At 40.9% G+C, this 57671-nt stretch carries 59 protein-coding genes and 1 pseudogene (1 of these 60 only partly in view); 30 read left to right on the forward strand and 30 right to left on the reverse strand.

Annotated features, from left to right (window positions below; all coding sequences use genetic code 11):
- Positions 1–288: 288 nt before the first annotated feature.
- The 7 genes and pseudogenes from F0227_RS07185 to F0227_RS07215 all read left to right on the forward strand — a co-directional run.
- A complete protein-coding gene (locus tag F0227_RS07185; protein WP_171752511.1) occupies positions 289–582 on the forward strand; it encodes a hypothetical protein in 294 nt (97 codons plus the stop codon).
- Positions 583–1443 carry a hypothetical protein gene (locus tag F0227_RS07190; protein ID WP_171752512.1) on the forward strand — a complete coding sequence of 287 codons (861 nt, stop codon included), beginning with the start codon at positions 583–585 and terminating at the stop codon, positions 1441–1443.
- A gap of 496 nt (positions 1444–1939) precedes the next feature.
- A complete protein-coding gene (locus F0227_RS07195) occupies positions 1940–2260 on the forward strand; it encodes a hypothetical protein (RefSeq protein ID WP_171752594.1) in 321 nt (106 codons plus the stop codon).
- Positions 2261–2316: 56 nt separating this feature from the next.
- Positions 2317–3708 carry an AAA family ATPase gene (locus tag F0227_RS07200; protein ID WP_171752513.1) on the forward strand — a complete coding sequence of 464 codons (1392 nt, stop codon included), beginning with the start codon at positions 2317–2319 and terminating at the stop codon, positions 3706–3708.
- Positions 3708–4256: a hypothetical protein gene (locus F0227_RS07205; protein ID WP_171752514.1), complete on the forward strand. Its 549-nt coding sequence runs from the start codon at positions 3708–3710 to the stop codon at positions 4254–4256. Before F0227_RS07200 ends, F0227_RS07205 begins: the two co-directional genes overlap by 1 nt.
- Positions 4257–4628: 372 nt before the next feature.
- A complete protein-coding gene (locus F0227_RS07210) occupies positions 4629–6032 on the forward strand; it encodes a P-loop NTPase fold protein (protein ID WP_171752515.1) in 1404 nt (467 codons plus the stop codon).
- Positions 6033–6214: 182 nt separating this feature from the next.
- Positions 6215–6619 (forward strand): annotated as a pseudogene (locus F0227_RS07215) (site-specific integrase); the annotation flags it as partial.
- A 106-nt stretch (positions 6620–6725) separates the two neighbouring features.
- Here F0227_RS07215 and F0227_RS07220 read toward each other — a convergent pair.
- On the reverse strand, positions 6726–7769 hold the full coding sequence (locus F0227_RS07220) for a GMP reductase (RefSeq protein WP_171752516.1): 1044 nt from the start codon (positions 7767–7769) through the stop codon (positions 6726–6728).
- Between the two features lie 371 nt (positions 7770–8140).
- On the opposite strand from F0227_RS07220, the gene F0227_RS07225 reads away from it, so the two are divergent.
- Positions 8141–8650, forward strand: a complete 510-nt coding sequence (locus F0227_RS07225; protein ID WP_171752517.1) for a DUF2301 domain-containing membrane protein — start codon at positions 8141–8143, stop codon at positions 8648–8650.
- A 56-nt stretch (positions 8651–8706) separates the two neighbouring features.
- Here the strand turns inward: F0227_RS07225 and F0227_RS07230 are convergent, their stop codons facing one another.
- The 7 genes from F0227_RS07230 to F0227_RS07260 all read right to left on the reverse strand — a co-directional run bounded on the left by F0227_RS07230 (position 8707) and on the right by F0227_RS07260 (position 14686).
- Positions 8707–10200 carry an NAD(P)H-hydrate dehydratase gene (locus F0227_RS07230; protein ID WP_171752518.1) on the reverse strand — a complete coding sequence of 498 codons (1494 nt, stop codon included), beginning with the start codon at positions 10198–10200 and terminating at the stop codon, positions 8707–8709.
- Between the two features lie 68 nt (positions 10201–10268).
- Positions 10269–10703 (reverse strand): PAS domain-containing protein, encoded by a 435-nt coding sequence (locus tag F0227_RS07235; RefSeq protein WP_171752519.1) that lies wholly within the window; start codon positions 10701–10703, stop codon positions 10269–10271.
- Complete coding sequence (locus F0227_RS07240; protein WP_171752520.1) at positions 10703–11707, reverse strand: response regulator; 1005 nt, start codon at positions 11705–11707, stop codon at positions 10703–10705. The genes F0227_RS07235 and F0227_RS07240 overlap by 1 nt, the downstream gene beginning before the upstream one ends.
- 365 nt (positions 11708–12072) lie before the next feature.
- Complete coding sequence (locus tag F0227_RS07245) at positions 12073–12306, reverse strand: hypothetical protein (protein ID WP_171752521.1); 234 nt, start codon at positions 12304–12306, stop codon at positions 12073–12075.
- Between the two features lie 222 nt (positions 12307–12528).
- Positions 12529–12879 carry an NADH:ubiquinone oxidoreductase gene (locus F0227_RS07250; protein WP_171752522.1) on the reverse strand — a complete coding sequence of 117 codons (351 nt, stop codon included), beginning with the start codon at positions 12877–12879 and terminating at the stop codon, positions 12529–12531.
- A 367-nt stretch (positions 12880–13246) separates the two neighbouring features.
- Positions 13247–13906 (reverse strand): HAD-IA family hydrolase, encoded by a 660-nt coding sequence (locus tag F0227_RS07255; protein ID WP_171752595.1) that lies wholly within the window; start codon positions 13904–13906, stop codon positions 13247–13249.
- A gap of 261 nt (positions 13907–14167) precedes the next feature.
- A complete protein-coding gene (locus tag F0227_RS07260; protein WP_171752523.1) occupies positions 14168–14686 on the reverse strand; it encodes a hypothetical protein in 519 nt (172 codons plus the stop codon).
- Between the two features lie 351 nt (positions 14687–15037).
- Here F0227_RS07260 and F0227_RS07265 point away from each other — a divergent pair, with 351 nt between their 5' ends.
- A complete protein-coding gene (locus F0227_RS07265) occupies positions 15038–15508 on the forward strand; it encodes a CreA family protein (protein ID WP_171752524.1) in 471 nt (156 codons plus the stop codon).
- Positions 15509–15914: 406 nt separating this feature from the next.
- Complete coding sequence (locus F0227_RS07270) at positions 15915–17663, forward strand: formate--tetrahydrofolate ligase (RefSeq protein WP_171752525.1); 1749 nt, start codon at positions 15915–15917, stop codon at positions 17661–17663.
- A gap of 95 nt (positions 17664–17758) precedes the next feature.
- On the opposite strand, the gene F0227_RS07275 is transcribed toward F0227_RS07270, so the two are convergent.
- Positions 17759–18376, reverse strand: a complete 618-nt coding sequence (locus F0227_RS07275; protein WP_317919018.1) for an OmpA family protein — start codon at positions 18374–18376, stop codon at positions 17759–17761.
- A gap of 155 nt (positions 18377–18531) precedes the next feature.
- On the opposite strand from F0227_RS07275, the gene F0227_RS07280 reads away from it, so the two are divergent.
- Together F0227_RS07280 and F0227_RS07285 are read left to right on the forward strand one after the other, a co-directional pair.
- Positions 18532–19161: a thioredoxin domain-containing protein gene (locus F0227_RS07280; RefSeq protein ID WP_171752526.1), complete on the forward strand. Its 630-nt coding sequence runs from the start codon at positions 18532–18534 to the stop codon at positions 19159–19161.
- Between the two features lie 10 nt (positions 19162–19171).
- Positions 19172–19645, forward strand: a complete 474-nt coding sequence (locus F0227_RS07285) for an FKBP-type peptidyl-prolyl cis-trans isomerase (RefSeq protein WP_171752527.1) — start codon at positions 19172–19174, stop codon at positions 19643–19645.
- A 69-nt stretch (positions 19646–19714) separates the two neighbouring features.
- Here the strand turns inward: F0227_RS07285 and F0227_RS07290 are convergent, their stop codons facing one another.
- Positions 19715–20320: a beta-phosphoglucomutase family hydrolase gene (locus F0227_RS07290; protein WP_171752528.1), complete on the reverse strand. Its 606-nt coding sequence runs from the start codon at positions 20318–20320 to the stop codon at positions 19715–19717.
- Between the two features lie 61 nt (positions 20321–20381).
- Here F0227_RS07290 and arfB point away from each other — a divergent pair, with 61 nt between their 5' ends.
- Positions 20382–20801, forward strand: a complete 420-nt coding sequence (arfB, locus tag F0227_RS07295; protein WP_171752529.1) for an alternative ribosome rescue aminoacyl-tRNA hydrolase ArfB — start codon at positions 20382–20384, stop codon at positions 20799–20801.
- 57 nt (positions 20802–20858) lie between these two features.
- Here the strand turns inward: arfB and torS are convergent, their stop codons facing one another.
- Positions 20859–23747, reverse strand: a complete 2889-nt coding sequence (torS, locus tag F0227_RS07300) for a TMAO reductase system sensor histidine kinase/response regulator TorS (RefSeq protein ID WP_171752530.1) — start codon at positions 23745–23747, stop codon at positions 20859–20861.
- 83 nt (positions 23748–23830) lie between these two features.
- Here torS and torT point away from each other — a divergent pair, with 83 nt between their 5' ends.
- The 4 genes from torT (at position 23831) to F0227_RS22025 (ending at position 26088) form a co-directional block, all read left to right on the forward strand.
- Positions 23831–24865 (forward strand): TMAO reductase system periplasmic protein TorT, encoded by a 1035-nt coding sequence (torT, locus tag F0227_RS07305; RefSeq protein WP_171752531.1) that lies wholly within the window; start codon positions 23831–23833, stop codon positions 24863–24865.
- A gap of 58 nt (positions 24866–24923) precedes the next feature.
- On the forward strand, positions 24924–25382 hold the full coding sequence (locus F0227_RS07310) for a methylglyoxal synthase (protein WP_171752532.1): 459 nt from the start codon (positions 24924–24926) through the stop codon (positions 25380–25382).
- 389 nt (positions 25383–25771) lie between these two features.
- Complete coding sequence (locus F0227_RS07315; RefSeq protein WP_171752533.1) at positions 25772–25918, forward strand: hypothetical protein; 147 nt, start codon at positions 25772–25774, stop codon at positions 25916–25918.
- 41 nt (positions 25919–25959) lie between these two features.
- Positions 25960–26088 carry a hypothetical protein gene (locus F0227_RS22025; protein ID WP_301338353.1) on the forward strand — a complete coding sequence of 43 codons (129 nt, stop codon included), beginning with the start codon at positions 25960–25962 and terminating at the stop codon, positions 26086–26088.
- Positions 26089–26376: 288 nt separating this feature from the next.
- Here F0227_RS22025 and F0227_RS07320 read toward each other — a convergent pair whose 3' ends face one another.
- Entirely contained in the window at positions 26377–26733 is a 357-nt protein-coding gene (locus F0227_RS07320; RefSeq protein WP_171752534.1) for a VOC family protein, read from the reverse strand.
- Between the two features lie 43 nt (positions 26734–26776).
- The gene (helD, locus tag F0227_RS07325) at positions 26777–28846 is read right to left on the reverse strand and encodes a DNA helicase IV (protein ID WP_171752535.1); all 2070 of its coding nucleotides are present in this window, start codon (positions 28844–28846) and stop codon (positions 26777–26779) included.
- 434 nt (positions 28847–29280) lie between these two features.
- Here helD and yccS point away from each other — a divergent pair, with 434 nt between their 5' ends.
- The 4 genes from yccS (at position 29281) to F0227_RS07345 (ending at position 33134) form a co-directional block, all read left to right on the forward strand.
- A complete protein-coding gene (yccS, locus tag F0227_RS07330; protein ID WP_171752536.1) occupies positions 29281–31479 on the forward strand; it encodes a YccS family putative transporter in 2199 nt (732 codons plus the stop codon).
- Between the two features lie 288 nt (positions 31480–31767).
- A complete protein-coding gene (locus F0227_RS07335; protein ID WP_171752537.1) occupies positions 31768–31929 on the forward strand; it encodes a hypothetical protein in 162 nt (53 codons plus the stop codon).
- A gap of 96 nt (positions 31930–32025) precedes the next feature.
- A complete protein-coding gene (locus F0227_RS07340) occupies positions 32026–32325 on the forward strand; it encodes a hypothetical protein (protein WP_171752538.1) in 300 nt (99 codons plus the stop codon).
- Positions 32326–32474: 149 nt separating this feature from the next.
- Positions 32475–33134, forward strand: a complete 660-nt coding sequence (locus tag F0227_RS07345; RefSeq protein WP_171752539.1) for a PilZ domain-containing protein — start codon at positions 32475–32477, stop codon at positions 33132–33134.
- 44 nt (positions 33135–33178) lie between these two features.
- On the opposite strand, the gene F0227_RS07350 is transcribed toward F0227_RS07345, so the two are convergent.
- The 5 genes from F0227_RS07350 to F0227_RS07370 form a co-directional block, all read right to left on the reverse strand.
- Positions 33179–35755 (reverse strand): LuxQ periplasmic sensor domain-containing protein, encoded by a 2577-nt coding sequence (locus F0227_RS07350; RefSeq protein ID WP_171752540.1) that lies wholly within the window; start codon positions 35753–35755, stop codon positions 33179–33181.
- The gene (locus tag F0227_RS07355; RefSeq protein ID WP_171752541.1) at positions 35752–36849 is read right to left on the reverse strand and encodes a substrate-binding domain-containing protein; all 1098 of its coding nucleotides are present in this window, start codon (positions 36847–36849) and stop codon (positions 35752–35754) included. The genes F0227_RS07350 and F0227_RS07355 overlap by 4 nt, the downstream gene beginning before the upstream one ends.
- Positions 36850–37010: 161 nt before the next feature.
- The gene (locus tag F0227_RS07360; RefSeq protein ID WP_171752542.1) at positions 37011–37304 is read right to left on the reverse strand and encodes a GIY-YIG nuclease family protein; all 294 of its coding nucleotides are present in this window, start codon (positions 37302–37304) and stop codon (positions 37011–37013) included.
- A gap of 14 nt (positions 37305–37318) precedes the next feature.
- A complete protein-coding gene (locus F0227_RS07365) occupies positions 37319–37990 on the reverse strand; it encodes a DUF480 domain-containing protein (protein ID WP_171752543.1) in 672 nt (223 codons plus the stop codon).
- Between the two features lie 56 nt (positions 37991–38046).
- Positions 38047–38214, reverse strand: a complete 168-nt coding sequence (locus F0227_RS07370) for a hypothetical protein (RefSeq protein WP_171752544.1) — start codon at positions 38212–38214, stop codon at positions 38047–38049.
- Between the two features lie 374 nt (positions 38215–38588).
- Here F0227_RS07370 and F0227_RS07375 point away from each other — a divergent pair, with 374 nt between their 5' ends.
- The gene (locus F0227_RS07375; RefSeq protein ID WP_171752545.1) at positions 38589–38903 is read left to right on the forward strand and encodes a DUF496 family protein; all 315 of its coding nucleotides are present in this window, start codon (positions 38589–38591) and stop codon (positions 38901–38903) included.
- A 558-nt stretch (positions 38904–39461) separates the two neighbouring features.
- Positions 39462–39716: a YgjV family protein gene (locus F0227_RS07380; RefSeq protein WP_171752546.1), complete on the forward strand. Its 255-nt coding sequence runs from the start codon at positions 39462–39464 to the stop codon at positions 39714–39716.
- A gap of 62 nt (positions 39717–39778) precedes the next feature.
- Here the strand turns inward: F0227_RS07380 and F0227_RS07385 are convergent, their stop codons facing one another.
- Positions 39779–40246, reverse strand: a complete 468-nt coding sequence (locus F0227_RS07385) for a TetR/AcrR family transcriptional regulator (RefSeq protein ID WP_171752547.1) — start codon at positions 40244–40246, stop codon at positions 39779–39781.
- 423 nt (positions 40247–40669) lie between these two features.
- On the opposite strand from F0227_RS07385, the gene F0227_RS07390 reads away from it, so the two are divergent.
- Both F0227_RS07390 and F0227_RS07395 read left to right on the forward strand, forming a co-directional pair.
- Complete coding sequence (locus F0227_RS07390; protein ID WP_171752548.1) at positions 40670–40981, forward strand: DUF406 family protein; 312 nt, start codon at positions 40670–40672, stop codon at positions 40979–40981.
- A gap of 306 nt (positions 40982–41287) precedes the next feature.
- Positions 41288–41854, forward strand: coding sequence for a hypothetical protein (locus tag F0227_RS07395; RefSeq protein ID WP_253822065.1), 567 nt, complete (start codon positions 41288–41290; stop codon positions 41852–41854).
- 90 nt (positions 41855–41944) lie between these two features.
- On the opposite strand, the gene F0227_RS07400 is transcribed toward F0227_RS07395, so the two are convergent.
- The gene (locus F0227_RS07400; protein WP_171752550.1) at positions 41945–43054 is read right to left on the reverse strand and encodes a 1-acyl-sn-glycerol-3-phosphate acyltransferase; all 1110 of its coding nucleotides are present in this window, start codon (positions 43052–43054) and stop codon (positions 41945–41947) included.
- A 274-nt stretch (positions 43055–43328) separates the two neighbouring features.
- Between F0227_RS07400 and F0227_RS07405 the strand changes: the two genes are divergently transcribed.
- The gene (locus F0227_RS07405; protein ID WP_171752551.1) at positions 43329–43946 is read left to right on the forward strand and encodes an AraC family ligand binding domain-containing protein; all 618 of its coding nucleotides are present in this window, start codon (positions 43329–43331) and stop codon (positions 43944–43946) included.
- A gap of 34 nt (positions 43947–43980) precedes the next feature.
- On the opposite strand, the gene F0227_RS07410 is transcribed toward F0227_RS07405, so the two are convergent.
- Positions 43981–44478 carry a hypothetical protein gene (locus tag F0227_RS07410; protein WP_171752552.1) on the reverse strand — a complete coding sequence of 166 codons (498 nt, stop codon included), beginning with the start codon at positions 44476–44478 and terminating at the stop codon, positions 43981–43983.
- A 14-nt stretch (positions 44479–44492) separates the two neighbouring features.
- Positions 44493–45032, reverse strand: a complete 540-nt coding sequence (locus F0227_RS07415) for a nicotinate-nicotinamide nucleotide adenylyltransferase (RefSeq protein WP_171752597.1) — start codon at positions 45030–45032, stop codon at positions 44493–44495.
- 92 nt (positions 45033–45124) lie between these two features.
- On the opposite strand from F0227_RS07415, the gene nadE reads away from it, so the two are divergent.
- Positions 45125–45955 carry an ammonia-dependent NAD(+) synthetase gene (nadE, locus tag F0227_RS07420; RefSeq protein WP_171752553.1) on the forward strand — a complete coding sequence of 277 codons (831 nt, stop codon included), beginning with the start codon at positions 45125–45127 and terminating at the stop codon, positions 45953–45955.
- A gap of 137 nt (positions 45956–46092) precedes the next feature.
- Positions 46093–46425, forward strand: coding sequence for a hypothetical protein (locus tag F0227_RS07425; protein ID WP_171752554.1), 333 nt, complete (start codon positions 46093–46095; stop codon positions 46423–46425).
- A gap of 17 nt (positions 46426–46442) precedes the next feature.
- Here F0227_RS07425 and F0227_RS07430 read toward each other — a convergent pair whose 3' ends face one another.
- Positions 46443–48266: a hybrid-cluster NAD(P)-dependent oxidoreductase gene (locus F0227_RS07430; protein ID WP_171752555.1), complete on the reverse strand. Its 1824-nt coding sequence runs from the start codon at positions 48264–48266 to the stop codon at positions 46443–46445.
- Between the two features lie 171 nt (positions 48267–48437).
- Between F0227_RS07430 and pyrC the strand changes: the two genes are divergently transcribed.
- The gene (gene pyrC, locus F0227_RS07435; RefSeq protein ID WP_171752556.1) at positions 48438–49478 is read left to right on the forward strand and encodes a dihydroorotase; all 1041 of its coding nucleotides are present in this window, start codon (positions 48438–48440) and stop codon (positions 49476–49478) included.
- 262 nt (positions 49479–49740) lie between these two features.
- Positions 49741–50139, forward strand: a complete 399-nt coding sequence (locus tag F0227_RS07440; RefSeq protein ID WP_171752557.1) for a DUF2061 domain-containing protein — start codon at positions 49741–49743, stop codon at positions 50137–50139.
- Between the two features lie 141 nt (positions 50140–50280).
- On the opposite strand, the gene F0227_RS07445 is transcribed toward F0227_RS07440, so the two are convergent.
- From F0227_RS07445 to F0227_RS07475, 7 genes are all read right to left on the reverse strand, one after another.
- Positions 50281–51129 carry an ABC transporter permease gene (locus F0227_RS07445; RefSeq protein ID WP_171752558.1) on the reverse strand — a complete coding sequence of 283 codons (849 nt, stop codon included), beginning with the start codon at positions 51127–51129 and terminating at the stop codon, positions 50281–50283.
- A 4-nt stretch (positions 51130–51133) separates the two neighbouring features.
- Entirely contained in the window at positions 51134–52414 is a 1281-nt protein-coding gene (locus tag F0227_RS07450; RefSeq protein ID WP_171752559.1) for an ABC transporter permease, read from the reverse strand.
- Positions 52411–53532 carry an ABC transporter ATP-binding protein gene (locus tag F0227_RS07455; RefSeq protein ID WP_171752560.1) on the reverse strand — a complete coding sequence of 374 codons (1122 nt, stop codon included), beginning with the start codon at positions 53530–53532 and terminating at the stop codon, positions 52411–52413. Before F0227_RS07455 ends, F0227_RS07450 begins: the two co-directional genes overlap by 4 nt.
- 131 nt (positions 53533–53663) lie before the next feature.
- A complete protein-coding gene (locus F0227_RS07460; protein WP_171752561.1) occupies positions 53664–54578 on the reverse strand; it encodes a dihydrodipicolinate synthase family protein in 915 nt (304 codons plus the stop codon).
- Between the two features lie 78 nt (positions 54579–54656).
- Positions 54657–55622: an ornithine cyclodeaminase family protein gene (locus F0227_RS07465; RefSeq protein ID WP_171752562.1), complete on the reverse strand. Its 966-nt coding sequence runs from the start codon at positions 55620–55622 to the stop codon at positions 54657–54659.
- 66 nt (positions 55623–55688) lie between these two features.
- Positions 55689–56768 carry an ABC transporter substrate-binding protein gene (locus tag F0227_RS07470; RefSeq protein ID WP_171752563.1) on the reverse strand — a complete coding sequence of 360 codons (1080 nt, stop codon included), beginning with the start codon at positions 56766–56768 and terminating at the stop codon, positions 55689–55691.
- Between the two features lie 148 nt (positions 56769–56916).
- Positions 56917–57671 carry the 3' portion of an FAD-dependent oxidoreductase gene (locus F0227_RS07475; RefSeq protein ID WP_171752564.1) on the reverse strand. 511 nt of this gene lie beyond the right edge of the window, so the window shows 755 of its 1266 coding nt (coding positions 512–1266); the start codon falls outside the window, past its right edge; it ends in the stop codon at positions 56917–56919.

A 57671-nucleotide genomic window follows, 5' to 3' on the forward strand; every position in this document is an offset into this window, starting at 1 on the left:
GGAACTACCGCACCAAAGGAAGCGGCGCGCCGAAGCGCCCCTGCCCAGCCCACCATAATTCAGATGCAATTGTGCCTTTTTTGAGCACATTCACCATGTATAGGTGTGCCGAAGCCACACATAGATAAAAGCCAGCAAAAAGCTGGCATCTATATGCCTTTGGTTTAAAGCGGGGTTCCTACGCCCGGCACCGGATTTTGCCAGTGCATCAATAGGTTATGATCTGGCTTGAATGTTGTCAATCGGTTAGTATCGTGCTCTTTCGTAGTTAATCAACAGGTTTGATAAGTGAAAAATAGTTCGAATGTCTTTTGGTATGTTTTTGGCGGGATGTTTGGATTTCTTGTTTTAGGCTTGCTAACTGATCGTCTAGTCGCAATTGGTGGTAGTTATGGTTCTACTGAGTTTGGAAATTGGGCAATGTGGGCTGGTTCAGGCGGTACGACATTTACTCTTATTTTTTTAATAATCCAAAATATTTCCCTTAGATCGAAGCAGGACAAAGCAGACAAAAAACAGGAAGAGATGTGGCAAAACCAAAAAGAAAACATCTCAATTCAAAAATATCAGACTCACAAATAGATGTTTGTAAACTTACTCGAAGGTCTTGAAAAGCGATTCAATAACGAGTTTGAGTTTTATGATAAACATGGTCTTTATCGACGTATTTTCCCTAAAAATGACTTTGAACACTGTGAAACTAAAATTGATCTCAGTACTCCTGATGGACTAGAAGAACGAGATTTAAAAGATATTTATGAAGGTTTTAAAAATCTACGAAGCGCATTTATAGCAACAGGTCATGAAACATTATATGAAGATGGTTATCATTTTATATGCAGTGTTGAGAGCCTCCAAGATAGTCTGATGCTAAAGATCTTCAGCAACAATAAAATTGGTGAAATATCTGGACAGACAGGCTCAGTAATCAACATGTTTCAAATGCGAAAAACATTCTTTTATCTGGAGTATGTATTCAAGGAACTGAGTCAGTTTACTGGGAATAAAGATATCCCTGACTTGTTAATTAACCTTCCAACATCATATTCTAGAGCCGCTATTCATTGTTCATTTATCACCTCTCGTAATCAAGCACACTATAGAACTAAGTTGGATGAGTATATGGCTATTCAGGCCTTTTATGAGGTATATAAATATCTAGAATCAGATAGCCCAGATAAGTCCTCAAAATATTACATCAAACTAAATCATAGACTTTCTCCGTATTTTTATTCTGAAACAAAAATAATCGCATTGTTTGAATCACTCATTGATGTACGATTTTTATACCTTGATGTAATAAAAAGCTTAAGAAAGATGTCTGAAGAAAGCCCCGATGCCGAATTAGATATACTTTTAGAGCGTACTCGAGATGCAGCTCACCATTTCGCAGAGGAAACCACAGAAAGCCGTAACGCAGAATCTAGGACAAATATTAACTAAGACACTGTTCCCCCCTAATACTCCGACATGACAAAAGCCCGACCTTCGCAATACTCGAAAGTCTGGTTACGCCATTCATCTCCAAAACTTCAACGGCTTCGCGGGTGAAAATTTCATGCGTCGTTATCTTGTTGTTCAGAAACTTGAGGGCACGCTTGTTTTGCCTTTTAATAATAACTTTACCTCACGGATAAGATTGTTATGAGTGCTTTTCGGTAAGCCGTCGGTTCCGTATACTTGTCATGGGTAACAATAAGTGTTTGAGGGGCTACAGAATATGTCAACATAATGCTATCCTCTTCAATTCACTTGATAATTCAAACAACTTCACACTTACTTGGTATGTTTGTTCGATGTAGGAAGATTACCGATCTACATGTATGGAGCTTCAAAAACCTTCATCTAGATCTTGGTCGAAAAAATTATATATATGAAAAGAATACCGTTACCGGACTACAATAAAGGTCATTGCAACGGATGATGAAGGAGCTTTAAGCTGAACTATTTTGGATTAGTTGTCGGTAAACTGATCTCAGAGTCGGCATTCTGTTTTGGCAACGTACAGCTCAATGAAACTGACGTTCATGACCCGATAGTTATAACGGCTGACGGTTCGACCGTTATCATCGAGAAAGAAACCAAACAAGCCGTTAGTGGAACCTACCTTGTTGATATGGATGGTTTGATGTCGCTAAACGAAATTCAAAGGTTGCCAGGTAGACAACTGGCGATTGCTTTTAATGGTTCAACCCTGACCGTTGATAAAGCAAGTGTTGAGATTGTTGGGAATGTTGTGATTGAGGTGAGGAAAGGGTAGTACCTCTACTTCTATTTATATAAAATACAAGAAGAATAGTATTCTAGGTAAAGAAAATGTCATTAAAATTTAAAGTTCAAAATCTAGGTAAGATAGAAGATGCTGAGATTAATATTAATCCGCTTACCGTCATTACCGGACCAAATGGTACAGGTAAAAGCTTTTTTACTAAAACCATCTATTCTATTTTCAGAATTATCGAAGATACTCCTTTAATTAGTGAGATTCTATCTTTATTTGAACAGGCAAAATATGCATTCAATCATGAACAATGTAGCATTGACGAATGTAGTGAAGCCGAAAAGGAAGCAATCACTTCAATATTCAAACTGATGGAAGAATTCAGCGAAACATTAATTCCCCCGTATATTGAAAGTCAAGTCAACCTTAATATAATCAGTAAGTTCAAAAAAAAATTATATTCAAATTTCATAGTTATAAATACTGAAAATGAAAATCCAGATTATATAGACCATAAAAAATACAGAGTATTCGAAAACAATTGCCTTGCATCTTTAAATAGCAGTATAGGTCTAGCAATAACATTCATGAGTGATGCTTCTTTTAGTCATAAGTACTTAATTGAGAACAAATTACTAGACGAAATAAAAGATAACTTTCAGATTGAGAGTTCTAAAAAAATAATATCACATAATAGTGACAGCATGCATCTTGAGTTAGACAGTTACTTTGACTTAGTTATTAAGAGTAATGCCGATAAAGAACGCGCTACAATTAAAATCAATCAAAAAGAGTTGGAATTTTTTAAAAACAAGCCTCGTTCCGTATTTTTTGAGTCCCCTGCATATTGGAGAGTAAGGGACGCACTTGTTGATGCAAAAATGAAATCTGAAAGCGGATACCTATCTGGTGTTCCGAAATACTTCTTTGACTTAGATTCTGCATTACGAAAGAAAAGCACTAAAAGTTCTGACTTGCTAATGGTTCATGATCAAATAAGATCTAATATTGGTGGAGAATTTAATATATCCAACGGAAACATTGTATTTTTTGATGAAAGTAGCCAATCAGAGATATCAAAGAACTTAATATCATTTGGCATGACTAACTTAGGTATGGTTAACGCATTGATAAAAAACAATGTAATCCAAAAAGGAAGCTATGTTTTTATCGATGAACCAGAAACTAATTTGCATCCTGACTGGCAAGTATTAATGATTAAAGTACTTGTTCAATTATCTCAGGCTGGTGTCAATGTTATTATCAATACTCATAGCACTGAAATCCTTAAGTATATAGAGGTTCGGTTCTCTCAAATAGCTAAAGAGCAAGGTGCTGATAGTGTTAAAGAGCTTTTATCAGTTAACTATTTAGATATTGATGGAACAAACTTTGAGTTTGATAGCGCATGTCCAATTGAACAAGTGAAAGAGGCTCTCACTGAGCTTAGCTCTCCGTACATGAACATGTATATGGGGAATGTATAATGCCAATTGACTTAAGAGAATATTTCGAGCCTATATCTCATAGTCTAGGGCGAGGCGAAACTGAACCAGAACGAGCAAGAAAGCAAGCAATCAAACTTGACGAGCATGACGGTTTAGCAGTGGCTTTAGGCTTTGAAAATAATTCAATTAGTAAGGCTGATTACCTTTACCGAGACGGGCCGGAGTTTGTTGTCATAGAAGCAAGCGACCTGAGAAATCAACTTGACGAGTGTCATGTTCAAATCAGGCAACTAGAAGAACAGGAGCTTGCTAAAATACGCAAACCCAAACTTCCCATAAAAATTCGAAAAGACATTGAAAATAAATGTTACTACCCAATTAAAGCAGAACTAATGCAAAAGTGGTGTGGTTCAATCGCCGTCTCTGAGAGGATGTGCAAAGAGAATGGAATTACCATACGCCCTAACTATAAGTACACAATAGTTTGTAAGAATGAAACTGACATACAAGTACTGGATCGTCTAAAGATTAAAATGTCTGGAGCAATTAGTAATATAGAAATATTGAAGACAGAAGACCTAGGTTAGCCATTGTCGGCACAAACTTAACATGTTAACTTTATAACTGATTTTACGAATCACATCAGTATCTCTTACATTTGTTAAATCTGAGTATCGTGGTAGGTATTGAACTTTACTTACAACCATTTTTAGGAGGTTTTATGTCAGTGTATTTTTCTGCATTTCTAACTAAAGTGGCTAGCGATTTGGTAGAAGGTGTGACTTCTTCGGGGCTATCAGATGGGACTACAATAACCAGTTCGACCGATTAGGGTTTAACCAAATTAGAGGTACCGTGATGATGAGTCACTTTATCTACCTTTTCGCCCCACCAATCATAAGAGGTGCTTAAGCACCTCTTTTCCTCAAAATTACCTTTCACAACACAGTAGGCAAAGCATGGTTAGCTCAGTATCACCAGAAGAAGTCTTCGAAAAATACCCTATCATCCAGCGAAGAGAATTTGCTCAGCATCTAACAACATTTTTAAACTCCAAAACAGATAACGGATATGTTCTTAACCTTAATGCTGAGTGGGGGTCGGGTAAAACGACTTTTCTGCAGTGTTGGTATAACGAGTTAAAAGACAACCACCCTGTTATTTATTTTGATGCTTGGAAATCTGATTTTTCTCACGATCCAATGCTAGCTCTAATCGATGCTTTTCAAGAACAATTAGCCAACGCAATTGCGGAAAACAAAGAGCTAATGAACCGCATGATTAACGGTACCGGTCACTTCATTAAAGCAGGTTTACCTTCAATTATTGCTGGCGCACTTAAACATAAAATTGGAATGGATCAAGATGACTCATTGTTTTCTGACATATCCGACACATTAGGTATCGAACTGGGAGAGGAAGCAGTAGCAGACTCTGTGAAAGAGACTCTTAAAGCAATGCTTGAGCAAAGAAGGAAAATCAAAGGCATCCATGATTTTAAAGAGATCCTTAAAGAACTCGGAGAGCAATATCGTGCTATTTATAAAGAACTAAATTACCCAATATACGTTCTTGTTGATGAATTGGACCGTTGTCGCCCGAATTACGCTATCGAAATAATAGAATGTGTTAAACACTTCTTTAATACAGATAACTTTGTCTTCGTATTAGCTACTGATACTGAACAGTTACAACATTCCATAAGAGCAGTCTACGGAGAAGGGTTTGATTCTATGTCATACCTTAGTCGTTTCTTCGATAACTCTGTTACATTATCCGCGCCAGATAGAGTTGATTATATTAAATCCCGTATATCGATATGTGCCGAGAAAGAAGCTTGGGCTGATCTAGGTTTTGAATTTATTGACAAAGTATTTGACTGGCATGAGATTCACTCTCTCAGGGAAATAAATAAAATTCTTGACTGTATTGACATTGCTTCAACAAAAGAAAAGACATTCAAAGTATTCCCACTAATTATTCTTGCAATCTTAAAAAGAAAGTACCCAGAGTTTCTTAAGCGATATGAAAGAACGGCCAATGTACCTTACAATTCAAGTTACAACGGAGTACGAAGCCTAGTTAACGACGACCAGTTGGTACCAGGCAGAATAGCGGACGGTTTTCGAGTGACAACACAGTCATCTGCAAAAATAGACTATATGATTCATGTGATACTTGCTCAACTAGAAGTGACAAATGTACCTGACTACGCCCAATACGAAAATCGAAAATCTGACAATCACGAAAGTAGAAATGCAATTTCGTCTTTCAGTTCAAGCATAATAATCAACCCAGAAAATGATAATGCAAATAAAGCTGACTATTTATCCGTTATTAACTTTGCCGGACATTTTGCTTAATAACCTTTCGGGTCTATTAATATAACAAACTGAATTAGTACTTGATTTATTACATGGCTGGCAAATAGGTTTTGAAGTGATTTATTTAACCCACTCGCAAATGTTTGCGCACAACAGCTAAGAACATTGTTTACCACGCCATACCGCTTGACTGCAGTTAACTCAGTTTAAGCGGTATTTTTATGTCCATCCGAAACCTAAAAGACAACTCAAATAAACCGTGGATTTGCGAATGTTATCCTGACGGTCGTAGCGGTAAACGAGTTCGCAAGCGCTTTGCCACCAAAAGTGAAGTAGCCGCCTATGAACGCTTCTTGATGAAAGAGGTTGATGACAAGCCGTGGCTGGGTAGCAAACCTGATCACCGCCGGCTAAGTCATATGGTTAGTGCCATGAGGAACCCTGTTGCTTCAACCTTCTCAGCAAAAGTTTATTCCGATTACCGAAGTAAGCGCATGGCCGGAACGCTGGTGTTTGTCGATGAAGCCCGCTGGAACCGTTTCAAACCCAGCATCTCAACCATTAACTCTGAACTCGCTCGCTTTAAAGCCATGTTTAACAAACTGCGCGAAATCGGAGAATCGAAGTTGGCCAACCTGTCACCTGCCGACAGCAAAAAAGTCACCTGCCGACAGCAAAAAAAGAGCCGCACGAGGCAGCTCAATTTATGTCAGCTTCCGACTCTTCTAATGCTTACTCTTTACCGTAAACATTATTCTCTTGTTCTTGAACACGGATAAACGTAGTACGCTTGGTAAGTTCTTTAAGTTGTGCAGCACCAACATAAGTACAGGTTGAACGTACACCACCAAGAATATCGGAAATGGTTTCATGTACGCTACCGCGGAATGGAATTAATACTGTTTTACCTTCAGCAGCTCGATATTTTGCTACGCCACCAGAGTGCTTAGACATCGCCGACTGAGAGGACATGCCGTAAAATTTCATGAACTTCTCATCATTCACAGTAACAACATCACCACCCGACTCTTCATGGCCCGCAAGCATACCGCCAAGCATGACGAAATCTGCACCACCACCAAAGGCTTTAGATACATCTCCGGCGCATGTGCAACCGCCGTCTCCAACAATACGACCACCTAAGCCGTGAGCGGCATCCGCACACTCAATAATGGCAGAGAGTTGTGGGTAACCAACGCCCGTTTTAACTCGAGTGGTACAAACTGAACCCGGACCAATACCTACTTTTACAATATCTGCGCCAGCAAGAATTAGCTCTTCAACCATATCCCCTGTTACAACATTACCCGCTGAAATGACTTTATCTGGAAACGCTTCGCGTACCTGAGACACATAATCAACTAGGTGCTCTGAATAACCGTTCGCAATATCAATGCAGATGAAAATGATCTCATCACTAAGATCCATTATTGCTTTGGTTTTCGCGAAATCATCTGGAGAAGTTCCTGTCGATACCATTATATTGTTCAATGTTTTTGAGTCAGCTTGCTGAACAAACTGTTTCCAGTCATCAACAGAATAATGTTTATGTACCGCTGTCATGACATTATGTTCCGCTAACGCTTCTGCCATTGTAAAGCTCGCAACGGAATCCATGTTTGCAGCAATAACGGGTACTCCAGACCATTGACGACCGCTATGCTTGAAGGTAAACTCGCGGGTTAAATTTACTTGAGAACGACTTTTTAGTGTTGATCGTTTAGGGCGAAACAGTACATCTTTGAATCCGAGCTTAAGTTCTTGTTCGATACGCATGGTATTTCCTTGTTTAAAGTTATGTGTCTTTATCACTGCTTTTTTGAGTCATCACTGCGTAATTAGCTTTAGTTGGTCGACAACGTTTAGTCGTCATCACACCAAACTAAAGCAATATAGAATTTGTTGGCAGACATTTTCTATATTGCGGACACAAAAAAACCGGAGCGTTGGCAGACGCTCCGGTTTTCAACATTATAGGTTGTAATTTAATTGTTGCAAGACTGATAATTTGATTTTTTTTGTGCTACGCTGCTGGAGATTTCATATCCAAATTACCTGAATTATCTATTCGCCAAAATCCATTAGTGTCATCTATTTTTGCGAGTAACCTTCTCAGCACACGCTTAAATAAGTTAAGGAGAGCAGCAATGGCTGATCCACATATCGAATCTCCTATGGATTGGATAGATCATACAACGGTGATCATCTACCGACTTGGCCTCACCTTAGCGATTCCAACCGTGGCACTGCTCCCTTGGGGTATCGATTTACCTATTCAGCAACTTATTATGTTAGCTGCTGCAATGTGTGCCTCTTCACTTCATATCTATATGAAATCGTTTCGACTGTTGCTACAAATGGCCACGTGGGTGGGACTAGTGTTAGTGATTCTCGGCTTCCCGATGATTGGTTTGGGCGGCGCACTTATCACACTGGGAGGACTCTGCTTTAAAGAGTATTTCTGCTTTAAAATTCCAGGGTTACCATTCCAACCTCTTCTACTGGCTGGATTGTGGTTTGCTATGCAATTTGGTTGGACAACAGAAGCAAAAGTTATCGCTTCAGCCTCAGCGATTCTCTTTTTGATGGTCAGCGTCGCTAAATGGCGAATGCCCCGACACTTTGATATTGGCGATAAAAACAATTATGAAGTTTAGTGCTCTATACAGGTTTAGAGCACTTTTATATTTTAGAACTGCGCGTATTTAGAACACTAGCAAGTCGCTAAAAGTTGACGTAAATAGGGATAAAGATCACTCGCTAGCATCCCTATCTCTCCATGCTCTTGAACGCATCGATCTGCTGCCGTTGAATGCAGCCATACGCCAAAACACGCCGCTTGAGTCAGGGTCAGATTTTGTGCCAGTAATCCAGCAATGACGCCAGACAACACATCTCCCATCCCACCGGATGCCATTCCCGGATTCCCCGCATTACAGACATAAAGCTGTTTTCCATCATAAATAAGGGTACCGGCTCCTTTTAACACCGCAACACCACCATATTTGCGTTGCAGCCTCATAACAGAGCTAAAACGATCACTTTCAATCTGATCAATGGTGCAATTAAGTAATCTTGCAGCTTCACCGGGGTGAGGAGTAATAATGCGTCGGCTATTAAAGTCTGGCACTCTGGCTAACAAATTGAGTCCATCAGCATCCACTACCATGCGTTTTTCAATGCTGGCGGAATAACCCATTAATGAACGTCCCCAACTGGTTGTCCCTAGTCCCGGTCCAATTAACAGAACATCGGCCCAGTGTAGATGATCATTGATTTCGTTACTGTTACCACGCCAGTCGAACACCATCAATTCCGGTCTTGCACTCACAATTGCTGAGACATTTTCCGGTTGGGTAACAACACGAGTCAATCCCGAGCCTGTTCTAGCACACGCCTCTGAAGCTAACCGTATCGCACCAAACATGCCTCGGTCGCCTCCCATGCAAAGTACTCGGCCAAAATGTCCTTTATGACTAGTTGGTTTACGTCCGGTTAAGCTGCCACCAAGAGATTGAGCGGATAACAGCAAGCTAGATGCTTCTATTTTCTGACTGAAATCATCAGCAATACCTAGACCTGCGAAGACAATTTCACCACAGTAATCTTTCGCACATCCGGTAAATAAACCTTGTTTACTGGCAATAAAAGTAATGGTTTTATCGGCTTGTACCGCACAACCAAGTACCGCACCAGTATCTGCGCTCAATCCTGATGGAACATCAATGGATACAACAGGCACCGGTGACTGGTTGATTAACTGAATAATCGACTGATATTCTTCTCGAACTGCACCAGAGAGGCCAGTGCCGAGTAAACTGTCAACGATGAGATCAATATCATCAGCGAGTATCGTCTCTGGCTTGGCAATTTGTCCATTAACAGCAAGCCAATTGTCTCGCGCTTTTGCCGCGTCCCCTTTGAGCGATTCTTCACTGCCCGTTTGCCACAAGGTCACCTTGTAGCCATGCAGCAAAGCTAGCCGAGCAGTGACGTAACCATCACCGCCATTGTTTCCTGAACCACACAGCACCAGAAGATGTTTACAGCCTGAATAACCCGCTACGATACTATTAAATACTGACTTTCCGGCCTCTTCCATCAGCTGATACATCGCTCTGTTTTGTTCCGATGCAATCAGCTGTTCACCCTCTTTTACTTGCTGAGCAAGATAAAGCTTACTTCCCTTTATTTCCACTCGATACATCCTAGTTGCTGTATTCCAATCACTCTATATCACTCGCAGATCGGTTTGGTTTATCTGTTTGGTTGTGGTTATGACTTCGCCATCATGGCTTCTGCTGTCGCATCCTGAATAGACAAAAATAGCGACTTAACTTCACCGGTCGGCGTTCGCATCGGGTTCAGTGTGACGTTCTGATACATAAACTCAGCCTGTTGTGTAATAGGCCTTACGTTTCGACATTTAAATAGATAAGGACGTTGTCGCCATGTAATAAAGCTTCGACAACCTAAACCATAAACAGGCTTAGTTTTTATGGTAAACCACTCTTTTGGTATCTCTGGGAACACTTCAAAAATGGTTTTTCCCAAAACTTCATGAGATTGTTTGCCACTGTGGTGGGTCATAAATCCATTCCAAACCTGGATCTTATGATCGGTATCTAATACCACTAAGCCGAGATCCACATTTTGTACCATGTCCACCATCCAGTGGAACTGCTCAAATTCAGCGGGAAGACCTATCATTAAAAATCCTCCATCAAGTAAGACAATTTGTTATCGAGAAGAGGCAATGACTCATCGACAAACATAAAGAGTAGATCACACCGTATACTGGTGTTATCAATGGTGTAGCTTACTTCGAACGTCATGGTTCTGGTAAAGCTGCCAGTAGTCGATTGAATAACCGATTCAATGGGAATATGTTGCCCAAGCAATACAGGCTGCCCTTGAAAAAAGCGAACCTCAGCTTGTTGGCCTAAGCCATTTAAAAATGAACCTACCAATATGTTTGATACATCCATCAAAAGTTCAAGCTCTTCTAGCTCTTCACTATCCGCTGGTACCTTCATCAAACTTTTAAGGTCAGAAATACTAGAGTCACTCAACAAAACTAACGCTTCACCCGCAATGCCTTCACCACTAAAACCTTGGCACACCCCTGACACTTGGTCATTTTGAGCAAGATCTTCGAGAGCCATATGAAGCTCAGTCACCTCAAAGATATTCACATTTGGCAAAGGTAAGTGGACAAAGACGTCAAAATGACGAGCCAATGCATCTGCCGCTCGCCCTATAGAGACGTTTGCTACTTCCATGTAGATATCGCGACGTTTCAACATCGGCAGTTCGACTGCTTTTGCTGGCGCAATATGGCTGGTTGCCGCTGGCGAAACTAACTCTTTAAGAACATCGTTAAGAACGGTTTTATCCATAGGTTTTTGGATAAAAGCCTTGGCTCCGAGTTCATTTACTTTTGCTTTTGCTTTTGGTTGTATATCGCCAGATACCACCACAACAGGGACGTCAATCTGACGCGTTTGAATTTCTGCTAATGTTCCGTAACCATCCAGCTCTGGCATGGTTAAATCTAGGAACATCAGTTCAAATTTTTGTTCGGCTAGTTTTTCCAAAGCATCAATGCCGTTTACCGCGAAGGTAATCTCAGCATTTAGCGAGGTAGGAAGCGATCTTGCCATCTGCTTTCGAGCTAAAGCAGAGTCATCACAAATTAGTACTGAATAAGTCATTTATCACCGCTACACTCAAATTTAATTAATCTATATTAGTATACTCAAATCTTCTAAACATTCAGAACAACTTCTGAGTTTAATTGGTTTAATTGAAAGAAATATACCCAAATGCCCTCAAGAAGCACTCGCCAGTGCTATATCAACGGGTCAGAGACAACGAAACACTCGCCAGAAAAAGAGCTTGATGTTGTTTACTCTGTATTTTTAATTGATGAGTAAAGCATTGACCCAAATGGTGATTAAATCAAAAAAGCCAGCTCACTTTTTGAGCTGGCTTTCACTAATTCATTCTATCTGAGTAAAACATAATGAAGCGACTTTTATTCATGCCATTCCAATTTCAATCGACGCCATATAATAAATTACGGCCATAACGTTAATATGATTATTTTTAATACAAAGGCAAACACAACCATAGAGATGCCTAACCGATACCATTTAAACTCCGCTACAGACATCGGCACTCTTTTATAAAACATTGTCGCAACGCCTTTCCAGTCGTTACTTCGTTTACCGTACTGCATTATCCCTGTTAGAACAAAAATAATCCCGACAATTAAGAATCCTTTCTCAATCCAAAATAGACTCGTTTCCATAGCTGTTTCCTTACATCACTATTTTGTCATTTGTTTCAATTGCAAAGTTAAAATTTAAGTAGCGCAATCTCACCAATCAAACAACACACTCTTTTAGCCATTAGTTTAGCCGCTAACCTTTGATAGAGCAGTTGGACAATAGTCTAATACGCATTAAAAAAGGCCAGTAAATACTGACCTCTTTATAATCGTTTAACATTTCTGTTTATACTCATCTGCACATTATGACGAAGGGGCAACAGAGGCAGTAATGCTGTCTCGATAAGTAAACCACAAATAAGTGACAACAATTGAGAAGAATAGATAAGAGAGTGCAAAAACTAATGGTGAGGTTATTAATGCTGTTTGAACACCAATCACCACACCTGCCACTGTGATCATTATCTTAGAGAATAGACCAATAAGTAACAGTAGTACGGCAAGCTCCGGGAAGCGAGTAGTACGAAAAGCAAACCAGTAACAAGTACCGACGGCTAAAGAAGCAACGGTCAGTCCTAACATAAAGGAATGGAGATGGTCAGCGGAGATAACACCGGCAGATATCGATGTCATAATGATTAAGAAAAGTTTCATTTTTTACCTCTCATACAGCTTAACTTTACGCACCCTTTCATATTTGCAATCTTATTTTGCGTGGCATTTTCCGGATTTTCAACGCTTTTACAAGCCCTTTTATGCAAATTGCGCAAAAATAATTCTCACCTCAATATCTCGTTACATTCACGCAACATTGAATGACTGTAACAGACTGTTATACGGTTAACTTTCACAGTTTTGTTTAATAAATGTTAAATTTCCTAGGAAAGCAAATAGTCATAATTAATTTGTAAATATTTATGTCATATCGACCAACAATGACTTTGTTTTTCGCTTTTGGGGGACAAAATGCAAAAAAGCCAGCATTATGCTGACTTTTAATAGGAGATAAACCGAGTAGACGTTAACTGACTAACGTAATCAATTGAGAGATATTGCTAATCTCAATGATTCCTTCATCCGTAAGTTGATCTTTATAAGGGTGACTTCTTAAATGAATGGTTTGAATACCCGCTCGTATGCCGGCTTTGACACCTTTAGCGGTATCGTCAATGTAAACACACTCCTCTGGAGAGAAGCCCATATTCATTGCGGCATAAAGTAATAGATCCGGTTCTGGCTTCCAGCTATTGGCATCAAAAGCAGAAAATACATTGCCATTAAAACGACTCTTCAGTCCGGTGAGGTCGAGATAAAACTCAATTTTACTTTTAGGGCTGTTAGAGACCACGCAGTATTGAATATCCTGTTCATTTAGCTGCGACAATAACAACTCTACACCCTCTGATGCTTTTAACGACGCCTGGAACAGTACTTGAGTTTGTTCCCGATACATAGGTTCAAGTTCGTCAAGGCTAACATTGACGCCCAACCTATCTCTGGTTTCAGTTAGAATATCCGCTATCTTTCCGCCTCTAAAATGTTTCTCAAAATCGTCGTAACTCACCGAGTCATCAAACGAAGAAAATACATTCACAAGTGCTTGGCAACACAAGGGCTCACTGTTGATTAGTACACCATCACAATCAAAGATGACACACTTAACTTTATTATTTTTTGTCATCATAATTTATTCACTTTTCTGTTTAAGCTACTTCCTTTCAAATCAGTCATACTCATTATCAAATCTCTAATTAGTAATCATGACTGATTGATCAACAAGACAAACGGTGTAAGCAGCATTTGACTTGCACATTTATAATAAGTCATTGCTTTCTATACTGAACAACAAAGCGGTGGGAATGATGTCTGTATCCGTACAAAAGAATAAATTTTCTAGCCGGATCACTTAATCAACTATAAAAGGTATAGAGGTGAATGACAGTTATGAGCTCGTTTGACCTAAAGCCAATGTATAGGAAGAGCAGTTATATTGACTATTCACGATCTCGATAAGCTGGTCAGCAAACTGCGCCTTAATTTCCTCATCATCACAATTAGTGGCTATATCTGAGATCAGTAGATCGCCATTATGCGCTGTCAGCAACGCGCAAATCACCGGCGTTCCTTTTTTAAAGCCAATATACATCGGTTGGTCAGGGGATAAGGATATTTGGGCAAAGAACTCTAGCACTACCGCTTGCTCTTCCGCGTTCGGCCATTGAGAGGCTTGTAATTGAGCAAACATCACCGTAAGGCGGTGAAAATCAACTAAATAGATATCATCGATAAATTTGCTTTCCGTTAATTTGGTCTGAACGGTACGCTGGCTATATTCGACATTAATCTGACTTTTTAGGTATAGCGCTTTGCCTGCTAGGCTCTCAGGAGTTGGGTACGCAACATCAACATGACTTAACAGCCATTGATTCTTTTTTTCAGTAACTATGTCTTGAAAACTCATATAACCTGGCCATTGTTGGGAAGAATAAAGAACGGATTAACCCCAAATATCACACACAGTGGCATTACACACATCCGATGTTGGGGAAGAACTGCACGCTGCAAGCATACAGAGCATTAAAATTAACAACAAGTTTCTCATTACTTTGCTCCAAAAATAAATGACTTATGCACATGGCGGCGCCAAACACTCTTTTACCATACAGGCATTTTAAGTTATCAAGTGACTTGGGTATATAGTCAAATAGGTGTTAATATTATTTACCTAATAACATCCACTGATGTTTTGTTTTGGGTTTGATTCTCTTAAAAGAGTTCATACCGTAAGCATTTTCCAACGACGAGCCCACTTATGTATAAAAAGATACTATTAATACCTGCATTAGCGTTAACTTTATCGGCATGTGACAAAAATGAGGTCGGCGATGTTAGCCTTGGAATGTTCACTATGCAGGACATTAAGCTTAATCACTTGGTCGACCCAATCGTCACTGGCGTAACTTGCCACATTGCGTCTGTTGAAGATGATTTAGCCTTTGCGGATCCATCTGACTCTTCTATTGCTTGTCGCCAAACGGGCGAAATAACGGCAGAAATGATCGCCAATATCGACACAAGCAAGTCGGGAGAAGTGGTGTTTAAGAAGTCGAAAAGTATCTTTTTCAAATCGATGAAAATTAGACGTATCTTTGATAAAGAGAATCAAACACTGATGTATTTGTCTTACTCTACAAAAGAGACATCAGGTAGTTTCAAGCACAGTCTCTCTACCGTGCCGTTGTGGGGAACCAAAGCTTATCAAACAGTGACGAATGTAGAGTAATAGACACAAGCGTCCGTTTTACTCACACAGATGCGAATTAGAAGCCACGCGACCTTGAACTGACCTTCAATAGTTACGTGGCTTTATAACAGAACGAATACTCTATAGTGTTTTCATTGTACAAATTGCTGATATTGCCATCATTAATGCTAGCCTTTCATCAAGTTTCTGGCACAAAATTAACACACTACAGTTTGATTCCATGATAATATTCTCACCCTCATTGAACCCACATCACTAGAGTGACAGCAGGTTCAACACTTGTACTGAATCTAATAACTAACTGAGCCGTTAAAAGTTGACCAATGTACCTAATGCACTCTTACGTGCAGCTAAGGTAACGTATGCTTACTTGTTGATTACTTAGCTATCAAATTTTAACACTGGTTCAGTGATAGAGGTGCCTATGCAAAATGACATCCAGATCTGTCGTAATACCCCACTTCAAAACATTGCCAACATCGCTAAAAAGTTTGGTCTCAACGCTGAAGAGTTTTCATCTCACGGGGAGCATAAAGCAAAAATCTCACTAACCAGTTTAGAAAGAAATAAATACAATAAAGACGGAAAACTTATTCTCGTTACAGCGATTACGCCAACCCCTCTTGGTGAGGGAAAAACCGTCACCACCATTGGTCTTGCCCAAGGCTTAGCGAAATTAAATCACTCTGTTGCAGCTTGTATTCGGCAACCTTCTATGGGGCCGGTGTTTGGCGTTAAAGGGGGTGCAGCAGGCGGAGGATTCAGTCAAGTCGCACCAATGGAAGAGTTGAACTTACACCTTACCGGTGATATTCATGCGGTTACCGCCGCTCACAACTTAGCGGCAGCGGCGATTGATGCTCGCCTCTATCACGAAGAAAAACTGGGTTACACCACTTTTGAACAAAAAACCGCATTAACAGCCGTTAAAATCGATAAAGAGAATATCGTATGGCGACGGGTGATGGATCATAACGATCGCGCACTACGTATGGTCACGATTGGTAAAAACCAGCAAGATAAAACCGTAAACGGAATTGAAAGAGAAGAAGGCTTTGATATTTCTGCCGCGTCTGAGCTTATGGCAATACTGGCATTAGCAAGCGACCTACGCGACTTACGCCGAAGGATTGGTGCTATTGTTTTAGCCTACAACCTCGACGGCGAACCCATTACTGCAGAAGATTTAAACGTCGCAGGGGCAATGACGGTCACCATGAAAGACGCCATTGAACCGACGTTAATGCAAACACTTGAAGGAGTCCCAACTCTTATCCATTCAGGACCGTTCGCAAATATCGCTCATGGTAATTCTTCCATCATTGCCGACAATTTGGCCTTAAAACTGACCGACTATACCGTCACTGAGGGTGGATTTGGTTCTGATATGGGCTTCGAAAAAGCCTGTAACATTAAAGCGACCGCTTCTGGTAAAGCACCAGATTGTGCCGTAATTGTCGCTACCCTTCGTGGTCTAAAAGCCAACTCCGGCGTCTACAATCTAAACCCCGGACAAACTCTTCCAGAGTCCATTTTTGATGCTGACATTGACACTTTAAAAGCGGGTTTTAGTAACCTAAAATGGCACATCGAAAACGTCACTCGCTACGGCGTACCCGCTGTTGTAGCGATTAACCGCTTTCCACAAGATAGCCAGCAAGAATTAGATTTATTGAAATCTTGGATTGAAGAGTTACAACAACCAGTAACTGCAGAAATAAGTGATGCATTTAGTCAGGGGGGCGAAGGCGCCATGTCTCTGGCTAAAAAAGTCGTCAAAGCCTGTGACAACGAGTTTACGTTTCAGCCTTTATATAGCAATGACGATAGCTTAGAAAACAAGATCATGACGGTGTGCGAAGTTGGATATGGTGCTCGGCAGGTCAACCTAACGACAAAAGCAAAACAACAATTGCGTCGTTATAAAGCCCTAGGTTACGACAAGCTCAGCGTCTGTATGGCAAAAACGCCTTTGTCCATATCGACAGATCCTAGCGTGAAAGGGGCGCCTAGAGACTTTGATGTTGATATTCGTGAATTAAAGCTCTGTGCGGGTGCGGAGTTTATTTACGCACTATGTGGAAATGTAATGACAATGCCCGGTTTACCGGAAAAACCGGCATTTATGAACTTGGATATTGATGATGAGGGCAACGTTGTTGGTTTAAGTTGAATGCGGTGAAGCTATGCGTTTCATTTAAGCAATTAGCAATTAGCAATTAGCAATTATCGAGTTAACTGAATCACCCTCTATTAATCTTATAATTGCTAATTATTCGCTAATATAAATGTTAGCTCTACACGGCGATTGCACGCCTTGCCCGGTACCGTGCTGTTATTACAAGCTGGTGCATGTTTTCCGTAACCACGGGTATAAATCGCCCCAGAGCTCACTTTACCATTCATTAACTGCTGTTTTACTTGCAAGGCTCTATTCTCTGACAACGAGTCATTCAACTTATTGGTTCCAGTGCTATCTGTATGTCCGTCAATAACAATATCTACATTAGGTTGATTGGCTAAATAAACAGACAGCGCATCTAACCACTGTTTAGAGCCTTTAGATACCTTGCTCGAACCAGTATTAAAGTTAATCTTCTGTTTCAATTTGATCATTAAGTGCCCACCAGGCACCACTTCGTGCTCAATGCCTTGGCTCGACAAAAAGGCTAATAATCCTTGTAGCTCTTCACTACGGCGCTGTCCATATGGCCCTTCAACACTCGGTGTTGACATGTTCGCAACCGGTTCGTCAGGTTCAGCCCAATCGGGGTGCAACAGTTGTGACTCATCGCGGGGGGCGGTATCTAACATAGACATGGCTTCCATATCCATACTGCCGCATCCGGCTAAAACCAATAATAGTAATGCACTCAATATTTTCACGGATTCACCATGTTAGATACTTTCAAAAATCCAATAACTATAGCTATCGGCTGAAAATTGATATTCTTTACAGCTAAGTTTTGCAAATTGAGGCTTTTTTCCTTACCAGTGAAATTGTAGAATCATAAGCCACGTTTACAAATTGTTAATATAGCATGCATAAAAAAATCTTTACTGCCTTAATTACTTTAGTCTCAGCTTTGATCTTATCGGCTTGTAGTGAGAGCAACACACCTCAACTCGACAAGCATTTTTCTAAACTTCCTCATGATGTGACTTCTTATGGTCTATCCCCTATTACAGAGGTATTTTCACTGACTTGTGGTCACTGTCTAAATATGGAAGAGCACCTTCCTGAAATAGAAAAGCTGACAAACCAAACCATTGGTAAAGTACATGTCACTTTCAACCAAAGTGCCAAAGTTAGCGCGATGTTTTATTACACCGCAGAAATGCAGTTTGGCAAAAAGCCACCAAGCGAATTTTTGCAACGTCTGTTTAAAGCAATGCAACAAAGGGATATCACCGATCAAGATCGTCAAGCCCTACTTGAAGGCATTTATACCGACGCAGGCATAATCAGCCCTTATCAACTGTCTAAAAAACAGTCTGCTTCCATGCTACAACTTGTCACCGTTGCAGAAGAGATCTCTAGTAAAGCTGACATTAATTCTGTTCCAAGTTTTATAATTAAAGGCAAATATCTGTTGAATACAGAGGAACATAAAGATACTCAACAGCTAGCCGACACCATTAACTTTATTCTTTCTGACCCTAATTTATAAGGAACTAGGCATGTCCAAAATTATCTTCCCGATCGTTATATTGGTTTTAGCGGGATTCTTTATTTATCGCACTTGGAACAACAATAAACTGGCAAACGAGAACTTTGAGCTAGGGCAAGCATTTTTGGCAGAAAACAGTCAAAAAGAAGGGGTAATCACCACAGAAAGCGGTTTGCAATACCAAGTGCTACAACAAGGAACGGGAACCGTTCATCCGGGCGCGAACACCACAGTGAAAGTCCATTACCATGGAACATTAACGGATGGAACCGTATTTGATAGCTCAGTAGAGAGAAATGAACCTATCTCTTTTCCACTGAATAAAGTGATTAAAGGCTGGCAAGAAGGTGTGCAGCTTATGGTTGAAGGCGAAAAAGTCAGACTATTTGTACCAAGCACATTAGGTTATGGTAAATCAGGTTCTGGTCCTATTCCTCCAGCTTCAGTGCTTATTTTTGATGTAGAGCTGCTAGAAATACAGTAACAACGACTCTAGTAATTGAAAATGGCGGACACACCGCCATTTTCATTAGAACTGACTCGCTTGATGATTTCAACTCTGCACAAGTGGCATGAATTCAAAGCCAGAAGCGGTCACCAAGATACAATCCATTCCAGCTGCATGAGCAGCTTGCATTCCCATTTCAGTATCTTCAAACACCACACATTGTGAAGACTCTATGGCTAAGTTTTTTGCCGCCAGTAAGAATGTATCCGGTTCAGGCTTATAATTCTCTACTTCACTAGAGGTAACAATACTATCGAAATAGTTCGTTAATTTATGGTCATCGAGCAGGCTCAAGGCATTTTGTCGCTGACTACCTGTGCCCAGTGCAATTTTTTTGTTTCCGTGAACGGCTCGAAGCACATCAAATGTATGCGAAATAACGTTGCCCTTCTCTTCTAACGCAGCAAAACTTGCCATTTTATAATCTGCGACCTGATAGACATCTAATGTTTTTGAATAACGAGCATTGATCGCTTCCGCTATTTTGAAACTAGGTTTGCCACCCATACTATGAATCCACTCTCTATCAAAAGGGACATTAAAGTGGTCAGTGGTGGCTTGCCATGCATGCAAATGTGAAGGCATTGTATCTATTAAGGTGCCATCCATATCAAAAATCACGGCTTGATATTCGGATAGGTCAATTTTCATCGCGTTTTCCTGTAGAATTGATGTCGGGAGTATACCCAATAATAAAAGAATAAGGATCAATATGTTAAAAATTTCTAATAGTGTTGAACTCAGCGAATGGGAGATTCAACTCACAGCAATTCGCGCACAAGGTGCAGGAGGTCAAAACGTTAATAAAGTTTCCAGCGCGATACACCTGCGTTTTGATATTCAACATTCAACCTTACCGGACTTTTATAAGCAGCGTTTATTGCAGTTAAAAGATCAACGAATTACTAAAGAAGGGGTTGTAGTCATTAAGGCACAGCAACATAGGACTCAAGAGAAAAACCGTGAAGATGCCTTGTTTAGATTGCAGCAGTTGATTCAGTCGGTTGCTAAAGTGGACAAAGTTAGAAGAGCTACCAAGCCGACGAAATCGTCACAGAGAAAGCGTGTCGACAACAAAACACAAAAAGGAAAACTAAAAGCGCTACGAGGCAAAGTCCGTAGCGCGGTCTAACCCACGAACTTGACCTGCTTAAATCCAATTAACCCCATACCTGTTTCATCACCATCCTTAATCAAAAAGCTTCCTCACCACTCGTATTGACTGTTCCAGTACTTTGAACAATTTATCCCTGTTTTGCTGATACTGAGCAATCGGATCTGAATTCGATTCAATTTCTAAGCAAAGTTGATGAAGTTCATTCATTCCCATCGACCCTGCGGATCCTTTCAACTTATGCGCAAGCTGTTTTACCAGTAAAAAATCTGCCTGCTGTTCTGCTTGTTCCATTTGTGAAAGAATATCGTGACTGCTGTTGTCAAAAAGAGTGATTAGCTGGCAAATTTTTTCATCTCCCAGCGCGAGTCTATCCTCTTCAATTACCGCTAAATTTACCGATGACTGAGTGTCTGAGGTCTCTTGAACCATTTGGGGTAAAAGCAGATCTCGTTCTTCTATACATGCTTGAACCAGATCTAACAAATTCTGTTTATTAATCGGTTTTGGCAGATAAGCATCAAATCCGGCTGCTAAATATTCTTCGACTTCCTCATTAAATACGTGGGCAGACACAGCCACCATTGGTATAGGTTGACTATCAGGACGAAGTTGTTTCTCCATCGCTCGTAAGTTTTTCATTAACTCAACCCCATTACAATCGGGCAAGTTAATATCAAGCAGTGCAATATCAAACGGTTGCTGTTTAAAGAGTTGCTCCGCATGAGCTCCATCTTCAGCGATCACCGTATTGTGCCCCGCATTTGATAAGAAGCCCTCTGCAACCAAACAGTTCACCGGGTTATCTTCTACCATGAAGACTTTCGCTTTAAGTCGATTTGTTGCTTTAGGTTTTGATGGCTTACTTATGGTTTCACTGGTCTTATCCAATGGAATAGAGAACCAGAACCGGCTGCCTTGACCAGGTTCAGAGTCAACATTTATATCGCCACGCATTGCTATCACAATTTTTTTGCTAATTGCTAGCCCTAAACCTGTACCGCCTAGTTTCGCTTTTTCACTACCCACTTGAGAGAAGGCATCAAACAACAGTTTCTGTTCTTCTTCGTTAATGCCAATTCCACTATCCGTTATTTCAAAAATAACTCTTTGCGGATCTTGAGGATCTAAACTAACGTATAACTCCACCTCACCTGTTGAGGTGAATTTTATCGCATTGCCGACTAGGTTGTTTAGTACCTGACTGATACGGTTTGGGTCACCAATCCAAGAACCCGCCAAGTCACTCTCTATATGTTTATAAAAGCCTAGCCCCTTCTCAATAGCTCTACTTTCCATCAATTGATATATATCAGTGACCACGTCAGAAAGGCTGAATACCTCTTGCCGAATCTCTAGCCTGCCTGCTTCTATTTTTGAGTAATCCAACACATCATTTAAAATGGCCAACAGCGCGCTACCACTTCGGTTGATCACGTCTACGTAGTAACTTTGCTTTGAGTTCAAACTGGTGGACTTAAGTAGTGTCGCCGTTCCTAACACACCATTCATTGGTGTTCTAATTTCATGACTCATGGTGGACAAAAATGCTGTTTTTGCTCGGTTGGCTTGCTCCGCTTCTGAGCGAGCTAACGCATGTTTTTGCACTTCCTGATTTAATCGATCATTTGCGTTTCGTAGCTGTTTGGTTCGTTCAGTTACCGTCTCTTCTAAATGCTCTTTATGTTGCTCTAATTCTAATTTCGCAACCGCTTCACTTTTGGCAACAATTTGCAGCTGCTCTGCCGTATCCCGCGCGGTAACAATGGCTCTTCCCATTTCCGCCAGTTCGTCTTTACCCTTAATTTTAAGAGAAAAATCCAGCTCACCACGAGCAACCGAACGAATTGCATCTGAATACTCATGTAATTTTTTAATCACCGATAAGTACACAACATTCCACAGTATAAAACTCACCGAAATCAAACCGAGTAGCGATAACACCACAAGTGACCACTTAGCATAGATAAGCGTTTGATTTACATCTTCTACCGCACTGGCGGTGTCGGCATTTGACTCATCCACCAACAAATTAACTGTCTGATTTAACTCTGAAAACTGTGTTAAGCTCTGTTCTTTTAATCGCTCAACGTTTTGAGCGTTTTTATAACGTTGCTCTAATAAATCAAATACCCGCTGACGAATAACCAGTTTATCGACCAGCTCCTTCATCTGTTCAGAACGAGTAGGGTCCTCTACTGACAAAATACGCCGCTTCATGATGTTTAGGTTGCTGTTAAATTCTGAACTCAGTTGCAAAATACGGTCAAAATAGGTAACCGTTTTTGATTCTTCGATTTGAGTTAGCATCCTAAATGCCAGCAAATGGAGCTCATGGAGACGTTCAGAGAGATCTAAGTCCACTTCTATTAAATTATCTAACGCGGTATAAACTTGTTCTTTATTACCTTTATCCACTAAATCATAAATGTGAGTGACATTGGCAACGGCAATGGTACTGGTATTGGAGACTTGTGTGCGGGTGAGTGTTTCCAACTCATCGGCAAAAATTCGCATTTCATCAACTTGTATAGAAATCTGGCGCTCAAAATTGAGTTTTTTCTCAACGACGACACCTAAGTCTGCAATGGTATCAATAACGCTTTGGACTCGTTCCTCTAGCGTATCAAGTACATCAATGTCGAAAGGTTTATCTCCTAACTCTTTGATATTATTTAATAGCAGCTCAAGTTCACTAACCATTTGGCGGCCAACCTGCTGGCGCCCCGTCTCTGTTTTTACATCGGCTAAATAACGAACTGAGGAGAGAATACGAGTACTATGTTCTGATACTTCTCGTGCTTGAATCATCGCAGGCATGGCTGAATCCACAACCTTACGCTCCGTTTGAGCAACAAAAGAGAAACCTGAGGTACCAATAGCCACGGCTAAAATTAGCAAGCCTGCCATTGATGCAAAAGATAACAGAAGTTTTCTGCCAATACTGGCTGATGCCAACAACATAGTAAAACCTTGAAATGAATACTTCTTAACTTGAACTTTATAGGATATATTTTATTGAGTGATCCGCAATAACCCATTGGCAGATGTTATACCTAAAACACGTTACTTATTGTCTTTCTCTTATTACTGCCATTTTATTCGGTACAAACAGTGCTGCTTATGAGCAAGATACTGCGTATGCGGACACTAACGCCAGTGCCAACAACAAAGTATGTGCAATATACCCTCACCTTAAGGATTCTTACTGGATCTCCGTCAATTACGGCATGGTCACTGAAGCGAAAAATAAAGGCATTAATCTAAAAGTGTTCGAATCTGGTGGCTATCCAAATATTAATAAACAACGAATACAGCTGATGAACTGCCGCCAATGGGGGGCAGATGCAATCATTCTTGGCACTGTTTCCCCTGATGCTTATATGGGGCAAATCGAACAGATTATTGGCGACATTCCTCTATTCTCGACCGTCAATAAACTGTTGGTAAGCGAAGAAGAACAGTCAAATTTAAAAGGTCAGGTGGGAGTAGATTGGTATTGGATGGGTTATTACGCAGGACAGTACCTCGCACAAAAACACCCTACTGGTTCAGGAATAGTTCGAGTAGGCTGGCTTCCTGGACCTAAAACCAGTGGAGGCACCAAACCCTCAACACAAGGGTTCTTTGACGCAATAGAGCACTCCGATGTGGTCATTATGCGTACATTCTGGGCAGATAATGATAAAGAGCTTCAGCGCAACTTGATTCAGCAAGTACTTGAAGTACCAAATATCGATTACATCGTTGGTGGTGCGGTAGCTATAGAAGCGGCAATTAGCGAAACCAGAGCAGTAGGTAGAAACCGTGACATCGGATTGATTTCTACTTATTTAAGCCATGGGGTTTATCGTGGATTACTCAGGAATAAAGTACTATTTGCCCCCACGGATAAAATGGTAATGCAAGGCAAACTTTCGGTTCAACAAGCTTATGCCTATTTAAATGACAAAGAGTTTCAAACTAAGATGTCACCTAAAATCGAGAAGTTAACCTCTCACTCTTTGGAACAAACCATTATAGAAGATTCGCTGTCTCCTTCTGAATTTCGGCCTATTTTTAGCACCGGGACTCAAAAGTGATAGCAACAATTTACAAAAATATATGTCGACGGACGATTACACGTTAACGGAAACTAAAATGAAAAAAACCACTAGAACCATTCCTGCACACAAGCACATTGCTTTAGTTGCTCACGACCATTACAAGCCAGAGCTACTTCGCTGGGTTTTAGAGAATAAAACCAAACTTCAAAGCCATTTTTTATATGCTACTGGCACCACTGGTACCATGTTAAGTAAAGAGACAGGTCTAGCGATAAAAAGCATGATCAGTGGCCCTATGGGTGGTGATCAGCAGCTTGGTGCACATATCTCTGAAGGAAAGATTGATATGTTGATTTTCTTTTGGGATCCACTAAATGCGGTACCGCATGACCCAGATGTTAAAGCGTTATTGCGTATTGCCAGCGTATGGAACATTCCTGTCGCAACCAACCGCTCATCTGCAAAATTTTTATTTGAATCTAAACTTCTTGATGAAGAAGTGGTAATTGAAATTCCAGATTATGCTTCTTACCTAGCGGATCGTACTGAGTAAGCAATCCTCTTTATTATATTTAATTAAGCGTTATTCCGTTGAATAGCGCTTTTTTTATGCTTGCCTGTTCTGCCCGTTAACAAGAAGCACCTCATTGAGTCATTGTCGCTAACCCTATCTTCCGTTCAGTTTTAAAGGCGCCCCTCCAAAGATTCTCTCTTCTTGGCCGTTCCCTAAGTCAGAAAATTTTTTTATATCAAAATAACTCTCATTAGTTCAGTTCCACCCATAAGGGTAAATATGTGAATAATTTCCACCAATAACGTCATTTCAAATGAGTTAATCTAATAAAATGCAATTAAATGTGAAATATATCTTGTATTGACCACTAAATGTGATTAGAATCACACTCAAATTGAGACATACAACAAACAAAAGAGGAAAATTACATGAAAAATAATATTGCAGAAGCGTACTTAGGTCAGAAAGCAGCAAAAAAAATGGCAAGCGAACTTAATAAGAAAACGGATGGCAAACAAAAAAATAGTCTTCTGGCTGCGATCATGAGAAGAAATGCACTAACCGTTAGCGCTTAATAATTTTAGAACCGTAAACTTTTCACCAATAGGAGAACTTAATGAAAAACAACATTGCTAACGCTTACATCGGTATCCGCAGCGCAAAAAATTTCAGCAAAAAAGAAAAGAAAGAAACCAGCAATTTAATCTCTGCACTACTCATCAGAAACGCAGTCTACTGCCACTAGTTCGCAGCAAGTAAATTTAGCTTATACAAGAATTTAGATATCAACGTTAAGCCACCGTATCTAATACCAATAAAAACAATTAAATCATGCAATATCAATTGCTTGTTAATTTGTAAGTCCAACCAATCATGGTTGCCGACATTCACTTACAATTGACGAAATAATTTTATCCTTGGTTAACGTTTAAATATCTATTATTTCAGAAAGTAGCTAAACAGACACAAAATAGCCGTTTATTATAAACGGCTATTTTGTTTAGAATCATATGGCGGTATTCAGTTTAGATGGTTATTTCTCACTCCAAACCGCCATTTCATTGCCACTAGGCTCAGTAAAATGAAAACGTCGTCCGCCGGGGAACTCAAATATCTCACGAGTTACCGTTCCACCAGCTTGGACTATTTCTTGTTCTATTGCAGCTAGATCATCGCTATAAAACACTAGTAAAGCACCACCAGTTTGCTGGGTAGACATCGCATCAGCACGGAAAAAGCCACCCATTAAACCATTTGCTACAAACGCGGTGTAATCATCACCATAATCTTCAAACGTCCATGCAAATACATCGCTAAAAAAGGATTTCGTTTTACTTAAATCAACAGCGGAAAATTCAATGTAGTTGATCGACTTATTATCAAATTCCATAACACTCTCGCTTTGTTACCGGTTTTCTGTATTAATTTATCAGCTAGTTTTTCTTTACAATAGCATAGCCGTCGCTTATCAACTCTTCCACAAAACACGATTGTGATGCACCACTTACGATCCATACCTTATGTTTTGCCCGTGTTAGCGCCACATAAAAAAGCCTACGTTCTTCAGCATGAGGGTAATTATCACTATTGGCGCAAATAACGGCACCAATATGAGGTTGTCTTTCGACCGCTGGGAACTGCCCTTCGTCAACACCGACGATAAAGACGTAATCAGCTTCTTTACCTTTACTCGCGTGGCAGGTCTTAAAGTCTAACTGTAGCTGGCTAAATGTCGCACTCCAGTCATCAAAGGCATCGGGCTTATGATAATGATTTCGACCAAGCATCAGAACCGATACAGGCTCGGCACATTTTCTATTGAGATCCGCTAACGTTTTCTCCAATTTCTTATTGGCAATAACATAGACAGCTTTCTGCTTCTGGTTAGTAAAACTCGTTATCTCTTTTACCAGTTGATTGCTGTTCTTCTGAATAAAGCGATCGGCAACTTCTGCGATTTTAGAGTTAAAGCGATATCCAATATCCAGTGAATGAATAGTCGAACTTACAAAGCGATCGGCAAAGCCTGTGGTTAAATCTACGTCGGAGCCGGAGAATTGATAAATGGATTGCCAATCATCACCGACGGCAAACAGAGAGGCTTGTTTGCTCTCTTTTTTATCAGTACATAACGCTTCAATTAACTGCAGACGATCAGGAGAGATATCTTGGTATTCGTCCACCATAATATATTTCCATGGCGATTTAAACTTACCGCTTTGAACCACCTTGGTTGCCCTCGTGATCATAGAATGAAAATCAACAAGGTTATTCTCCTTTAACTCTTTCTGCCACGCTTGATAGCAAGGCCATAGCAAAGAGAGTTCGCTGTTTAGGCGAGGATAATCAGCATGAGCAATGAGTCGTTGCTGTAACTCTTTTTTGCTCTGATGCGCCATGCATAGGTGATCCAGCTGATTGCTTATCCATAGTGTCAATTTAGGGTTCTCAGTTTGACCAATCAGTTCATCGTCCCCTTTTAAATAAGCAATCGGCCAGTTTGAAAGGTGTTTTTGCCAACGCTTGTAGTTTGCGGCAACCGTCCATTGTTCTTTTAACCACGCAGAGCACCACGCTTTTTTCTTGGCATCATCGGTTGCTAACGGAGAGAGTTGGATAGGCTCTGACTGAGTCGTATTCAGTATTTTAAGCCCTAACTGATGGAAAGTATGTATAGCCACCTTTTCTGCGGCTAACCCTATTTTGTCAGACACACGAGACTGCATTTCATTCGCAGCATCGCGACCAAATGCTAGCATTAGCATCTCTTCAGCTTGAGCTAGGTGGCTCTGTAATAAATAGGCAATTCTCGAGGTTAACACGCTGGTTTTTCCGGTACCTGCCCCTGCCAATACCAGATTATGATCATTGTTCAGCAACACCGCTTGCTGCTGAGATAGGTTAAGAGGAGAGTGCTCTATTTGATTAAATAGTACCTCCCAGTTTTTCCGCTCTTGCTCTAGCCAGTGTTCATTTCTTTCATCGACGTTGTTTTCTATGTTATCTAACCAGCTTGCAACAAATTCCAGCGCCTCTGGCAGCTTTTGCCTCGCTTCTTCCAACGATATGCTCATCTGTTGTAGATCATCAACCAACATGTCCCGCCATTGATATAAGCTAGAGTCAGCTAAGTAAGCAGGTTGTTTAATCAATAATCTTAATTCTTCTTCCCATTGAGGCAATTTAGTGTATAGCTGACTGCACTGCTGTTTGTGCCACTGCTGATATTTTTCTAACGCTTCACGGGCAAACAACTTACACCCTTTCCAAGGTAAGCCTTGAACTTGCCATGCGACTCTCTTGTTCTCATCATTGTGAGCATAAATCGTTATGGTTCCCCAAAGCAGGCCACGCTCTATTTTGATCTGGCCATTCCATACAGAAAACGGAATTTTTTCTTCAACACGAGGAGATGAAAGAATCAGACTCTCTGGCTGTAAAGCTATTTGTCTATACTCATCTTGAAGAAAAAATTGAGCAGAACTGTTTGCTGTTAACTCCATGTGGCCTTATTACTACCTTAGTCCGGAAATGAATATGTAGAGTACTATAGGTTTCACTAATGGAGAAAGAAAGAGTTGCAATTAACTTATACTCAAATGACCTCAAGTTAAAAATTCAGAGCAACATCAACAAGTTCAGTTGACAAGAGAGAGGCCAAGCCCTCAATTGCAAAGTTATCTGCTGCAAAAATAACCATTTGGATTGGCCGCCAATAGCACTAATTTATTCCTTCCTGAGCAAGCAACTTAATGCCATTTCAATTAATCTGATTCAGCTCTGTTTTTTCTACAGGAACAGAATTCAATCACTGTTGGTGAAAATCTCTGCTTAAACTGGCTATTACATTGAATAAATACTGTTTTTTCATTATTTATTCTGTCATTCACGTTATAATCCCATCAACGTCATATTCTTGGTTAATTAGATATCAACTGTGTATAAAACTCACAACATCAGGCCGTTTTTAGCCAATCCAACCGTTAGCTACAGCGCACTCATTTTTACAGCGTTAATCGGCGCCACTATTCCTTCCTTGCTGTTTAAAGAGATCAACACCATTACCCCATTAATATTGGGTGTCATCGCCGCGGCATTAACGGAGTCTGATGATAATTTCAAAGGCCGCATTAAGGCTCAATTCTTAACTTTACTCTGCTTTGCTATCGCCACTTTCTCGATAGAGTTGTTGTTTGACTACCCTATTTTCTTTGCCATCGGGCTTTTTAGCTCAAGCATACTGTTTATCATGCTAGGAGCCATTGGTCCTCGATACGCCAAGATTGCCTTCGGTTCACTTTTAATCGCCATTTACACCATGTTAGGAGCCGATAAAAGCGTTAACTTATGGTTTCAGCCAGCCCTGTTGCTAGGTGGTTGTTGCTGGTATTTTTTGTTATCAATGATCTGGTATGCGGCAAAACCAATGCAGCCAGTTCAACACAGCCTCTCTACTGTTTTTCAAGCGTTGGCGAACTACTTTCAAGTAAAGCGAGAGCTATTTCATCCGGTTTCCGGATTGATCCCTCAACCTTATCGAATTAACGAGGCACAACTAAATGCCAAAACGGTTGCCGCGTTAAACCACTGTAAGTCGACCTTTTTAGCTCGTTCGAAAAGAGGACAAGTAGACGGTCCCAGTGACCGCTTTCTCAAGATCTACTTCCTAGCACAAGACATTCATGAGCGGGTAAGTTCCAGTCATGCTCGCTATCAGGATCTTGCTGAGGTTTTCCGGTTCTCAGATGTGATGTTTCGCTTTAAAACCCTATTGGAGATGCAGTCTATCGCATGTAGTGATATCTCTAACTCTATACGCCTCGGGGTGCCATATAACCATGGTAACAAGACAAAAGCGGCGTTAGCTGAGCTTAATGACTCCATCGTCCACATCGAACAGCAAGGCAACCCAAACTGGCAGGTGTTTGTTCCTCAACTCAAGTATCTTTTTAATAATCTCGCCACAATTGAAGAGCAGCTTTCTAATATCGATAACCCTGATGCACTTCCTGAAGAGATGGAAGATACGTTAGAGGATACAGAAGCGCATACTATAAAAGCGATGTGGCAACGAATAAAAATAAACCTCACACCATCGTCACTGCTGTTTAGACACGCTATTCGTTTATCATTGGCATTGACCTTTGGCTATTTGCTTATCCAAGCTTTCGCTATCGACAATGGGTACTGGATTCTATTGACCACTCTTTTTGTTTGTCAGCCTAACTACAGTGCCACAAAACAGAAGCTTATTTCCCGAGTGGTTGGAACTACGGTTGGCTTGTTAGTGGGTGTTCTGCTTCTTTATCTGTTTCCTTCCAATACGGTCCAATTGGCCGTTATCATCTTATCTGGCGTAGCCTTCTTTGCTTTTCGAGTCAATAATTACAGCTACGCTACCGCTTTTATCACTATTCTTGTGTTATTTTGCTTCGATCAATTGGGTGAAGGTTACGCTGTTGTATTACCAAGGCTGGCGGATACCTTAATAGGTTGCGCACTCGCGGTTTTATCGGTCAGTTTTATCTTGCCTGATTGGCAATCAAAACGGCTACATAATGTTATGTCGGCGTCCATCACTTCAAACAAGTTATATTTGGCTCAGATCATCGGCCAGTATCGCATCGGAAAACAGAACGATCTTCAATACAGAGTGGCCCGACGTAAAGCGCATAATCAAAGCGCCCTACTTAGCTCAGCCATTAATAATATGTTGATGGAACCGGGCAAGCATCGCGGAGCAACCGAACACAGCTTTCGCTTTTTAACATTAAACCATGCCTTGTTAAGCTATATTTCAGCACTAGGCGCACATAGAACACGGTTAGATGATCATGTTACTCACCAACTGATTCTTGATGCTCACCGAGATATCCACGCGCATTTGGACGCCATTAGCCAACAATTGGATAACGAATGTGAAGCCTGCTTTATTGATGGAAATAACGAGCTTGTATCACAGAGATTAAATCAATGGCGTGATGATCAAGGTCCTTCTGCCAAAATGGTACTTCAACAACTTCATCTCATTCACAAAATGCTACCGGAGTTACACCAACTCGCTGACGCTCTCGCGAGCAAGCCAGTCAAAATATCAAGAACTAAGGTAAAACGAAGAAGTAAACAGGCAAAGTAACCTCGTGCTATACGGGGTTGACTCTGTCGTTACTGTTCACCGCCGTAACTTGACCAATATTTCACTGACCAATCAATCTGGCTTCTCCTATTTAAACTTAAGGGTTCTCTTACATTTTTCGGACAATCCTTTACACAATCCGTACAAGTTGTCGTCGCTCTCGCTTGTATAATGTTTGTTAACCTAAAATTCACTTTATTTACGATACTCTTTGGCTATTGAGTTCATTGAAGTTTTAGGTTCATTTTGATTATCGGTTGAAATAGGCATTAAACGAGAGGTGACATTATGGGTCAGCAACAATTTGAACAACTTCAATCCGATGTTGTGATGTTAACCGCTGAACAACTCAAAGCACTACAAGATCAAATTGAAACAGAGCTGCTTAAAGAGCAATCTCCTCTATTAACTGAAGAGGAACTGACATTGATCTCTAGTTTATTTCGTTAATTTAGTCATCAAAGCGGCAAAATTTGAACAATTTGACATTAACGATTATTCTTACTATAGAACAGTAAAAGGTCATCAGACCTTGAGGATAGCGTCATGCCAGTCTCTTCCGTACAATCTGGTCAACAAATAATACAGCAATCTCAAGCCATGGCGGATGAGGCCGCTCAAGAGATCGCTGAAGTTTCTAAAAGTAGTGACTTAGAGTTTAATAAGGTTGATTCATTGAAAGAGAATCAGCAACCAGACCAGAGTAAAGAGATGAAAGAACGCCCTGCATCGTTAGAAGATGCGCTAGCTAAGTTAAATCAATCACATACTTATTCTCAAGTGGGAACTAACGTTGTTCGTCGCTCTGATGAAATGGTTGGAACAATTCTCGACACACAAATATAATAACTTCACCCAAAGCTCATTTAATTTCTACAACTTATACCGTACAATAAGTTGATACTAACTGCGCAATTACTTCACTAACCATCTATTATTATTAGGTAATTAGCAGTGCGTTTGGATAAACTTTCAGCAATAGATCAAGGATAGGCATGAACTCTTCTCCCGCTAAATCAAAGCAGATAAAAGATTATTTAGAATTTGGCATGAAGCTATCCATTCTCATCAAGTTTGGCCCTCGTGATGAATATACACTTCAATCGACGTTAATAGGCATGAAGGAAGGTCAATTCCTATTGCTGGACCTTGCTCCTAAAGCTGTTGAAGATCTTATTACCCGCAAAACTAACAACGTACCTGTGGTCATTAGAGGTATTACGGATACAGAGTTAGGGGACATTATTGCCTTTAAATCGCAAATCATCACAGTGGTATCGCGCCCGACATGGCTAATGTTTGTTAAATTACCATATAATTTTGAAACAAAACCAATAAGAGCGAATAAGCGATTTAAGTTGAGTTTGCCTGTTGAGGTCATTCATGAAGGAGAGAGCCATAAAGCGATACTTCGTGATTTGTCTTCTTCCGGATGTGGTATTTTATTTGAAAAACCAATAGAGCTAGCAAAAGGCATGGATGTTACGATAAAACCAGCTCTGGAGCACTTTCCCGAAACATCGCCAATTTGTAATCTCGTCAATGTTAGAAAACTTAACAATGGTCTATTCGTCGGCATCAAGTTTGATCAAGAAATAGAGTTAGTGGACAACTTAAAATACGAGATTTTTGAACACGCCATCGTTAATCGCTAATTTTTCTGAGCAGTCGCTCCTCATAACATCAACGGTATGAGTGATTAACTGCTCGGTTGTAAGTGCGTTTTATAGTAAAGCAATGCATCGTATAACGCCGCTTCTTTAATTGGTTTTACCATCACATAATTTGCCCCTGCATCGACAAACGCCAGTTTAGTACTTTCAAAGCCATCAGCAGTACACGCAAATATCGCGGTATTTAGCTTTAGTTCATTGCGAATAATTGACGTCACTTCAATACCACCTAAACCTGGCATTTGATTATCCATTAAAATCAACTGATACTGCTGCTGTTTTAATTTCTCTAACGCTTCTAACCCATCTTTGGCCCAATCAACCGTTAAGCCATACTTCTCACAAAATGCTTTCGCAATAAACGCATTGGTTTTGTTATCTTCGACTAAAAGCACTGAAATGGGTTCATCAAATAATTGCCCCTTATTTGCTTCAATTCCAGGCAATGAACTTCCCGATTCCGTACTCTCAATATCCACCATTAAGTTTAATCGTATCGTTGTTCCCTGATATTCAGTACTCTCTATTTGAATATCACCTCCCAACATCTCTACCAGTAATTTTACAATGGAGAGCCCAAGTCCACTCCCGCCATATTCGCGAGTGATGGTACTTTCGGATTGAACAAAAGGTTCAAAAATAGATTCTAGATTCTGTTTGGATATGCCTACGCCTGTATCTTCAACAACAATCGTTAAACAGTGGTCATTCTCGTTCACTTTTTGTAGCGAAAATCGCACTGATATTGAGCCGGCATGGGTGAACTTAACGGCGTTACTCAACAAATTGAATAGAATTTGGTTCAGTCGTACTTGGTCTGTTGATATTCGGGCGTCACTTGGTAACTGGTTTTCTACAACTAACTCAATCTGTTTCTCATCGCACAGCGGTGAGTAAATTCGTTCAATCGAACTCACTACCGTTGAAAATTGGAAAACCTTCTTGGTAATACTTAACTTCCCTTGTTCTATCTTAGAAAAGTCCAAAATATCATTTAACACCGCCAATAAGTGCTCTCCACTTTTATGAAGAACGTCTATCTTCTCTAACTGATTTTCTTCATGGGTGGATTTTTTAAGTAACTGAGAAATACCAAGAATGCCATTAAGGGGAGTACGTATTTCATGGCTCATTCTCGCCATAAACTCAGCTCTCGCCGTTACTGCCTTTTCCGCCTCTAGTCGAGCATAGTTACTCTGCTTCTCAGCGTCGATCAGAGAGGTAATATCTAGCCCTTGACCAATAATCGAGTGCACACCATTTTCCAGCAAAATAGGTGACAAATTCCAGCGGTACACCTTATTTGATATTGGAATGTTAACCCCCGTCAATACTTCGCCGGTGGCTACCTTATCGATATGATTCACGATACGTTGCTGAAACGTTTGGAATACGCGTTCTATATGAATATCATTTTCTTGAAAGGCCTTCTCCGCTGCTGGATTCATACGAATGATCTTGGCTTTGCTATCCCAAACAATAATCGGTGACAAAGCAAAATTAAACAGATCCTGAAACAGCTGCTCTTTTTCAATTAACTCTTCAAAAGTATTTTCCAGCGTATGGCCAATATGATCAAACTCAGAAACAATTGACCCTTTAAATGGTGATACTTTTCGCTGATCTCTAGCGATTTGAGTGTAGGCAACTAATGCTGCCAATTCTCCGGTTAATCGTTTCTGAATCAATACTCTAGCTAACAGTGCTGTCGCAAGAATGGAGAGTATGGAGAAAAACAGCCCCAGCTTGTAGTTATCTTCTAGCAGTAAAATACTGGCGTTATCTTGCAGGACGTATAGGCTGATCGGCGTCTCTATACCATCAATTTTTAACCCTATGTTGTTAAATAGATAATCGCTATGCTCGTCGGTAGGTATAACGGTATGTGCTTGTATGCTTTTATTCGTGTCACTGTCTGATTGCTGCGTCGGCATTATAGTGGACGCCACTCGCTCACCATCTACCAACAAAACAATGTCTTGTGTATTACTAACGCTTTTTAGGCTTTCAACCATTGAGAAGTTATTATCAAGCACCACCACAATATAAAACCTAGCCAGCACCTCGCCATTATAGGCTTTAATAATTGGCATCCTACGAATGAGTAGGTGCTTGTGATCATCTTCTGTTCCCAACGGGGTGAAATGCCAATTATTGTTATAAGCCACTTCGGTCGTCAGCTGTTTGAGTTTTTCACTCTCAATACCAAAGAATAGCGCGTTACCATCATCCCAATATAGCTTGTTATCTCTAGTGATAAATCGAAAGTCCGGGGTATTTTTTAGGTCGGCTTTTTCTACCGAAAAGAAATAATCATCAATTTGTGCTTGTTCATTTTTCTCAATAAATTCTTGTAAGGTAACACTTTTCGCTTGGCTATTTTGATGGGTTGTCATTGTCCCCAGTTTGTAATCGAAGAGGCTTTGCAATAGCGTAGAGGTTTGAGTGAGGTTTCTTTCTATTTCTTGATTTACCGCCGTTGCACTGTATTGAAAGCTAAAGCCAAGCAACAACACCACTAAGACAGTAAATACCAAAAAGATCAGCCGAACCGTTAAGCTGGCCATTGATCTTGGGTTATTGCGATCTGTGGTGAATATCATCGATCCGAGTACCTAAATGCTCTTTGCTTCAACATATCAATTCTCTGTGGATTATCGCTTTTGCTAATGATTTCAAAACTACCAGAATAGACGGTGGGAACCTGTTTTCCTTCCAAATCCCACTTTATCGCATCCGCCATCGCAACCCCGGTGTCATCATTCATTCTCATCACAGTGACATCTAATTCGCCGTTCTTAATGGCCTCAAGCTCAGCGGAGCCTCCACCCCAACCATTAACTTTTACGTTGTGCATGCCTAAATCCATTATTGCTTGTGAAGCACCTAGAGCAACATCCGTTGAGCAGGCGTAGACAAATTGCAGATCAGGATCTCGTGTTAAAGCAAGTTTGGTAGACGCATAACCGCTCTCTTTGGTGGCCTTGGTATAGAATGACGATGCTAGACGGTAGTTATCTTGATTACTCATGGCGTGGATAAAAGTGTCGCCTCTCGCGTCACTAATATACCCTTGAGAAAAGTACATTACGGAATATTTAGAGTGTGGTTTAACCGCCACTTTAAAGTATTCCGCCAGAGCAAGACTGCCGAGTAAATGGTCAAAACCTACATATAAAAATGGTTGTTTAAACTGCCACGCACGCACCGGTGTGGTGATGTTTTGCAAAATGAGCTTTGTTTCCGAGCTATGCAGAACATGTTCAATAAATTTACGATGCCGGCCAGTGTCGAGGGTAAAGATTAAGTAATCGGTATTCTTCGCCAATGCTTCATTGAGAGATAGGTTTTGCTGACGAGCATCCTCGTTTGGCTTAGTCAGTACTTTTTCAAGAACAAACTTTATTTTGAGCTCGTTTAAGCGCTGTTCAAATGCTTTGATGTTTCTTCGCCAGTAATCAGAAACCTGTTCCCCTGGATACACCACAGAAACCACAATGGGCTTTATTTGATTACCTGCCATAGGAATAGCAGTGCTGTTGACAGAAATATCTAAGCTTTGCGTTAGCTTTTTTTGCTCTGGAAAGGCTTTAAGGTAATCAGGATAAGTCCAGTAACCACTGATATTCTTCATCGCATAGCTAAAAGGAGAAGCCGACAGTAGCACCAATAACATGGCAGAGATAATTGTCTTCATAAAATGGAGCTCACGTTATTGCGTCAGAAAAAACCGAGAATAAACATAAGTGTAAGTGACAACATAGCGATAAGGCAATCCAAGCAACAAAAAAGCCGTCATAAATCACCATGACGGCTAACAAAATTCACTATTGACCTTATATAAACAGGTTACTCAGATTACTTGATTGATAATGTCGCTTGCTCAGCGATGACTCGTTCTTTGTTCTTCTTAGAAAATTGCTTAATTTGGTACTCTAAACGTAAAGCATTACTTTGACTGTCTAGCTGTTGACTCCACTCCAATACTAAAGGGCCTTTGCCTCTCAAGTATTTAGCGCCTTTACCCTGTTGATGCATTTTAAAACGACGGGGAATATCGGTAGTAATACCGCAATACAGAGATCGGTTTTGAGTACGGATAAGATAGACCCACCAAGTTGAATGTTGTGGGTCTTTCTCGCTCTCTTCCATTTTGCTTAACATGGCTATAGTAGAGAGTTAACCAACTCTTTTAGCTCAGACAGTTCAGACTTGAGTTCTGACACTTCAGACTTCAACTCCGCTATCTCTTGTACCAATGGTTCAATTTGGCTATTTGCCCGGGAAGGAGCGAGCGGGGTTTCAGCCATATTATCCACATCGACTTGGCCGCAGAATTGGTGCATATAGCGGGATTCTCTTTTGCCCGCTTCTCTTGGTAGTTTCACTATCAGAGCGGTTTCAGCTTCTCCTTGAGACATTTGATCAAGAACGCTTTCTACCTCTTTAACATCACTAAACTGACATAAACGGTTGGTACGAGTTCTTAGCTCTCCCGGAGTTTGAGCTCCCCTCAATAGAAGGCTACATACAATTCCTTTCTCTTGGTCTGAAAACTGAAGGTCACCAAATTCAGTATTACAAAAACGGTGCTGATATTTGGAGACGCGGCTGTTGAAACTGCTCTCATCATTAACAAGGCGTCTTGATATTAAATGGTCGACAGCATCGAGAACATCCGACTCTGACAATGCCATTACCGGTTCTCTATTGCTTTTTTGATTACAGGCATTGGTCAGACTATTTAATGATAAAGGGTATTGATCTGGTGTCGTGGCTTCTTTCTCTAGCAAGCAGCCAATCACTCTTGCTTCAATTTCATTCAACTCAATTTTCATTATTCATCCTTTTCACTAGAGTTGTTAACCTTGATAGTACTAACGTTATGTGAGAACTAGTGTTCATGCAATACAGGGATACGAATCAATTCACCTTTTTCATTAATTAGCGCAATAGATGAACGATTAAGCTCAATATCGACTGACTGCAACTGCTTACGAGCTAATTTATAGGACTCTTGTAATCGTTGTTTACTCTGTTTTTGCGCTTGTTGTTTTATCATCTCACTGGTTATCCGGCTTCAAATTGACTGGTCTGTTTTGCTCTTAATGTACTAAATTGTAATTTTACAATGAGGCTGTTAATCAGTTCAATCACTACCTCGTCTCAACTCAAGATAACAAAGTCATACTTTACTAGCTAACAAATATCTTCAAACTAAGTGATGGTATAGCCCAGTAAACTCATGCCGCTTATTTAGCGACGGTTTATTGCCACTGCTCAAAGCACTGATTAAGAAGCATCATCATTCTACAGCATGAATCCGTAACAATTAGCAGAAAGCAATAAAACGAATATCATTGATTTAAAGACTGTAATCGAAGCGATCAATGTGCTTTAATTCCATTTATTAGTCGTTATTATTTAGGATATTTTATGAACAATGTATTTGAAATTGTTAATCAGGCACGCCGTAAAAACAAATTAAAGCGTGAATTACAGGACAACAATAAGAAAGTTCGTGATAACACGAAACGCGTCGAGCTTCTTGATAATCTACTCGACTATATCAAAGCAGATATGTCCCACGATCAAATTGTTGCTATCGTTAAAAATATGAAAGCGGATTATGAAGATCGAGTTGATGATCACATCATAAAAGGTGCTGAAATTTCTAAAACACGCCGTGACATCAGCCGTCGTATTCGCGAGCTTACCGAAGAAGATAAGCAAGCCCAAGGGAAAAAGTAACTCACACCCTCTATCACTCATATACTCAAATAACCTCAAGTTGTTTATTCAGCGAGAGTTTATTGGTTTCTGATCAAGGCACTGATTTGAAGGCATAGTCATTCTACGGCAAAAATCGGTAACACAGAGCAGGAGCCAATAAAACTCGCCCTTTGGGAGCGCATCAACATACCCATTTCTGCGTCAGATAATCTTGAAAGAGGATGCCATTCCTTCGATTATTTTTCTTCAATCGAACCTGTTGATGAAGCTCTGAATCCTGCACCTTGAGATCACTTGAGTATAACTATAGAGCCCCTCATTGACGGGCTCTTTTCTTCAAAACAACTTCTTTTCTGTATATTTCTTTTCAAAGTGATAAAGCAAAATGACGTAAAACGTTTGCGTAATCGCTAACTCTCTATTTCTTCATTTTTGTGGCTTTCATCACAGACTTTAAGCTGATATATTCCGATGCAGATTTAATACGAACCATTCGAGGCATGGAGCTTCCTCAGTTATCTCACGACGAGAAGAATTGGTACCGAGCAGTCGGCATTCAAGATAGAGGGTAATATAATGGATTTTAATATGGTTGAGATTATGGGTTACGTTGCATCAATTATGGTTGCAATCTCTTTAACGATGAAAGATATCGTTAAACTACGCGTACTAAACTTTATTGGTTGTAGTTTTTTTGTGGTTTACGGACTGATGATTGGCGCGATGCCTGTTGTGGCAACTAACGCATTTATCGCTTGCGTTAACGTCTACTTCTTAGTGAAGATGAACCAAGAAAAAAAAACCGCACAAGCTGAAGGCGTTAACGCTTAAACCAGCCAAAATTATAATAAAAAAGCTCCAATATTTTGGAGCTTTTTTATTACCCAATCTATCTAACCATTGCGACTCAAATAAATAATATACTCTCCTAACAGCGCCTCAAGTTCGCTAACCGCTTTATCTCCAAAATCATCTTGCAACCGCATTGCTAACTTTTTAAGTGTGTTCAGTTTTATTCCATTACTGCTACTGTTTCTCATCACATCGTAGGTTATCACCCTCAATATTGACCGAAAGCGAGGCTTAGATAACGCATCATTCCAGCTTTGAATAAAGTCTGTAAGTTGCTTGTTCAGCACCAAGTACCGGGTTAGTTTTTGATAGATTCGCTCTTCCATTGCCACCAGAAAATCCGTTTTCTTAGCAAAGTGATGACTTATTCCTGTTCTTGAAATTCCGGTTTGGCGGCTAAGTGTTGTGTATGTCATGTTGTCATAACCCATTTTAAACAACTGCTTTTCAACGGCTTGCAAAATCATATTAATCGTTGATGCAGTATCTTCTCTGCTACGTTTTGGCATATAAGATCTCTTTTATGTAATTTAATGATAACAATGAGAAATTGCGTAAAGCGTATTCAACATTTCCGTCAAGAATACTAGGTTGGAAACGCCCCCAATATCAGACAGGTCTTATTTGCAAACAATATTGGTTAACCGCTAATCTTAGCGAGTAGACAACGCTCATTACCAGATTCTACTTTCATGGCACACAAACCGATTCGATATCCGCTCAACGCCTATTGTTTATTTTTACCGCTAACGCAACAATCCAATATAAATAAACACATATAAAAAAAATGGGAATAGCATACAGTTACTTTGTCCTTGTTAAATATGCCAATTTTTCTACAAAAGGCTATTGGTACCATACGATGTTTTACTGGATAGATGCCGCTATGCTAGGTAATATATGCGTTTACATATTAAGTAAGTGAGGTCGTGATGACAGAGGAAACCATAGCAACAAGCGCAGAAAATGAGTTATGTGAAGCGTGTGGCTGCAGTGCTGAAGTTGGTTTCATCATTAAAGAAGGTGATGAAGTAGCGGAAGTTTCTCTTTTTGCAGAATCTAAACAAGCATTAGAGGCTGAGTTTGAAAAATACACAAGCCTAGCTAAGTCAATTAATGCCGACGTTCAGTTTGAGACATCAGCGCTGACGGAACAATCCACAGAATTACATTCTCGATTCAAATTTGATGTCAGTGCTGAAAAACTGATATTTGAACTTAAGTGTCGTACGCTTTCTCGCTAAAATTTATTTTCTTTAGCCGCATAGCTTACACTATGGCTCATTGATCGTTCGCCACATTCATTGCCAATATATGATGTAATGTTATTCAAGTTCGCAGCAGTGAAATGTCGTGTATCGACATAAATCAGCTGATAAAGCAGTAACAAAACCGACAAATGCTGATCAAAGGGTTTATCAGAAAGCGAGTTAAATGCTCGCTTTTATTTTATCAAAAAAGTGGAGTTTTCGACTACTCGGCCGATAACCAAATCAGTCCCCCACCGAGAGGTAGCTATGAACAAACTGCTGTTGTTAATCACATTAGCCATGATGCCTCTGCTTGCAAGAGCCGAATATCTAGATCAGTACCAAATTCTTAATCACTTAGATAACTACGGTAATTTATACCTGCGAAACAAGCCCTATACCTCTTTGCCTGACGGGCTGACGGTAAAAGGAAACCTGAACATATCTAAGACCAGCATAGAAAGGTTGCCAAAGGGGCTCACTGTAAAAGGAAACTTAAATGCCGCAAACAGTAAGGTTAAGTTCGTTTTACCCGGCACTAAAATTACCGGCTTCGCCAACTTTCTTGGCGCATCAATAGAAAATTGGCCCACGGGTGTTAGCGTTGGCGGCTATATTAACTTTACTGATACTGCATTAAAAACATTGCCACCTGCTCTGCATGTCAATGGTGACTTAAGTGTCATGAGAACGCCTATAGATGCACTGCCAGAGAGAATATTTATAGAGGGAGACCTGTACATTGGAGGCTCTAGAATCACGACATTTCCTGATGAAATGACCGTTAATGGCAATATTTTTCTTGGTGGGAATCAAATCAGCAAGTGGCCAAAAAATCTGACGTTAGGTGGTGCGGTAGCAAGGTAGTTATGTAGTTATGTAGTTATGTAGTTATGTAGTTATGCTAAGACGAAAGAGAAAACAGGAGCGGGTTAACAACCAACTCCCTTATGCTCACTAAGCTTTACTGTTCATGACGGGATTGGCGTACATATTAATTAAGTAAGGCTGTTCAGCTTCTGATAATTGTGCCAACTTATCATTAAGAGCGCTTTTCACCTCTTCAGTAATTGACTCATCCGACTCACCGGCAGCAAGTAAATTCATTGGATAAAGTTTATATAAGCTATGTATCTGCTTATCTATCTCTTTCGCTAACGCTTCAGGATCAGAAAAGTCTTCGCTAATGACATCACCAAACGCGACATGGACTTTTCCTTTGTAGCCGAGTATCCCTTGAATAATGCTATCTATATCTTCAAACTCTGTTTTCTCATAACCACCACAGCTCTCTTTGGCATATAGCTCTTTTGCTTTGGCGATATCACAAGGGTCGTTTTCATAAGAAACAGCAACAGGAACAATCTTTAATGAGCGAATATACTCATTAAATGGCGTTTTGGTTTTACGGCCATTCACATGAAACATCTTTAAAATGGCTTGATCGGTTGAGTCATTACCATCTTTCGCTCTGCCTTCTTTTTGAGCAATCCAAACAGAGTTACCCGTATCCAGTGAATGCTTAATATAAGAAGACAATAAGCTAAGTGCTTTCATTAGCTCTCTTGGCGCTTTCGCCGATCGCTTAACAATAAAACTCTTATTGATGCGCATCAGCTCAGTTACACATTGCTTTTTAAGTAGGTTATCACCGATAGCAATACGAACCGTTTTGTGGCTGTTATTATGCAGGCCGTAATTCACTAAGGCAGGATCCATAGCAATGTCACGGTGATTGGAAACAAATAAATACGCAGTATTCTTATCCAGTTCATTTAGACCAGAGTACGTCACGCCATCCGTGGTTTCATTGAGAGCCTTAGTCAGGTACTTCTCAATCTCAACTTGAATATCATATACGCTATTTAACTTGCTCCACTTAAATTTTAAATACACTTTCACAAAAGGTGCCAGTATATTTTTTAACCAATTGGAATGATGAGCAAATCTGTGGTTAAGAATAGCATCAATAAATTCTTGGTCATTTATTAAGCGAATAATTGAAGGGCCAATTTCACTGTCGTTATACGGCCTAATTTCTTGGTAAATATCGTTATCTGGGTTCATATAATTATACGTATTTTTCAAATCGGGCTAATTCTACGCTCACTTTGCATCGTTCGCAGCTTTATAATCCACATTCTGCATCAGGTCAGACCACAAACCAAACATTATGTTCATTTACTTTATCGCCTGTTGTCCTTTGGCGACTATTTTTACCACCATTTGTTATTAAACCGATGGCATGACACCCTGCACTCACCTCCCGCTTTTTGTCCCATTACATATTGGCAATATTAACCAGACCATGTAATCTATGCGCCTCAATAACGAGGTCCTCATGAACTACTCAATACAATACCAACGTACCCCTCATCCTTATATGACGGTAAGCCCACGTAAAAAAAGAATTAAAAACACCTTACTTATGGTGCACAGCGGCACGGTATTGATCAAAGTAGGTAAATCGGAATACGCGCTTAAAGCCAACGATCTATTTTGGTTACCTATTGGTAGCTTAACCTCGATTACTTATTTTCCTCATGCAGAGACATCAAATATTGATTTTTCAGTACGATTAAAGGAAACCTTCCCTTCAAAGGCGGGATACATCACGCCGTCTGCATTAACACAAGCATGTATTGATAAACTTTATCATCAAGATATTGGCGAGCAGTATCGCTTGGATCTATTGCAAATCTTAAAACATGAATGCCAGATTATTGCACCAAGTTTATTCATCAGTAAAACCAGCGCCCAGTTTAATCAATGGACAGTCGATAGCAATCAAGGTTTAAGCCAAGAACTGCATATGGCTTTGACTATTCGATACGCTAGAAAGCAACTACTTTCAGGGGGATCACGTCAGCAAGTTGTGGACACTCTTTTCTCAGGTTCGCACTCGGCATTTGATCAGATTTGGCAATCGGTAATGGGTCAGGAAAATAGCTCTAAATAGCTCTAAATAGCAGCTTAGCTATATATTAAACCAGTTAGAATGGCCACTCTAACTGCAGCATGACATCTCCTTGATAGTGATTGTGCCAACGATAATCCATTCGCATTTTAGGGCCATCGCTATCAGAATCGCCAAAAGCAACACTGAATTGTAAACCGTGGTTACTCAACCATTCACTATAACTCATCTCTTGCTCTGAATCTGACAACGCGTCTGGAAGCCATAATCCTAAACCAAAAAAACTCTGCTTTACTCGGCCAGTAACAATAGGATCATCCAACGACTGATCTTGCCAGGTGGCCCAATAATCGTTGCTGGTTAGTTGATAGTCGAGTTGAGCACTTTGATAATAAGGTACACTACTAGAGAAAGCGGCTAAATGCCCTACCGAATTACCATCAGGAATATGACACGCTTCAGTAATGGAAGAAGATTGAAGAACCGTTAGGCCAATATTCGATTGGCAAGAACGACTATAAGCAGGCAGAGTAACAACTGAAAGGGCTATGATTAACGCTAAATTGGAGTTCATTCTACCTTCTTAATTTATCTCCAATACAGCTTATTCTCCATAATAAAGTTTTGTACTGAATCTGTTGTTAGATGAGATATCGGCTGTTTATTGGCCATATTCGTTCGGATATCTGTACTTCTAACGGATATTTTTTCCGGGCACGCTAATACTGACCATTTCATTAATATATCGCTGGCCCGGTAAAACTTGTCAAAGTTAAGTAAATTGTCAGGCCCTAATATAAAGGTAATGTCAGAATTTGGATTTTCGGTTTGTAATTTATCTAATACCGCATAAGTGGTAACACTTTGATCCGGTTTATGAAGTATTTCTTCAACGGTAGAGAGTCGTACCGTATTCAAATCAATATCCTCAATAAACAACGCCACCATTTGGCAACGAAGTTCAAAGCTCAGCATTGTTTTGCCCCATGCATGGGAAATACTCGGCACCAACAATACTTGATCAAAGTGTGTTAAAGACTCAATCACACTTTTATGACCTAAACTGGGGGGATTAAACGCGCTTCCAAATACTGCTATTTTGCGCGGAACTTCGCCACTGTTACTCATTTGCTCTATTTTCACTATTTTCTACTAACTCGGATAAGGTATGATAATACCATTAGTTAGCATTTAATATTACCGAAGGAAAAGGAATCTACATGGAACACATGATTCGCGATGAGATGCGCGTACTGCCATCAATAGAACCCAGCACAGAAATAGAACGCCGTGTGGCTTTTATTAAACAGAAGTTACTTGACTCAGGTTGCAAAAACTTAGTTTTGGGCATTAGCGGTGGCGTTGATTCAACAACTTGTGGTCGTTTGGCACAGTTAGCTGTAGATAGCTTAAACCAGCAATCCCAAACTCAAGATTATCAATTTATAGCGGTTCGCCTTCCTTATGGGGAGCAAAAAGATGAAGATGAAGCGCAATTAGCGCTAAGCTTTATTAAGCCTAGCCACGTTGTAACCGTAAACATTAAACAAGGTGTTGATGGACTTCACGCAGCGGCAAATAACGCGTTACAAGGCTCTGGACTATTACCGCAAAATCCCGCTAAACAAGATTTTGTAAAAGGAAATGTCAAAGCACGAAGCCGAATGATTGCTCAATATGAAATTGCAGGTTATCTCGGTGGATTGGTCATAGGTACCGATCATTCTGCGGAAAACATCACTGGTTTTTATACTAAGTTTGGTGATGGCGCTTGCGATCTAGCACCGCTATTTGGTCTGAGTAAACGTCAAGTAAGAGAATTGGCTGAAACACTAAGAGCCCCCGAATTACTGGTCGCCAAAGTTCCAACGGCAGATTTGGAAGAACTCACTCCACAAAAAGCAGATGAAGATGCACTCAATCTAACTTATGAGCAGATCGATGACTTCTTAGAAGGGAAACCCGTTCCTCAACAAGTTACCGACAAGATCATCGCAATCTATCAAGCGACACAACATAAAAGACAACCTATTCCAACTATTTATGACTAACCTTGTTTTTGTCATTGCTAGATAGAAAAAGGTGTCCAATTAAATAAATTGGACACCTTGTCTCATATACACAGTTCCATTTATCGCCACAAATTGCTAATCTACTTCTGTCTTATAGCAGCTATTTGGTCGTATTAATGGCAACCAACACACCAAACCATCTTCACTCTTTAACTCAACTGGTACCCGGTACTAAAGTAGAGCACCTGCTAACAGGGCAACAATTTGTAGTAACAGCCAACAACGGTAACCGAGTTACTGCGGTCTCAAGTGTTTCGCTAGTGACGGTCAATGACTACGCCCATACTGAATGGATCTGCGCCACCAGCAAAAAGCCTCTCAATAAATTGAAAGTTGGTGACATCATTACCAAGCAACACTCTTATGTCATCACCAGCGTTTCTGATTATCTACTTCATGCCACTCGCAGTATTGAAATCACCAACCCTACTGAGTACTTGATCGTTTAATTTAGGTAACACCTAGATTAATCGACAATTTCCACATCTGTTAATGGAACGCTGCAACAGGCTAGTATTTGTCCAGAGTCTCGCTCTTCGTCTGTAATCGCAGCAACATCAGCATGCTCGACTTCACCACTTTCTAAGGTGACTTTACATGCACCACACAAACCTGCCCGGCAGCTATTTGCAATGGCTAAACCGGCTTTCTCTATTTGTTGTAATACCGAACTCTGATTATCCCCTTCGACCATAGCGCCATTTAAAGAGATGAATACTTTTTTATAAGCTTGTTGTTCGGCCTCTAACGTAAACTGCTCCTGATGATATTGGCTGGTAGGCAATCCTAGCTTAACTAGCAAGCTTTTGGCTTTTTTCATAAAGCCATTCGGCCCACAAACAAACACCTGACGTAAAGGTAAATCTGGAATGTGTTTGAGGTGAGATAATGCAAGGCGGCCTTTTGCGCCAGGCCAGTCATCATGAGCCTGACTCAGTGAAATGATAATTTGCAGCCCTTTAAAGCGTTCATGAAGCTCGTCCAACTCCTCTTTGAAAGGAATATCTTCTAGCGTGCTACATTGATGATAAAACACCACGTTGTCCATCTGATCATGATCAGCCAAGTAACGTAGCATAGAAATCATTGGGGTCACGCCGCTTCCTGCCGATAGAAGCAGTAGAGGGTTTGAATGGTGATCACTTAAGTGAAAACTGCCTTGTGGCGTATCCGCTTCTAATACATCGCCAACATTGAGGTTATCTAATAACCAATTAGAGACTCTTCCCGCATCAACTCGTTTTACCGATATAGCGTAGCGCCCCATTCTACTTGGTGTTGAAGATAAGGTGTAATAGCGGCATATTTTCTCACCATCAAACATCACCTCAATAGGTAAATACTGTCCTGGTAAATAGCCTGGCAATACCCCTGATGTTGGTTCAAACCAATAGGTAACAAACTGACGAGCCGTCTCTTCTTTGGCAACGCAGGTTAGCGTTAAACTCTGCGGCTGATTATCGGCGTAGTACTCTTTCTCTTTGTACTCTAAAACTTCAACGACATCGTCAACGGATATTGAGCCTTCATTAAGGGCGACAATATTCTGACCAAAGTACACACCGCCATCTTCATTCGCCCGGAATGTAGACAGTGTTTTGAGTGGTTCCTTCGAGGCCTTAGCAATACCTGACGTATGATCAACCGTCGTTAATATGCAGCGTTCACAAGGCTTAACAACGTCAAACTCTACCTCACCAATTCGAATCTTTTTCCAACTATCTTCAATAAAAGCTTCATCACCAGTCACGACAATATTAGGCCTAAACTGTTGCATAAACTGGGTTTCGGATGCTCGCTGGTTTAACTCACTTAGCGACGCTTCGCTAATCACCAACAGCGGATAACCATCTGCGAATGACACGTTGTGACCCAGTTTTTCTCTTACTCTATTTGACTGCTCTCCGGTGTAAAGCAACTCCGCTTTATCCCCTACAACTTCACTGATCCACTGGTTTGCTTCATCGGTTGTTTGGTAAGCAAAAAAGATATCGTTCCATACTTGAGTCTGTTTCTTTTTCATCGAGAAATCAGAGAAGGATAGAGTTAAAGTTTCTTTTCCCTCATAAGCCAGATGCAAACCGTTGTTGGTCACATTGGTATGTAAAGTAACCAATTGAGGGTGAGAGCGGGCAGTTATCATTTTGCCGTCAGGCGTTGCTATCATAAAACGACGATCAAAAGAGAGCCCTTGTTTTTCTACCCAAGAGGTCGATATGTCGATACCTTGAGTCGATTTAATTGGATAAATAGTTATCTGAGAGAGTGTTGATTCTGTTTTTACTGACATAACTTCCCTTATTATCCGCGCGCCAAACGCAAACGTTTTCTTTTTATTGATTTATTAACGAATTTTGATGAAATATACCACTTTTTGCTCTATTATCCTGTCGCCTAAGCATTGAGAAATCACTTATCTACTTAGGCTCCAGATTTTATCACACTTATAAAGGGAGCTTTTATGACCACACTAACTATTACTCGCCCAGATGATTGGCATGTTCACTTACGTGATGGTGCGGTTCTTAAAGATACTGTTGCTGATATCAGTCGCTACAATGGCAGAGCAATTGTAATGCCAAATACCATTCCTCCAGCAACAACAACCGAGCTCGCTTTACAGTATTATCAGCGAATCAAGGCGCATAATACAAGTGCCCATTTCGAACCGCTAATGACTCTTTATCTTACTGATAATACGACAGCAGAAGAGATTCTAAAGGCGAAGGCTACAGGAAAAATCGTTGCAGCTAAACTCTACCCTGCTGGGGCAACAACCAATTCAGATTCTGGTGTAACTGATATCGACAAGCTCGCTCCGGTGCTAAAAGCCATGGAAGAGTGTGGCATGTTACTGCTTATTCACGGTGAAGTGACTGACCACGGTGTTGACATTTTCGACCGCGAGAAGGTGTTTTTAGATCAAGTGCTCGCACCGATTGTCACTCAGTATAGCCAGTTAAAAATCGTTGTTGAGCACATTACGACGTCTAACGCAGTCGAGTTTGTAAAAAGTGCCAGCGATAATGTTGCAGCAACAATAACTGCACACCATTTGCTTTATAACCGAAACCATATGCTGGTAGGCGGCATACGTCCTCACTTTTATTGCCTGCCAATACTCAAGCGCGGTAGTCATCAACAAGCGCTTATCGAAGCCGCCACCAGTGGCAACAAAAAATTCTTCGCAGGTACAGATTCCGCACCACATACCAGAGGAAATAAGGAAACCACCTGTGGATGTGCAGGTTCTTATACTGCTCATGCTGCATTAGAACTGTATGCTGAAGTATTTGACAAGGAAAACAAGCTTGAAAACCTAGAGGCCTTTGTCAGTTTTAACGGAGCAGACTATTACGGTTTACCTCGCAATACAGGTTCAGTGACGTTAACCAAAGAAGCATGGCCAGTGCCTTTATCTCTGCCATTTGGTAATGATGAAGTGGTTCCTGTTAAAGCCGGTGAAAACATCGAGTGGACTGTTAGCGATACAGATGCTTGATTACAGGTCTTCAAAAAAGAACGTGATAAAATTATAAACGCGGCGCATAAAAGCGCACCTACAAGCGCTCGTTACTCAAGTTTTTATGTTGAAGACTGATCGATAGTATATGCCAGCGACACGCCGCTGGCATTTATCAATTCTTGTTCCACTATTGATTGTTAAAACCTATCAATAATATAGAGTTAATCTTATTTACCAAATGAGAATAATTATCAATAATGACATTATCAAATCAGACGAACCGTTTTAGGATAATGCCATGTTCAAGACAATCACTTTTGCCGTTATTCACTTTACCATTGCTACCTTGGTTGCCTATAGCTTAACCGGTGACTTCTTACTTGGTAGTGTAATCGCGATGATTGAGCCTTCGATTAATACCGGCGCCTTCTATCTACATGAGAAGGTTTGGCAAAAAGTGGCCTTTCTAAAACGCCGTGAATCCATAACTCAAGTTAAAACAGCCAGCTTTGCCGTCATTCACTTCAGTGTCGCGTTTACGGTAACTTTTGCATTGACAGGGGATGCTTTCCTAGGCGGTTTAATGGCTACAATAGAACCTGCGATAAACTCAATCGCTTATTTCTTCCATGAAAAAGTATGGTTAAGAAAATCGCAAAATACCGAGGCTATCAATAGACATGCAATCGCGCTATAGAAGAGGTAACACGCCAATAATACACGTGTTACCCAACTCTCAAGCTTAGATTCTAATTTAAAACTTCGACGGTAGTTTAACGCTTCAGCCTCGATAAAATAGGCTGCACTTATCATTAATTTCGTCAACTCAGCAAGTAAGTTACTCACTAATACCGCGGATCTTGGCATTACGACGACGTAGCACTTCTAAAGTCAGCAACAGTGCAACGGACATCAAGATCAATAAGCTTGCTACCGCTAATATGGTCGGGCTAATTTGTTCTCGAATACCAGACCACATTTGACGTGGCACTGTACGTTGCTCCACACCGGTGATAAAGAGCGCTACCACTACCTCATCAAACGATGTTCCAAACGCGAATAAACCGCCGGATATCATTCCCGGTCGAATTAGTGGAAAGGTAACATGTCTGAAGGTATAAATGGGGTTTGCACCCAGACTATACGCAGCACGAACTAAGCTATGATCAAAGCCACTTAAAGTCGCAGTCACCGTAATGACCACAAATGGTGTACCCAAAGCAGCGTGCGCGAGAACAATCCCAACAAAAGTCTGAGACAAATCCAAGCGAGTGTAGAAGAAATACATTGCGGCTGCAGAGATGATCACAGGAACAATCATCGGAGAAATCAAGAACGCCATAATTGCACTTCGGAAAGGAACATTATTGGCGGCCAATCCAATCGCAGCTAAAGTCCCGAGTGTTGTGGCAACCACCGTAGCACTTAGTGCTATCAACGTACTATTTTTAAGAGCCATCATCCACTGATGATTCTCTATCATCTCTACATACCAGCGCATTGAATACGCCTCTGGGTCAAGGTTCAACATTCCTTCGGTAAAAGTGAAGTAAGGCGTCGCATTGAACGAGAGAGGAACAATAATCAAAATAGGCGCGATTAAAAACAGAAAGACTAGGGTACAGAAACCAAGGTAAGCAAAATATGCCACTCGCTCGCCTTTGCTGCAATAACTCGGTAAAGACATTCCTTTATCCTCCAACTTTTATATTGTTGATTCCAACAACCCGGTTAAACACATAAAACAGGAGGGTAACAACGGCAAGTAGCAACCCTCCGAGCGCTGCAGCCATCCCCCAATTGAGCGAGGTTTGCATATGGTAAGCGATCATGTTGGAAATCATTTGACCACTTCTTCCGCCAACCAGTGCGGGGGTAATATAGAAACCAATCGATAGAATAAAGGTTAACAAAACACCGGCCCCTACCCCTGGCAAGGTCAGCGGCATGTAGACTTTAATAAACGCGGTAGCCGGAGCAGCACCAAGAGAACGCGCTGCTCGAAAGTAACTTGGGCTAATGCCTTTCATTACACTGTATAGCGGCAAGATCATAAACGGCAGTAGTATATGAACCATAGCGACAATTGTGCCAAAGGTGTTATGAATCATTGCCAAACGATCATCACTCAGGCCTGACCAGATCAGCAGATCATTCAGTACACCTTGGTTCTGTAACAGGACAATCCAAGAGGTCGTACGCACCAGCAGTGAGGTCCAAAAAGGCAACAGCACCACGATGAGCAACAGATTCGCCTTTTTATCAGGCAAGCTGGACAAAAGATAAGAAACTGGATACGCCATTAGTAAACAGATTAAGGTGATAGCAAGCGACATACCGAAGGTTTTCATAAATAGATCGACATAGACCTGACGTGTTTCTGGCTGCATGGTAATAGAGCCTGACTCGTCGTAGCGCATATCTAATGCCGCCAAATAGTAGCTAAGAGTATAGGGAGCGCTTAATGTCTTAATTGCTGACCAATACTTGGTCTTAGCCCAACGTTTATCGAGCGTTTTAATTTCCTGCAATGAACTAGGCATTGCGCTGGCTTTGCTGAGCTTTCTTCCTGTTTTCATCAGCAAGCTACGCATACCTGAGACTTCTATGTTCAATCTACTCGCTAATTTGGGTAATGACTTATTTTGATGAGCGAGTTTCAGTTCTGCCATAAAAATTTGTTGAATCTCAAGCGTAGGCAAACCATCGTAGTCCCACTGCTCAATAGAATGAGACGTTTCAGGGAAAGCGCTCGGCACACTTTGGTTATCCACACTGCGATAAAGCATTTCAACTAGTGGAAAAGCAAACGAGACACAAATAAATGCCACTAATGGTAGGATCAAAAGTACTGAACGAATCTGTTTCTTGCGTTCAGCTTTTTGTAGCTGTGCTTTCAATGTCGCAGGAGGTTTAGACAGCTCATCCGCAATGGCTGTCACTGACTCCAAGCTCGTTAGCTCTCTACTCATGCCGCCGCTCCTAATGGCTGAGTGATGGAGTCATTATCAAGTGCATGACAATCGTCACTATGCCAACCAATACTATATTCTGCCCCAGGGGTAAAACTGGCCTCGTGGCTACGAGAGTTGGTTACTTTAACCACTAACTCTCCGATTTCTTCAACATCAATCACTAGCCTGTGGTGATCTCCATGATAGATAAGCTCTTTCAGAGTACCTGTCACGATGTTGTTGCACTGATCTTGTTGAGGAGCGATGGAGATTTTCTCAGGTCGGATAGATAGCAGCGTTGTTTGGTGAGGTTGATTGACCGCAACGGCAGTAGCAAGAACGGTTTTACTGCCAACTTGAACCTTACAAGTCCCACTGTCTAGTGATTCAACCCGGCCTTTAATTTGGTTATTCTCACCAATAAACTGTGCGACAAATGCATTGCTTGGAGATTCATACAGCTCCGTCGGTGAGGCAAGCTGTTGCACTGCACCATTATTAAACACTGCGATTCTGTCTGACATGGTCAGAGCTTCATCTTGATCATGAGTGACATACAAAATGGTAATTCCCAGCTTTTCGTGCAGATGTTTTATTTCCATCTGCATCTGCTCTCGAAGCTGTTTATCTAACGCTCCGAGGGGTTCGTCCATTAGCACCAATTTAGGTTCAAACACTAAGGCACGTGCCAGCGCGACACGCTGTTGTTGACCACCAGACAATTGTTTAGGGTAACGATTAGCAACATGATTTAGCTCAACCATGTTCAACGCATCCGCCACTTTAGCTTTTACTTGTTCGTCTGACATGTCGCGTACTTTAAGCGGAAAAGCGAGATTTTCTGCAATCGTCATGTGTGGAAATAGAGCGTAATTTTGGAACACCATACCAATATCACGTTTATGCGGAGCCAAATTGTTAACGGGAATACCGTCAATATAAATCTCTCCTCCCGTCGCCGTCTCAAAGCCTGCCAGCATCATTAAACAGGTCGTCTTCCCTGAGCCCGATGGACCAAGCATAGTGACAAACTCTCCCGGCTCAATTGCCAGATTAAAGTCCTTCACTACTAACGTTTCACCATCATAAGTCTTCTGCACATGTTGGAAGCTGACGTATTCCTTTTGCAATGTCATTGGTCATCCCTTTTTATTAAACCCTTGGTTTAATCCAGATAAGTAAAAGACTTAACCTCATAATAAGCCGTTTACGTAACTGGATTAGGGCGGACAGCATGCCCGCCATACATTAGCGTCTGTTGATTACTTTATAATTTATACTTACTCAAATCTGGTCGAGTCGCTATCGACTGTTCAACTAAGGCAATCACTTCTGCTCGCTCCTTTCCTTTCAGCATTTGTCTCGGAGCTCGAACCTGCTCAGAGCCTCGAGCACACACCTGTTCGGCCAACTTAATGCACTGAACTAAGGTTGGGATGGTATCTAATCGAAGCAGCGGCAAGAACCAGCGGTAGATCTCTAACGCTTCCGCATATCGCCCTTGGCTAGCCAGTTTATAGATGGCGACCGATTCTGCTGGGAAAGCATTTGTTAAACCAGATATCCACCCCGTCGCACCTAACATAAGAGATTCTAGTGCAATATCATCCACACCACTGAATACCGTAAAACGATCATCAAATCGATTATAAAGCTCTGTAATACGTCGTGTATCTGTTGTCGACTCTTTAACCGCTACAATATTGTCACATTCAGCAAGCTGAGCCATAAGATCCAAATTAACATCAACACCATACGACACCGGGTTGTTGTAAATCATGATGGGCATCTCTGGTGTCGCTTGTGCTAATGTCTTGTAGTAATCCACGGTTTCACTATCAGAAGTACGATAAACCATGGCCGGCATGACCATACAACCGTCTACGCCGATCTTTAATGCGTCTTGCATATACTGAACAGCCGCGGTAGTTATCGACTCTGCTGTGCCCGCAATAAGAGGAACACGACCCGCGACGACTTCTTCTGCAGCGGTTAATATTTGGCGCTTCTCTTCAGGATAGAGAGCACAATTTTCCCCTACCGTGCCTAAACAGATAATGCCGTTAACACCGTCTTTAATTTGGTTATCAATAACGGTTTGAGTCGCATCTAGGTCAATGCTTTGATCACTTCGAAATTGAGTACTGACCGCTGGGTAGACACCTTTCCAATCAACTTTCATTCTTACCTTCCATTTGTATATTTTATGCAATTTTAGAAAACACACTGAATGTTTCCCACAGTATTAGGGCAAACCCCGTTAAATAATTTGTTTTTGCTGAAGGATGAACTTCACTCCAGCGAGATCAGCAAGTGCGCTACCTACAGATTTGTATAATGTGATCTCTTGTGACGATGTTCGACCAGAGCAACGGCCTAAGCAGAGATCCGTTAATTCTCCTTTAATCTCCTGCTCAGAAAAAAGCCCCTCATCAATCGGAATCAACAAATCCCCTGCCTCGGCTAATACATTAATTTTACTATCAACGAACACCGACGCCCGAGACACGGTTTTACTATCACATTCACGTTTGTCTTGATCATGATTACCGATAAGATCGACATGGATACCCGAGTTAAGTTGATGCCCATCGAAAAGCGGCGTTTTTGAGCCTGTTGCACAGCAGATCATATCCGTAGCCATCAGATGTTCATCCACCGATTCAATAACGTTCACCTTATAACGTTTCTCTTCTGGCAAAGAGAGATATTCATGACCCGATTGAATTGCATCTACCGTCGACGCTGCCTTCTGTTTATCTCTTCCCCACACCATTACCTGTTTTAACGGTCTTACCGCCGCATAAGCCCACGCAATATAAGGCGCTAAGTTGCCCGTTCCACAGAGAATAAGGCTGGATGCGTCATCACGAGCTAAGTAATCCGCCGCCAGCGCCGAAGCAGCAGCCGTACGCCAATACGTTAACACCTTGCCATCCAACAACGCCAAAGGCTCACCATCGCTACGGTTAAACGCCAGTATTTTAGAAGAGAGACTGTCTTTGCCCTTAGTCATGTTGTTGGGAAAATAAGTAAACGCTTTAACGGTAATTAAACTCTCATTCCATGCTGGTAGAAGAGCAAACGCATCATAGTTTCCCTCTTCCAGTGGCATCACATTGCGTTGAGGAATTACCGCCTGTTCTTGATAAGTTTCACGCATAGAGCGAATCAAACCAGACATCGACAAACTCTCAACAACTTGCTCTGCTTCTAGATAGATCATTTTGCCTCCAGCTTTACGTTTGGAGTGAGAGCAAGCCCACTCCAATTTTCTATTCGTTTTGCGGATTTAGTTAAGCAACCAAGTGTTGAACTCTTCATTCAACTCATCTGCATAATCCGACCACCACTCATCATTAATCAAAAATGCATTGGTGAAGTTAGCAGGCGCTGTTGGCAGACTTGCTAAAGTCTCTTTGTTAATCAGCTTTGACGATGATTTACGCGTTGGGCCATAAGCAACATATTTTGCTTGGTCTGCCAATGGCTTAGTACCAGAAGAGAACTTAATGAACTCTAGCGCTAGCTTGGTATTTGGGCTGCCTTTTGGAATGGCCCAACCGTTCATATAACCGAGTTGATGATCCCAGATAATTTTGAATGGCTGACCTTCTTCTTTTGTTGCACTATGAATACGACCATTAAACGCCGAAGCCATGACCACCTCTTTGTCCGCCAACATTTGAGGAGGTTGCGCACCGGTAGTCCACCAAATCACATCCGACTTGATGGTGTCTAACTTAGCAAATGCTCTTGCGCGACCTTCTGCTGTCTCTAACATTTCATACACCTCTTGTGGTGCAACGCCATCAGCTATCAATGCCCACTCAAGGTTACCTTGCGGCATTTTTTGTAATGCACGGCGGCCGGGATAGTTTGCTAGATCGAACAGGTCCGTTAGTTTACTTGGTGCAGATTTACCGTTAAACGCTTCTTCATTGATAGTCAGTACCGTCGAGACCACAATGGTATTAACAGCACACTCATGAATTGCACCCGGAATAAAATCTTTAGCCGCTGGGGTTCCGTCAGATCCCGCAGGTAAAATGCTTGGGTCGACCGTTTCAAGTAGCCCTTCAGCACAACCACGGACAATGTCGGGCTTATCGAGAGAAACTAAGTCCCAACGCACTTTATTCGCTTCGACTTGCGCTTTAATTTCTGCAAGACCACCACTAAAGTCTTCTGAGACAAGCTCTACACCTGTCTCTTCAATGAAGGGTTTGTGGTACGCCTCTACTTGGCTCTTAGTAAATGCCCCGCCCCATGAAACAACGGTCAACTGTTGCTCTGAGTATGCTGCACTAGATGTTCCTAACAGCATTCCAGATACCAAAAGTGCAAGTGAAGTGGATGTCTTTCTTGACATGATGTTGTGCTCCTTTTTTGTTGTCTTATCGGGACACTCCCGAATTTATAGACGCCTGGATACCGCTGTTAGGCATCGTTATATAATTTAACTTTTTATTAACATAATGCACTTGTATATTTTATACAATATTTAATTTCAAAAAAATTTAACAAAAGCGATCTAGCTTAAACGGTGAAAGATTAACCACTGTTTTTTGCTGGTTAATAAGCTGGCTAATCAAATCGGCAGTGACTGCGGCTTGAGTAAGGCCAAGATGTTGATGCCCTAGAGAAAACAGAATCTGACCCGTTTTATCCTGATCAATAATAGGCAATGAATCGGGCAGTGAAGGACGATTACCCATCCAAGTTTCCCCCATTTCTGTAAAATCGATATCGTCAGTTAATACCTCTTTAGCCAACCCTTTTAGCATTTTTGCTCGCTTATAATTAGCCGGAGAATCGAGGGCAGCATACTCCACCGTTCCAGCTAGGCGTAACCCCTTCTCCATTGGAGTCATGATAAATTTCCTGTCAGCGGAACTGATTGGAAAGGGTAATAACTGTTTTAATTTAGGCATCATAAGATGATAACCACGCTCTGCCTGAAGAGGGATAGAAATACCGGTAATCTTTTTGACTAATGGCACAGATTCCGCCCCACATGCCACCACAGTATAGTTCGTCGAGTGAGTATCATTTTGTGTAACCACCACGCCGCCGTCAGAGTAAGAGTAGGCATCAGTTACATCTTCATTTAGCCACACGCCACCCAACTCAATAAAACAACGCTTTAGCTCAAGGCACAGTGTATAAGGGTTCAAGCTATGGGACGTGTCAGGAAAAAACACTCCGAATTTTACCTTATCAGAAAGATTTGGTACTTGTTGGTGCAGTTTATCCGCCTGCCAAACTTGATAGC

The sequence above is a fragment of the Vibrio sp. 99-8-1 genome, from assembly GCF_013114595.1.
Taxonomy (GTDB): Bacteria; Pseudomonadota; Gammaproteobacteria; order Enterobacterales; family Vibrionaceae; genus Vibrio.

Excerpts from the sequence above, each read along its gene's own strand:
- F0227_RS07190 (WP_171752512.1), top strand. The coding sequence starts at position 583 with ATGTTTGTAAACTTACTCGAAGGTCTTGAAAAGCGATTCAATAACGAG.
- F0227_RS07200 (WP_171752513.1), top strand. The coding sequence starts at position 2,317 with ATGTCATTAAAATTTAAAGTTCAAAATCTAGGTAAGATAGAAGATGCT.
- F0227_RS07205 (WP_171752514.1), top strand. The coding sequence starts at position 3,708 with ATGCCAATTGACTTAAGAGAATATTTCGAGCCTATATCTCATAGTCTA.
- F0227_RS07210 (WP_171752515.1), top strand. The coding sequence starts at position 4,629 with ATGGTTAGCTCAGTATCACCAGAAGAAGTCTTCGAAAAATACCCTATC.
- F0227_RS07220 (WP_171752516.1), bottom strand. The coding sequence starts at position 7,769 with ATGCGTATCGAACAAGAACTTAAGCTCGGATTCAAAGATGTACTGTTT.
- F0227_RS07225 (WP_171752517.1), top strand. The coding sequence starts at position 8,141 with ATGGCTGATCCACATATCGAATCTCCTATGGATTGGATAGATCATACA.
- F0227_RS07230 (WP_171752518.1), bottom strand. The coding sequence starts at position 10,200 with ATGTATCGAGTGGAAATAAAGGGAAGTAAGCTTTATCTTGCTCAGCAA.
- F0227_RS07235 (WP_171752519.1), bottom strand. The coding sequence starts at position 10,703 with ATGATAGGTCTTCCCGCTGAATTTGAGCAGTTCCACTGGATGGTGGAC.
- F0227_RS07240 (WP_171752520.1), bottom strand. The coding sequence starts at position 11,707 with ATGACTTATTCAGTACTAATTTGTGATGACTCTGCTTTAGCTCGAAAG.
- F0227_RS07245 (WP_171752521.1), bottom strand. The coding sequence starts at position 12,306 with ATGGAAACGAGTCTATTTTGGATTGAGAAAGGATTCTTAATTGTCGGG.
- F0227_RS07250 (WP_171752522.1), bottom strand. The coding sequence starts at position 12,879 with ATGAAACTTTTCTTAATCATTATGACATCGATATCTGCCGGTGTTATC.
- F0227_RS07255 (WP_171752595.1), bottom strand. The coding sequence starts at position 13,906 with ATGACAAAAAATAATAAAGTTAAGTGTGTCATCTTTGATTGTGATGGT.
- F0227_RS07260 (WP_171752523.1), bottom strand. The coding sequence starts at position 14,686 with ATGAGTTTTCAAGACATAGTTACTGAAAAAAAGAATCAATGGCTGTTA.
- F0227_RS07265 (WP_171752524.1), top strand. The coding sequence starts at position 15,038 with ATGTATAAAAAGATACTATTAATACCTGCATTAGCGTTAACTTTATCG.
- F0227_RS07270 (WP_171752525.1), top strand. The coding sequence starts at position 15,915 with ATGCAAAATGACATCCAGATCTGTCGTAATACCCCACTTCAAAACATT.
- F0227_RS07280 (WP_171752526.1), top strand. The coding sequence starts at position 18,532 with ATGCATAAAAAAATCTTTACTGCCTTAATTACTTTAGTCTCAGCTTTG.
- F0227_RS07285 (WP_171752527.1), top strand. The coding sequence starts at position 19,172 with ATGTCCAAAATTATCTTCCCGATCGTTATATTGGTTTTAGCGGGATTC.
- F0227_RS07290 (WP_171752528.1), bottom strand. The coding sequence starts at position 20,320 with ATGAAAATTGACCTATCCGAATATCAAGCCGTGATTTTTGATATGGAT.
- arfB (WP_171752529.1), top strand. The coding sequence starts at position 20,382 with ATGTTAAAAATTTCTAATAGTGTTGAACTCAGCGAATGGGAGATTCAA.
- torS (WP_171752530.1), bottom strand. The coding sequence starts at position 23,747 with ATGTTGTTGGCATCAGCCAGTATTGGCAGAAAACTTCTGTTATCTTTT.
- torT (WP_171752531.1), top strand. The coding sequence starts at position 23,831 with ATGTTATACCTAAAACACGTTACTTATTGTCTTTCTCTTATTACTGCC.
- F0227_RS07310 (WP_171752532.1), top strand. The coding sequence starts at position 24,924 with ATGAAAAAAACCACTAGAACCATTCCTGCACACAAGCACATTGCTTTA.
- F0227_RS07315 (WP_171752533.1), top strand. The coding sequence starts at position 25,772 with ATGAAAAATAATATTGCAGAAGCGTACTTAGGTCAGAAAGCAGCAAAA.
- F0227_RS22025 (WP_301338353.1), top strand. The coding sequence starts at position 25,960 with ATGAAAAACAACATTGCTAACGCTTACATCGGTATCCGCAGCGCAAAA.
- F0227_RS07320 (WP_171752534.1), bottom strand. The coding sequence starts at position 26,733 with ATGGAATTTGATAATAAGTCGATCAACTACATTGAATTTTCCGCTGTT.
- helD (WP_171752535.1), bottom strand. The coding sequence starts at position 28,846 with ATGGAGTTAACAGCAAACAGTTCTGCTCAATTTTTTCTTCAAGATGAG.
- F0227_RS07335 (WP_171752537.1), top strand. The coding sequence starts at position 31,768 with ATGGGTCAGCAACAATTTGAACAACTTCAATCCGATGTTGTGATGTTA.
- F0227_RS07340 (WP_171752538.1), top strand. The coding sequence starts at position 32,026 with ATGCCAGTCTCTTCCGTACAATCTGGTCAACAAATAATACAGCAATCT.
- F0227_RS07345 (WP_171752539.1), top strand. The coding sequence starts at position 32,475 with ATGAACTCTTCTCCCGCTAAATCAAAGCAGATAAAAGATTATTTAGAA.
- F0227_RS07350 (WP_171752540.1), bottom strand. The coding sequence starts at position 35,755 with ATGATATTCACCACAGATCGCAATAACCCAAGATCAATGGCCAGCTTA.
- F0227_RS07355 (WP_171752541.1), bottom strand. The coding sequence starts at position 36,849 with ATGAAGACAATTATCTCTGCCATGTTATTGGTGCTACTGTCGGCTTCT.
- F0227_RS07360 (WP_171752542.1), bottom strand. The coding sequence starts at position 37,304 with ATGGAAGAGAGCGAGAAAGACCCACAACATTCAACTTGGTGGGTCTAT.
- F0227_RS07365 (WP_171752543.1), bottom strand. The coding sequence starts at position 37,990 with ATGAAAATTGAGTTGAATGAAATTGAAGCAAGAGTGATTGGCTGCTTG.
- F0227_RS07370 (WP_171752544.1), bottom strand. The coding sequence starts at position 38,214 with ATGATAAAACAACAAGCGCAAAAACAGAGTAAACAACGATTACAAGAG.
- F0227_RS07375 (WP_171752545.1), top strand. The coding sequence starts at position 38,589 with ATGAACAATGTATTTGAAATTGTTAATCAGGCACGCCGTAAAAACAAA.
- F0227_RS07380 (WP_171752546.1), top strand. The coding sequence starts at position 39,462 with ATGGATTTTAATATGGTTGAGATTATGGGTTACGTTGCATCAATTATG.
- F0227_RS07385 (WP_171752547.1), bottom strand. The coding sequence starts at position 40,246 with ATGCCAAAACGTAGCAGAGAAGATACTGCATCAACGATTAATATGATT.
- F0227_RS07390 (WP_171752548.1), top strand. The coding sequence starts at position 40,670 with ATGACAGAGGAAACCATAGCAACAAGCGCAGAAAATGAGTTATGTGAA.
- F0227_RS07395 (WP_253822065.1), top strand. The coding sequence starts at position 41,288 with ATGATGCCTCTGCTTGCAAGAGCCGAATATCTAGATCAGTACCAAATT.
- F0227_RS07400 (WP_171752550.1), bottom strand. The coding sequence starts at position 43,054 with ATGAACCCAGATAACGATATTTACCAAGAAATTAGGCCGTATAACGAC.
- F0227_RS07405 (WP_171752551.1), top strand. The coding sequence starts at position 43,329 with ATGAACTACTCAATACAATACCAACGTACCCCTCATCCTTATATGACG.
- F0227_RS07410 (WP_171752552.1), bottom strand. The coding sequence starts at position 44,478 with ATGAACTCCAATTTAGCGTTAATCATAGCCCTTTCAGTTGTTACTCTG.
- F0227_RS07415 (WP_171752597.1), bottom strand. The coding sequence starts at position 45,032 with ATGAGTAACAGTGGCGAAGTTCCGCGCAAAATAGCAGTATTTGGAAGC.
- nadE (WP_171752553.1), top strand. The coding sequence starts at position 45,125 with ATGGAACACATGATTCGCGATGAGATGCGCGTACTGCCATCAATAGAA.
- F0227_RS07425 (WP_171752554.1), top strand. The coding sequence starts at position 46,093 with ATGGCAACCAACACACCAAACCATCTTCACTCTTTAACTCAACTGGTA.
- F0227_RS07430 (WP_171752555.1), bottom strand. The coding sequence starts at position 48,266 with ATGTCAGTAAAAACAGAATCAACACTCTCTCAGATAACTATTTATCCA.
- pyrC (WP_171752556.1), top strand. The coding sequence starts at position 48,438 with ATGACCACACTAACTATTACTCGCCCAGATGATTGGCATGTTCACTTA.
- F0227_RS07440 (WP_171752557.1), top strand. The coding sequence starts at position 49,741 with ATGTTCAAGACAATCACTTTTGCCGTTATTCACTTTACCATTGCTACC.
- F0227_RS07445 (WP_171752558.1), bottom strand. The coding sequence starts at position 51,129 with ATGTCTTTACCGAGTTATTGCAGCAAAGGCGAGCGAGTGGCATATTTT.
- F0227_RS07450 (WP_171752559.1), bottom strand. The coding sequence starts at position 52,414 with ATGAGTAGAGAGCTAACGAGCTTGGAGTCAGTGACAGCCATTGCGGAT.
- F0227_RS07455 (WP_171752560.1), bottom strand. The coding sequence starts at position 53,532 with ATGACATTGCAAAAGGAATACGTCAGCTTCCAACATGTGCAGAAGACT.
- F0227_RS07460 (WP_171752561.1), bottom strand. The coding sequence starts at position 54,578 with ATGAAAGTTGATTGGAAAGGTGTCTACCCAGCGGTCAGTACTCAATTT.
- F0227_RS07465 (WP_171752562.1), bottom strand. The coding sequence starts at position 55,622 with ATGATCTATCTAGAAGCAGAGCAAGTTGTTGAGAGTTTGTCGATGTCT.
- F0227_RS07470 (WP_171752563.1), bottom strand. The coding sequence starts at position 56,768 with ATGTCAAGAAAGACATCCACTTCACTTGCACTTTTGGTATCTGGAATG.